The organism is Klebsiella sp. CN_Kp100 (assembly GCF_040065315.1).
Lineage (GTDB): Bacteria > Pseudomonadota > Gammaproteobacteria > Enterobacterales > Enterobacteriaceae > Klebsiella > Klebsiella oxytoca.
The window spans coordinates 57,210-103,534 of the sequence record NZ_JBEAIJ010000030.1 but is presented as its reverse complement, the minus strand read 5'-3'; the positions used below and the strand labels follow the sequence as shown (position 1 = coordinate 103,534).

The following is a 46,325-nucleotide window of genomic DNA, read 5'->3' as shown; positions in this document are numbered from 1 at the left end:
ACTGATGTAAGCACCCGGGGATTTCAGCGCTTGCCGCCTTTTTGCAGCGCGAAATTCTTGGTTAAATGAACGGGGCCCTTCATGCCGCAGAGGCGTTGGCTGCACGCTTCAACCCCGGTCACTTACTGATGTAAGCACCCGGGGATTTCAGCGCTTGCCGCCTTTTTGCAGCGCGAAATGCTGGGTTAAATCAGTTGATCCTTGCCTCTTCGCATAGGCGAGGAGAAAGGTAAAAGCAAAAAGGCAACGTAAGTTGCCTTTTTTAGTCGGTAGGCCGGGTAAGGCGTTACGCCGCAACCCGGGGAATGCACCGGGGTTGATGCATTGGTGCGGTTTCTTCTCGGGTCGCGCTGCGCTTACCCGGGCTACAGGCTGGTGCGGTCTGGTTTTTTGTCGCCCGGGTAAGGCGTTCGGCCGCAATCCGGGAATGTTCAGCCTTCTTTCGCCGATTTACTGATTTTTTACCCAACCGCCCGTTTGCGCGCTAAAGCCCAGCGCCTGCATAAACGCCGCCATCACGCCGCGGTCTTCCACGCCGGCATCCGCAATCCGCCAACTGGTGATTTCTGGATTATCCTTTAGCGCTTCTTCCACTAAATATTGCCCGACGCCGCGACGGCGGGTCACTTCACGCACGCACAGCGCGCTGAGTTCGCCCTCAACGCCATTCAGCGTAATACGTACCGCTCCCAGCAGACGCTCGTTGAAGCGGGCGGCGTAAATACGATGGCTCTCATCTATCGCCAGTGCCGCGAGATCCTGCGACGGCCAGATTTTCCCTAAGTCGATACGATCCTGATCGCTGAAGTGCTGTAAACGAATAATGGTCAATTTCATGCTCGGTGAGTCCAGTTAAAACGGATGCGTCAGTGTATCCAAATTCCCCGCCAGGCGGAGCGCCGTTTTTTGCCTCGTCATCAGGGGATTCGTTTTCCTGGAAGGAACAGGGTAGAGCAATTCATCATGGATCGAAAAATAAGCAGAATTTTAACCTGATATATAGCGTTTTATTCCGCCTTATGTATCGTTATTTTATGCTGTTTGCTGGACTTTTTTTGTTTATCTTCCCGTAAATACAGAATATTATCTTTGCTTAATCGCCTGAAAAATAGAGAATTTACTCTGGATTCAGGCAAAAAACCTCGCTAAACCATTAAAGATAATGGTAAAAGTAGCGTTGTTTAATAAAAGCACAGAATGCTTTTTAACCATAAAAATACAAAATATTTACACCACATCACGAACGGGGTTCTGCAGCATGAAAAGGAACGCGAAAACGGTTATCGCGGGGTTAGTCGCACTGGCGATGTCCCAGGCGGCTTTTGCCAAAGATATTAAGGTCGCTGTTGTTGGCGCGATGTCTGGCCCGGTAGCCCAGTGGGGCGATATGGAATTTAACGGCGCGCGCCAGGCAATCAAAGACATTAACGCTCAGGGCGGCATTAAGGGCGATAAGCTGGTCGGCGTAGAGTACGATGACGCCTGTGACCCGAAACAGGCCGTGGCGGTGGCGAACAAAATCGTCAATGACGGCATCCAGTATGTTATCGGCCACCTCTGCTCTTCTTCCACTCAGCCGGCATCCGATATCTATGAAGATGAAGGCATTTTGATGATCTCGCCGGGAGCGACTAACCCGGAGCTGACTCAGCGCGGTTATCAGTACATCATGCGTACTGCGGGTCTGGACTCCTCGCAGGGACCGACCGCCGCTAAATACATCATGGAAAACGTCAAACCGCAGCGTATTGCTATCATTCATGATAAACAGCAGTATGGCGAAGGCCTGGCGCGCTCTGTTCAGGAAAGCCTGAAAAAAGGCGGCGCGAATATCGTCTTCTTCGACGGCATCACCGCTGGCGAAAAAGACTTCTCCGCGCTGCTGGCGCGCCTGAAAAAAGAGAATATCGACTTCGTTTACTACGGCGGCTACTACCCGGAAATGGGTCAGATGCTGCGCCAGGCGCGTTCCGTAGGGCTGAAAACCGTGTTTATGGGCCCGGAAGGCGTGGGTAACGCGTCGCTGTCCAATATCGCGGGCGATGCGGCGGAAGGCATGCTGGTCACGATGCCAAAACGCTATGACCAGGACCCGGCTAACAGCGCTATCGTTGACGCGCTCAAAGCGGAGAAGAAGGACCCGAGCGGTCCGTATGTCTGGATCACCTACGCCGCCGTACAGTCACTGGCGCAGGCGATGGACCGGGCCGGAAGCCAGGAGCCGCTGGATTTAATCAAAGATCTGAAAGCTCACGGCGCGAAAACCGTGATTGGGCCGCTGAATTGGGACGAAAAAGGCGATTTGAAGGGATTTGAGTTTGGTGTCTTCCAGTGGCACGCGGATGGGTCATCCACCCTCGCGAAATAAGCCATAAGACAAGTTATCCCACCGCCCGTGCAAAGCGGGCGGGTTGAAAAAGGTTACCTTATGTCCGAGCAGTTTCTCTATTTTTTGCAGCAGATGTTTAACGGCGTCACGCTGGGAAGCACCTATGCGCTGATTGCCATCGGCTATACCATGGTGTACGGCATTATCGGCATGATCAACTTCGCCCACGGTGAGGTGTATATGATTGGCAGCTACGTCTCCTTCATGATCATTGCCGCCCTGATGATGATGGGTATTGATACCAGCTGGCTGCTGGTTGCTGCCGGATTCGTCGGCGCTATCGTGATTGCCAGCGCCTACGGCTGGAGTATCGAGCGCGTGGCCTACCGGCCGGTTCGCAGCTCAAAACGCCTGATTGCGCTGATCTCCGCCATCGGGATGTCGATCTTCTTGCAAAACTACGTCAGCCTGACGGAAGGCTCGCGCGATGTCGCGCTGCCAAGCCTGTTTAACGGCCAGTGGACGGTGGGCAGTAGCGACAACTTCTCCGCGACCATTACCACCATGCAACTGGTGATCTGGGTGGTGACCTTTATCGCCATGCTGGCGCTAACGCTGTTTATTCGCTATTCCCGCATGGGGCGCGCCTGCCGCGCCTGCGCTGAAGATCTGAAAATGGCCAGCCTGCTCGGGATTAACACCGACCGCGTCATTGCGCTGACCTTTGTGATCGGCGCGGCAATGGCGGCGGTTGCCGGCGTTCTGCTCGGACAGTTTTACGGCGTTATCAACCCCTACATCGGCTTTATGGCCGGGATGAAGGCCTTCACCGCTGCGGTTCTGGGCGGCATCGGCAGCATTCCTGGCGCGATGATCGGCGGGCTGATCCTCGGTATTGCCGAAGCGCTCTCTTCTGCCTATCTCAGCACGGAATATAAAGACGTGGTCTCCTTCGCGCTGCTGATCCTGGTTCTGCTGGTGATGCCTACCGGCATCCTGGGCCGTCCGGAGGTAGAAAAAGTATGAAACCGATGCATTTTGCGATGGCGCTGCTGTCGGCAGTTATGTTCTTTATCCTGGCGGGCGTCTTTATGGGCGTGCAGCTGGAGCTTGACGGCACGAAGCTGGTGGTGGATACCGCCGCCGATATCCGCTGGCAGTGGATCTTTATCGGAACCGCAGTGGTTTTCTTCTTCCAGCTGCTGCGTCCCATTTTTCAGAAAACCATGAAGAACGTCTCCGGGCCGAAGTTTATTCTGCCGGCTATCGACGGTTCGACGGTAAAACAGAAGCTATTCCTGATCGCCCTGCTGGTTATCGCCGTGGCGTGGCCGTTTATGGTGTCGCGCGGGACGGTGGATATCGCCACGCTGACGATGATCTATATCATCCTCGGCCTGGGTCTTAACGTGGTGGTAGGACTTTCCGGCCTGTTGGTGCTGGGCTACGGCGGCTTTTATGCCATCGGCGCCTATACCTTTGCGCTGCTGAACCACTATTACGGCCTGGGCTTCTGGACCTGCCTGCCGCTGGCGGGGCTGGTTTCGGCGGCGGCGGGCTTCCTGCTTGGCTTCCCGGTCCTGCGTCTGCGCGGCGACTATCTGGCGATTGTCACGCTCGGCTTCGGCGAAATCGTGCGCATCCTGCTGCTTAACAACACCGAAATAACCGGCGGTCCGAACGGCATTAGCCAGATCCCAAAACCGACGCTCTTCGGCCTTGAATTTAGCCGCAGCGCCCGTGAAGGCGGCTGGGATACGTTCAGCAACTTCTTTGGCGTGAAGTACGACCCCTCCGATCGCGTCATTTTCCTCTACCTGGTCGCTCTGCTGCTGGTGGTGTTAAGTCTGTTCGTGATTAACCGTCTGCTGCGTATGCCGCTGGGCCGCGCGTGGGAAGCGCTGCGCGAAGATGAAATCGCCTGTCGCTCGCTGGGCCTCAGCCCGACGCGCATCAAGCTGACCGCTTTTACCATCAGCGCCGCGTTTGCCGGTTTTGCCGGAACGCTGTTCGCCGCCCGTCAGGGCTTCGTCAGCCCGGAATCCTTCACCTTCGCCGAGTCGGCCTTTGTGCTGGCGATTGTGGTTCTCGGCGGTATGGGCTCTCAGTTTGCGGTGATCCTGGCGGCGGTTCTGCTGGTGGTCTCGCGCGAGCTGATGCGTGATTTCAATGAGTACAGCATGCTGATGCTGGGCGCGCTGATGGTACTGATGATGATCTGGCGTCCGCAGGGGCTTCTGCCGATGACGCGTCCGCAGCTGAAGCTGAAAAACGGTCAGGCAAAAGGAGAGCAGGCATGAGTCAGCCATTATTATCCGTAAACGGTCTGATGATGCGTTTCGGCGGTCTGCTGGCGGTTAACAACGTGTCGCTGGAGCTGCGCGAGCGGGAAATTGTCTCGCTTATCGGCCCGAACGGCGCGGGCAAAACCACCGTTTTTAACTGTCTGACCGGTTTCTACAAGCCCACTGGCGGCACTATTATGCTGCGTGACCAGCATCTGGAAGGGCTGCCGGGCCAGCAGATTGCCCGCATGGGCGTAGTGCGAACGTTCCAGCACGTGCGTCTGTTCCGCGAAATGACGGTGATTGAAAACCTGCTGGTGGCACAGCATCAGCAGCTGAAAACCGGGGTTTTCTCCGGCCTTCTGAAGACGCCATCCTTCCGCCGCGCCCAGAGCGAAGCGCTCGATCGCGCCGCGACCTGGCTTGAGCGTATTGGCCTGCTCGAACACGCCAACCGCCAGGCCAGTAACCTGGCCTACGGCGACCAGCGCCGTCTGGAGATCGCCCGCTGCATGGTGACCCAGCCGGAAATCCTGATGCTGGATGAGCCCGCCGCGGGGCTAAACCCGAAAGAGACCAAAGAGCTGGATGAGCTGATCGTCGAGCTACGCAGCCATCACAACACCACCATCCTGCTGATTGAGCACGATATGAAGCTGGTGATGGGCATTTCCGACCGTATTTACGTGGTAAACCAGGGCACGCCGCTGGCCAACGGTACGCCGGAAGCGATCCGCAACAACCCGGACGTGATCCGCGCCTATTTAGGTGAAGCATAATGGTGGTGACGCATAAGATGGAAAAAGTGATGTTATCTTTTGACAACGTCAGCGCGCATTACGGCAAAATCCAGGCGCTGCACAACGTCAGTCTGCATATCAATCAGGGAGAAATTGTCACCCTGATTGGTGCCAACGGTGCGGGGAAAACCACGCTGCTGGGTACCCTGTGCGGCGACCCGCGCGCCTCCAGCGGCCGCGTGGTTTTCGACGGTAAAGATATTACCGACTGGCAGACGGCGAAAATCATGCGCGAAGCGGTGGCGATCGTGCCGGAAGGGCGCCGGGTCTTCTCGCGGATGACGGTGGAAGAGAACCTGGCGATGGGCGGTTTTTTTGCCGATCGCGACCAGTTCCAGACCCGTATTAAATGGGTGTATGAGCTGTTTCCGCGCCTGCATGAGCGCCGGGTTCAGCGGGCGGGCACCATGTCCGGCGGCGAGCAGCAGATGCTGGCCATCGGGCGCGCGCTGATGAGCCAGCCGCGCCTGCTGCTGCTGGATGAGCCTTCGCTCGGTCTGGCGCCGATTATCATTCAGCAAATCTTCGATACCATCGAACAGCTGCGCGAGCAGGGGATGACTATCTTCCTCGTCGAGCAGAACGCCAACCAGGCGCTGAAGCTGGCCGACCGCGGCTACGTGCTGGAAAACGGTCACGTGGTGCTGGAGGATACCGGCGATGCGCTGCTGGCGAATGAAGCGGTACGCAGCGCCTATCTGGGCGGGTAGTGTAATCAAGACGCCCGGCAGGAACGCCAGAACGGTATATTAAAGAGGTTCGCTATCCACACCAAACGCCCGGCATCTGCCGGGCGTTTTTACTTGACTCCTACAGCTCCAGAGAGCGTTTCCACAGCATAAAATCATACTGTTCGAGCGCATCCGCTTTGGTGCGCCAGGTTCCGCTGGCGGTAGCGATGATTTTCTCAAACAGGCCGTCGGCGATATCCGCCAGTGGCGTGCCTTCGATAATCGGCCCGCAGTCATAATCGATAATATCCGGCATCTTTTTTGCGAGCGCGGTGTTGGTTGAAACTTTGAGAACCGGAACGATAGGGTTCCCCGTCGGCGTACCCAACCCGGTTGAGAAGATCACCACGTTGCACCCCGCCGCGACCAGGCCCGTTACCGCGTCCACATCGTTGCCCGGCGTGCAGACCAGCGAAAGGCCGCTTTCTCCCATCGGTTCGGCATAGTCGCATACCGCGCTAACTGGCGCTCTGCCGCCTTTTTTCGCCGCGCCGGCGGATTTTATCGCGTCAGTGATCAGCCCATCGGCAATGTTTCCCGGGCTGGGGTTATCGGCGATGGTGGTGCCGAAGAAGTTCGCGACATGCTCATAGTTTTTCATCAGCGACAAAAACTTCTCTTTCAGCTCCCGGGTCGCGCAGCGCTGAACGATATCCCCTTCCGCGCCGCACAGCTCGGGGAATTCCGCCAGCCCCGATGCGCCGCCGAGGGCGACGAGGCGGTCGGATACTTCGCCCATCGCCGGGTTTGCGCTGATCCCCGAGAACCCGTCAGAAGCGCCGCACTTCACGCCGATTTTGAGGTGGGAGAGCGGGACGTCCTGCCGCTCGGCGACGGGGGCTTCGCGGATCGCGTTATAAGTTTCGGTCAACGCATCCTGCATCATTTTTTCTTCGCTACTCCAGTCCTGCTGCCTGAAGTAAATAATCGGTTTGCTGAAGTTCGGGTTACGCTTCGCCAGCGCGGCGTTGAAATCAACAATTCGCGCTTTTTCACAGCCGAGGGCGAAGACCGTCACGCCAAGAACGTTAGGATGATCGGAATAGGCGGCCAGCACGTCGCACATCGTCATGCTGTCCGAGGTGGCGCCGCCGCAGCCGGAATTAACGGTAATACAGCGAATACCGTCAAGATGCGGAAAGGGCAGATGTCGGGTATCGTTTAAAGCCCCTGCCGATGTCACCTGACGAGCAAAATTTTTCAGGCCGTTATTGGCGTAGCCAAGGGCGTCGTTTAGCGCATCGGTGACGCGCTGAACGTTGCGGTTTTCACAGAATACCAGCGGAATGACCAGCCAGTAGTTTGCGGTGGCGACCCGGCCATCTTCACGCACGATTCCCTTAAACGTCCGCTGCTGCCAGGCGGAAATATCCGGCTGCTGCCAGTCATAGGGGGCGACATCGTCAAGCGTAACCGGGGCCGCGTAGTGTTTGATATTCTCCGTGGTGATGGCTTCGCCCCGGGTGATGGGGCGCGTCGCTTTACCGACCGGTACGCCGTACAGCGAAACGATATCGCCGGGCGCAATATCCTCGGTGGCAAATTTATGTTTGGCTTTGACATCGCTACGCAGAACGTAGGCCTCATCGTTCCAGTGAACCCGCTGTTCTTTGCGTAAGTCCTGCAGCGCAACGATTAAGTTATCAGTAGGGTCAATCTTTAAGATGGTCTGCATGTTATTTATCCTTTGTTATAAGCGCATCAGGACTTAGTGATGGGTAACCGCAACGCCGTTTGTCGCTTTTCTGCCGGCAAGAGCGGCAATCAGCAGCGCACAGCAGACGGTAATCAGCGACAGTGCGACCAGGCCCGCCGAATCATTGCCGAAGAAGGTATCGACCTCAACGCGAATGAGCGGCGCCAGGAAGCTACAAAACGCGCCCATGGTGGTGCAAAAGCCGATACTGGCGGCCAGCGCCGAGCCTGACACAATCTGCGCCGGGAAAGTCCAGAAAATGGGTTGCACGGAGAGAAAGCCGATGGCCGACAGCGAGAGCGCGGCAATGGCGAGCACCGGGCCGGACCAGGCAGAAACAAACAGCCCCAGCGCCGCAGCCAGCATACAGATGACCGAAATCAGTACCCGGCGAGCCGGCATTTTGTCCGCCAGACGCGGAATGTAATAGACGCCGACGGCGGAGCAGGCCCACGGAATGGCGGCGACCAGCGACTCTTTAAAGCCGAGCGTGGAACCCATTAGCGAGGCGACTTGCGAAGGCAGGAAGAACATCAGTCCGTACACGCTGATCTGGATGGTGCCGTAGATCAGCGCCAGGTGCCAGACTTTAAGGCTTTTCAGCGCGGTACCAACGCTGCTGGTTTCCGTCTGCCGCTGCTCCTGCTGTAGCTGGGCAATCAGCGCCTTTTTCTCTTCTTCGTTCAGGAAGCGCGCTTTGGCCGGCGTATCGTCGAGCCAGAACCAGGCGAAGATCCCCATGATGACCGCCGGAATGCCTTCAATAAAGAACATCCAGAACCAGCCGGGTTTACCGAGGAAACCGTGCATTTCCAGCAGCGCGCCGGAGATGGGCGAGCCTAAGGTCAGCGCCAGCGGTACGCCGAGTACGAAAATACCGACGACGGATGCGCGAACTTTATTGGGAAAGTAGATGGAGGCCAGCAGCAGAATACCGGGATAAAAACCGGCTTCGCCTAATCCCAGTAAAAAACGCAGAACAATAAACTGGGTTTCCGTCTGCACCAGTCCGGTGAGGGCAGAGAGAACGCCCCACAGCGCAGTAGTGATGCTTAACCATTTCTGCGCGCCAATTTTATTCAGGATCAGGTTTGCGGGAATGCCAAATAGCGCATAGGCGGCGAAAAAGATCCCTGCCCCGAGGGCGAAGGCGGAATTGGAGAGCCCAATATCCACCTGCATCGCCTCTTTAGCGAATCCCACGTTCACCCTGTCGATAAAGGCGATGAAGTACAAAATAAACATCAGTGGCACCAGGCGCTTCCATGATTTCGTAATCGCGGAATTGAGGGCCGGATTGTCGTAAGCTGTGATGGTTTTCATAATACCTCCGCGTGGGGGTCAGGCATTAATTTCAATACCAGCACGGGAAAGTATCCGCAGAATACTTTCGGTCTGGCCGGTTGTGAGTGAGCTAAACGGTGGCGTGCAGCGGTCGGACTGAATAATTCCGCGCAGCTGTAACGCTTTTTTAAATGTTGGAATGAACGGATCGTTAACCGCGTAAATATCCATTAACCCATCCACTTTTTGCTGATACCGCGAAATTTGCTGCAAATCGTTATCGTTAAATGCCTGCATCCAGTCGCGGAATATTTCAGGGCAAATATTGGATAACCCGCCGATACATCCATCGCCCCCCGCCAGGACATTGTGCGCGAAGTTATTGTCATAACCGGCATAGACTTCAAAATACGGTAGTTCAGATTTTACCTGGCGAATCACCTGCGACGTGTGATTGGTGTCCGGAATGGTGTCTTTAAGACCGACAATGTTTGGGAACTCTCTGGCGAGTCGTAAACAGACCTCTGGCGAGACGCAATAGCCGGTACGTTCCGGGAAGTTATAAATAAATATTTTGGCGGCGGTGCGGCGAGCTATCTGGCTATAAAATGTATAAATGCCTTCATCAGTCAGGCGGAAGTACCACGGGCTGATAATCATGACGCCATCCAGTCCGCACTCATCTGCATAGTTAGCCAGCTCTACGCACTCGTCAATATCCATGCGGCTGGTACCCGCATAGGCCTTTATTCCCTCGCGCGGGAACTCTGCCGCCATTTGAATTACCTGACGGGATGTTTTCATATCCAGCGAGAAAAACTCACCGGTACTGCCCATGACGACAAATCCCGATACGCTGCTTTTAATGAAATCATACAGGCGAAAGTTGCCTTCAGGATCCAGCCTGCCCTGCTCATCAAAAACCGTTATTGCCGGGGTGATGTAATGACTTTGCATATTAAACCTCTTTGTTGTTCGTATATACAAACAGTGTTTGTATTTGCGATTAAGCATAAGTAAACACGCCATCGACGTGAAGTCAAATGGCGTCAAAGTCGTGCGGATAATTGATTAAATCAATGAATAGATGGGGAATTATGCAGAATAGTCGGGCGCCACGGTGGATCATTAAATATCGGTATTGTGTGGGTAATCACAATTCCAAAGGCGCCGTTGGCAAGTAAATCAGTAATTTTTAATATCAGGCAGCTTATTCAGCACGCTTTCGATACGACCCTTGGCCTCTTTTAGCGCACGAATCACCTGCTGCGTTTTTTCATCGCTGGCGCGGAAAGAGGGCAATGAGACGCTGATCGCCGCCAGAATAATGCCTTTCTGCTGCAGGGGGACGGCGAAGCAGATGGTATCGTCGTTGATTTCCCGATCGTCCATGGCATAACCGTTGGCGGCAACCATATCCAGCTGCTGACGAAGCTGGGCCATATTCGTTACGCTGCGGGCGGTAACGGAAGGAAAACCCTGCGGATAGAGCTCCAGAATCTCTTCGTCGCGGTGCTTATGCAGCAGCGCCTTGCCCAGGGCGGAGCAGATTGCCGGCAGGCGCGTCCCTACCTTAGAGACCAGCTGCACGGTTTGATCGCCCTGGACTTTATCAACATACAGTACCCAGGCGTCATCCAGAATGCCGAGCTGGCAAACTTCGTTGCATTCAGTGACCACCGCGTGCATTTCGCTATTGATCGTTTTCAGCCAGAACTCTTTTTCGACGGTGGCGCTGGCCAGAACCGCGCAGGAGATCCCCAGAGTGTAAATCCCGTTGCGATCGTCGTGACTGATATATTTGCGATACTGCAGTGATTTGAGGATCGGGAAAATGGTTCCCTTGGAAATATCCGTTTTGAGCGATAGCTCGGAAAGCGTCATTCCATCCGCGTTGGCTAAGGTTTCCAGAATGAGCAAAACGCGCTCGGTAGGTTTATGAAGCGTCTTCATATTTTTCCTTTTGACGGCTCGCCGTAGAGTGCTCTTTAACGCACTCTATTTAACTACAGATCCCCGTTTATCTGTAGTCTGCGCCGCCTCTCTTTTTCCCTTGCCATTTCCCTGCCACTTTTTTTTCACCGTTTCATCATGTTTTTGCCAATTTATTGTAATATTTTTGTAATGCAATAGTTATTTTTCTGTCATTCGAGCATGTCATGTTACCCCCGCGAACATAAAACGCGTGAAATCGCGCATCCGGAACAACAAGAGAGATAACCGATGATATCGTTACGACATACAGCTTTAGGACTGGCGCTCAGCCTGGCATTTGCCGGACAAGCCCTGGCGGTAACCACTATCCCATTCTGGCACTCGATGGAAGGGGAGTTGGGGAAAGAAGTTGATTCACTGGCGCAACGTTTCAATGCAGCCAACCCGGACTATAAAATTGTCCCGGTGTATAAAGGCAACTATGAGCAGAGCCTGAGCGCAGGCATCGCCGCCTTCCGTACCGGCAACGCGCCGGCGCTATTACAGGTTTATGAAGTCGGCACCGCGACGATGATGGCCTCAAAGGCGATTAAGCCGGTTTATCAGGTGTTCAGCGATGCGGGCATTCAGTTTGACGAAACGCAGTTCGTTCCCACTGTTTCCGGTTATTACACTGATTCGAAAACCGGACACTTGCTCTCTCAACCGTTTAACAGCTCCACGCCGGTGTTGTACTACAACAAAGACGCCTTTAAAAAAGCCGGGTTAGATCCGGAACAGCCGCCGAAAACCTGGCAGGATCTGGCGGCGTATACCGCGAAGCTGAAGGCTGCCGGGATGAAATGCGGCTACGCCAGCGGCTGGCAGGGCTGGATCCAGATTGAAAACTTCAGCGCCTGGCACGGCCTGCCGGTGGCCACCAAAAACAACGGCTTCGACGGTACCGACGCGGTGCTGGAGTTCAACAAGCCGGAGCAGGTCAAGCATATCGCCCTGCTCGAAGAACTGAACAAGAAAGGCGACTTCAGCTACTTCGGGCGTAAAGACGAATCCACCGAGAAGTTCTATAACGGCGACTGCGCCATTACCACCGCCTCCTCCGGCTCGCTGGCGGATATTCGTCAGTACGCGAAGTTCAACTATGGCGTAGGGATGATGCCGTACGACGCCGACGTGAAAGGCGCGCCGCAAAACGCCATTATCGGCGGGGCCAGCCTGTGGGTGATGCAGGGGAAAGACAAAGAAACCTATACCGGGGTCGCCAGATTCCTCGATTTCCTGACTAAACCGGAAAACGCGGCCGAATGGCACCAGAAAACTGGCTATCTGCCGATTACCACCGCTGCTTATAACCTGACCCGCGAGCAGGGTTTCTATGATAAGAATCCGGGTGCGGATATTGCGACGCGTCAGATGCTGAATAAGCCGCCGCTGCCGTTCACCAAAGGGCTGCGTCTGGGCAATATGCCGCAGATCCGCACCATCGTGGATGAAGAGCTGGAAAGCGTGTGGACCGGTAAGAAAACGCCCCAGCAGGCGCTTGACGCCGCGGTTGAGCGCGGTAATCAGCTGCTGCGCCGTTTCGAACAGTCAACGAAGTCGTAATCTTTTAGCCCGTCCCTCATCCTCACCCTCTCCCGAAAGCGGAGAGGGACCGTTCGGCACACTCCTCTTCCTTGCCTTTTGGGAGAGGGCCGGGGTGAGGGGAAAACAACGCAGAGTTTAACTATGTCATCATCCCGTCCGGTGTTTAAATCCCGCTGGCTGCCCTATGTGCTGGTCGCGCCGCAGCTGGTTATCACCGTCGTATTCTTTATCTGGCCCGCTGGCGAAGCGCTGTGGTATTCGCTGCAGAGCGTCGATCCTTTTGGGCTCTCCAGCCAGTTTGTCGGCCTGGACAACTTTTTAGCCCTGTTCCACGATCCGTATTACCTGGACTCCTTCTGGACCACCATTAAGTTCAGTACGATGGTTACCGTCAGCGGTCTGCTGATCTCGCTGTTTTTCGCCGCACTGGTCGATTATGTGGTGCGCGGCAGCCGCTTCTATCAAACGCTGATGCTCCTGCCCTATGCCGTTGCGCCCGCGGTGGCGGCGGTGCTGTGGATCTTCTTATTCAACCCCGGACGCGGGCTGATTACCCATCTTCTCGGCGAAATGGGCTATGACTGGAACCACGCACAGAATAGCGGTCAGGCGATGTTCCTCGTGGTTTTCGCCTCGGTCTGGAAGCAAATTAGTTACAACTTCCTGTTCTTCTTTGCTGCGCTGCAATCGATTCCCCGCTCGCTGGTTGAAGCCGCCGCGATTGACGGCGCCGGGCCGGTTCGCCGCTTCTTCAGGCTGGCGCTACCGCTGATCGCCCCGGTGAGTTTCTTCCTGCTGGTAGTGAATCTGGTGTACGCCTTCTTTGATACCTTTCCGGTTATCGATGCCGCAACCGGCGGCGGGCCGGTGCAGGCGACGACGACGCTGATTTATAAGATCTACCGTGAAGGTTTCGCCGGGCTCGACCTGTCCGCTTCCGCCGCCCAGTCGGTGGTGCTGATGTTCCTCGTCATTATTCTGACGGTGGTGCAATTCCGCTACGTTGAGAAAAAGGTGCGCTACCAATGATTGAAAACCGTCGCGGGCTGACGATTTTCAGCCACACGATGCTGATTTTAGGGATCGCGGTCATTCTGTTCCCGCTGTATGTCGCCTTTGTTGCGGCGACGCTGGACAGTAAAGCGGTCTTTGACACGCCGATGACGCTGATACCCGGCGGGCATCTTCTCGAAAACATGAAATTCATCTGGGTGAATGGCGTCGGGGCCAACAGCGCGCCGTTCTGGCTGATGATGCTCAACAGTTTCATCATGGCCTTTGGCATCACGGTGGGCAAAATTACGGTATCGATGCTCTCCGCTTTCGCCATCGTCTGGTTTCGCTTTCCGCTGCGCAACCTGTTCTTCTGGATGATCTTTATCACGCTGATGCTGCCGGTTGAGGTGCGCATTTTCCCGACCGTAGAAGTGATCGCCAATCTGAAAATGCTCGACAGCTATGCCGGACTCACGCTGCCGCTGATGGCCTCGGCGACCGCGACCTTCCTGTTTCGCCAGTTCTTTATGACCCTGCCGGACGAGCTTATCGAGGCCGCACGTATCGACGGCGCATCGCCGATGCGCTTTTTCCGCGACATCGTCCTGCCGCTGTCGAAAACCAACCTGGCGGCGCTGTTCGTCATCACCTTTATTTACGGCTGGAACCAGTATTTGTGGCCGCTGCTGATTATTACCGACGTGAATCTCGGCACCGCGGTCGCGGGCATCAAAGGGATGATCGCCATCGGCCAGGGCACCACGCAGTGGAATCAGGTGATGGCGGCGATGCTGCTCACGTTGATTCCTCCGGTAGTCATCGTTTTAGCCATGCAGCGCGCGTTTGTGCGTGGTTTAGTGGATAGTGAGAAATAAAATGGCAGGACTGAAGCTACAGGCAGTAACCAAAAGCTGGGATGGCAAAACCCAGGTGATCCAACCGCTGACGCTGGACGTTGCGGACGGCGAATTTATTGTGATGGTGGGCCCTTCGGGCTGCGGAAAATCAACCCTGCTGCGTATGGTGGCGGGTCTGGAGCGGGTTACCAGCGGCGATATCTGGATTGATCGCAAGCGCGTCACCGAAATGGAACCGAAAGATCGCGGCATCGCGATGGTGTTCCAGAACTACGCCCTCTATCCGCATATGAGCGTGGAAGAGAATATGGCGTGGGGCCTGAAAATTCGCGGTTTAGGTAAGGGATTAATTGCTGAACGGGTGCGGGAAGCGGCGCGTATTCTGGAGCTGGACGGCCTGCTGAAGCGCCGCCCGCGCGAACTCTCCGGCGGCCAGCGCCAACGCGTGGCGATGGGACGGGCTATCGTACGCGATCCGGCGGTATTCCTGTTTGATGAGCCGCTATCCAACCTTGATGCCAAACTTCGCGTGCAGATGCGCCTTGAGCTGCAGCTGCTGCACCGTCGGCTGAAAACCACCTCGCTGTACGTGACTCACGATCAGGTGGAGGCGATGACCCTCGCCCAGCGGGTGATGGTAATGAATAAAGGCATCGCCGAGCAGATTGGTACGCCGGTCGAAGTCTATGAAAAACCGGCCAGCCGCTTTGTGGCGAGCTTTATCGGCAGCCCGGCAATGAACCTGCTGGAAGGGCGGGTCAGCGATGACGGCAGCCGCTTTGAGCTGGAGGGTGGAATGCTTTTACCTGTCAACAGCGAGCATCGACGCTATGCCGGGCGTAAGATGACGCTGGGTATCCGCCCGGAACATTTTGCATTAAGCTCCGAAGCGGAAGGTGGCGTACCGCTGGTGATGGATACGCTGGAAATTTTAGGTGCCGATAACCTTGCCCACGGGCGCTGGGGCGCGCAAAAGCTGGTGGTCCGGCTGCCGCACCAGCAGCGTCCGCAGGCGGGCAGCACTCTGTGGCTGCATCTGCCGCAGGAAAGTCTGCACCTTTTTGATAGTGAAACAGGACAACGCGCATGAGTCACTGGCCTTATCCCCATATCGTCGCCCACCGCGGCGGCGGTAAACTGGCCCCGGAAAACACCCTGGCGGCCATCGATACCGGCGCTCGTTATGGCCATACGATGATTGAATTTGACGCTAAGTTATCGAAATACGGGCACATTTTTTTACTGCACGATGACAATCTTGAACGCACCAGCAACGGCTGGGGCGTGGCGAGCGAGCTGGCGTGGAACGATCTGCTAAAAGTGGATGCCGGCAGCTGGTACAGCGGCAAATTCAAAGGCGAGCCGCTGCCGCTGCTGAGCGAAGTGGCCGATCGCTGCCGTCAGCACGGCATGATGGCCAATATCGAAATTAAACCGACCACCGGCACCGGCCTGGTGACCGGTAAAGCGGTGGCGCTGGCGGCGCGTGAGCTGTGGCAGGGAATGACGCCGCCGCTGCTCTCATCGTTTGAAATCGATGCGCTGGAAGCGGCGCAGGAAGCAGCGCCTGAACTACCGCGTGGGCTACTGCTGGATGAGTGGCGCAACGACTGGCGCGAACTCACCGCGCGTCTTGGCTGCGTCTCTATTCATCTCAACCACAAGCTGCTGGATGAAGCGCGAGTGGCAAACCTGAAGGCTGCGGGCCTGCATATTCTCGTCTATACCGTTAATAAACCGCAGCGTGCCGCCGAACTGCTGCGTTGGGGCGTTGACTGTATCTGCACCGATGCGATTGATCTCATCGGCCCACGCTTTTCGGCATAACAGGCGGCAGGCGGCCTTACGGGGTCGTCTGGCGCTGCAGCATCCCACCGTTGTTGTTGGGTAGAGGCTGCTGCCGGTTCAGGTTGTTATTCTGCTGTACCCGCTGCCGATCGTTATTCAACTGCGTCTGAAGATGCTGCTGCTGCGTGCGCGACTGGCTCTGAATACCCTGCTTCAGATTGTTTTGCTGCTGCATTTGCTGGGTCTGCATCTGATTTTGCATCCGCTGCTGGCTGGGCACCACGTACCCCGGCTGATTGGGGTTATTGTCTATATTGATCGGCTGCGCCATGACGCTCAGCGGGACCAGCGCCGCCAGATATAACATTGCTTTCATTGTTCTCTCCTCACTTCGTGGGATCGCTTAAGTCTACTCCGTTTCCGGCGTAACAATGATCTTTTAGGACTTATCAGCCAGGCTTATACCCTAAATAATTCGAGTCGCAAGAAGGTGGCTCCCGATGAGCTTACTCAGGTAAGCGATGCGGGTGACGAGCGCGGACAGCGTAAGTGCGGCCTGAAGTATAACGGGTATCGACGGGGATAAAACACAATTCAGGAGTATGACAATGAGAAGAACAACGCTCTGGCGTCAGGTGGTCATCGCTGCGCTGCTGGCGGGCGGCAGTTTTACCGTCGCGGCAGATCCCGCCCCGCCTCCGGTCTCGTATGGTGTAGAGGAAGATGTTTTTCATCCGGTTCGCGCTCAGCAGGGGATGGTCGCCTCGGTGGATGCGCAGGCAACGAAGGTTGGCGTGGATATTTTACGTCAGGGCGGCAATGCGGTGGATGCTGCCGTGGCGGTGGGCTACGCGCTGGCGGTCACCCATCCGCAGGCCGGTAATATCGGCGGCGGCGGGTTTATGATGCTGCGAACCAAAGACGGTAATACTACGGCAATCGACTTCCGCGAGATGGCCCCTGAACAGGCCACCCGCGATATGTTTCTCGACGATCAGGGCAATCCGGACAGTAAGAAATCGCTGACCTCCCATCTGGCTTCCGGCATCCCGGGGACCGTGGCCGGCTTCTCCCTCGCGCTGGAGAAATACGGCACGATGCCGCTCAACAAAGTGATCCGTCCGGCAATTAAGCTGGCGGAAGAGGGCTTCACGGTCAACGATGCGCTGGCCGACGATCTGAAAACCTACGGCAGCGAAGTGATCCCCGACCATGCCAACAGCCGGGCTATCTTCTGGAAAAACGGCGAGCCGCTGAAAAAGGGCGATAAGCTGGTGCAAAAACAGCTGGGGAAAAGCCTGGAGCTGATTGCCGAGCTGGGGCCAGATGCCTTCTATAAAGGGGCGATCGCCGACCAGATTGCCGCGGAGATGAAGAATAACGGCGGACTAATCACCAAAGCGGATCTGGCGAATTACAACGCGGTTGAACGAACGCCGGTGAGCGGCGAGTATCGCGGCTATCAGGTGTTCTCCATGCCGCCCCCATCGTCCGGGGGCATTCATATCGTGCAGATCCTGAATATCCTCGAAAACTTCGATATGCATAAGTACGGCTTCGGCAGCGCCGACGCCATGCAGGTGATGGCCGAAGCTGAAAAGTACGCCTATGCCGACCGTTCGGAATACCTTGGCGATCCGGACTTCGTCAAGGTGCCGTGGCAGGCGCTGACCAGCAAAGCCTACGCTAAATCGATTGCCGGGCAGATTGATGTCAATAAGGCGAAGCCGTCGAGCCAGATTCGCCCCGGCAAGCTGGCCCCCTATGAAAGCAATCAGACTACCCATTTCTCGGTGGTGGATAAGGACGGTAACGCCGTTGCGGTGACCTATACGCTGAACACCACCTTTGGCACCGGCATCGTGGCGGGGAACTCCGGCATTCTGCTGAACAATCAGATGGATGATTTCTCAGCTAAACCCGGCGTGCCGAACGTCTACGGGCTAGTGGGCGGCGACGCTAACGCCGTCGAGGCGAAAAAACGTCCGCTGTCATCGATGTCGCCAACGATTGTGGTGAAAGATGGCAAAACCTGGCTGGTGACCGGTAGCCCGGGCGGCAGCCGCATCATCACCACGGTACTGCAGATGGTGGTGAACACCATCGACTTTGGGATGAACGTCGCGGAAGCCACCAACGCCCCGCGCTTCCACCATCAATGGCTGCCGGACGAACTGCGGGTAGAGAAGGGGTTTAGCCCGGATACGCTGAAGCTGCTGGAGAGCAAAGGGCAGAAAGTGGCGGTGAAAGAGGCGATGGGCAGTACCCAGAGTATTATGGTTGGCCCGGATGGCACGCTGTACGGCGCATCCGATCCGCGTTCGCCGGATGATTTAACCGCAGGGTATTAGGTTTACCCTCACCCCGACCCTCTCCCTGCCGGGAGAGGGTTAGTTGAGCTTCACCCCTTCAGCCGCGCCATAAAGTAGGCATCGACATATTCGCCGTTGCGCAGGGCGTACTTTCTCCCCGTCCCTTCAATTTCAAAGCCTAATTTCTGATATACCGCAACCGCGGGAGCGTTATCCACAAACACCGTCAACTCAATACGGTCAACGCGGAGCCAGTTGTCGCACATGTCGATCATGGTGCGAATCAGCTCACTGGCAACGCCGCGATTGTGCCATCGTGAATCCACGCAAATGCCGAAATCGGCGACGTGGCTCCGGCGCGGGCGCTGGATAACCTCAATGGCGAGGTGTCCCACGACCTGGTCATCTATGCTGGCGACCAGCTGTTTGACGCCCGGTCGGTCGGTTAGTCGCTCGTGCCACATATGGCTGGAAGGATGAGGAACCTGTAGCGTATTGCGATATACCTCCGGCTGAGCATGGATCTGACGGATTGTGTCGTAATCTTTGGCTTCGGCATGGCGTATCACTATGTCGCTCATTCTTCATTTTCCTTGATGGGTTAATCGTCCTTCTAAACATCACTGACTTTAAAAGAGGGATCAACGACTATTTTTTGCAAAAAGAGGTGGACAAGTGCGAATGAGAATGATTATTATTGCTCTGCGTTCAGGGAGACCCTTGCGGAAAGCCTGAAAGCACGACATTGCTCACATTGCTTCCAGTATTACTTTAGCCAGCCGGGTGCTGGCTTTTTTTTTGCTTTTTTTCAGCCTGCGCCCGGATGTGGGTTACTGCGCCGCTTCGGCAGTATGCGCTTCCGCTCTCTCTTTCGTTTCTACCGCGGTATCTGTGATGAATCCCACCACGTTGTTCTTTTCCGCGACCGGCGGCAGCACTTCTGCCTGGCCGGAAAACACGCCGCCCTTTTTAATGGCCAGCGTACGGTAGGCCAGCGTTCCGGTGACGTTACCGTTTTTATCGATTTCAATGGTATCGCTACTGCACTGGCCGATGACGCAGCCGTCAATAACCAGTTCGCGGCAGGTAATGTTTCCCTCCAGCAGGCCGCCGGTCATGATCTTAATTTGGTTCTCTTTCGCGTCGATATCGCCGCTCACCGTGCCGTAGATATCGACATTACCCGCCGCAATAATGTTTCCTTCAAAGCGCATGCCGCTGGCGATGACCGTGGTATCCGGCTTCCTGGCCGCAGAGGTGACTTTGTCGTTGACCGGCGCGGGTACGCTGGCTGGCTGTGGCGTAACGTCGATAGTTTTATTCTTTTTAAACATATGGTTAACCCGATGGTATTGAAAATGAAAAACGAAGGATGACAGGGAGAAAGAACCAGATAACAAGGCCATGTACGTGGATTCGAAGCACCATGCCAGCAGGCCAAGCAGCCAGAAGAGAAGAGCGCTATTTATGGCTAAATACTTGCTTTCCATGCGAATGAGATGGCTACTCCTTAGTCATCGTGGGTTGGAAAAGAGAAGGACGATGTGGCTTACTAACCGCCAGCGCGCTGGATAAAAAATGTTCTCTTCCTGAGGGGTTCTCTTATCCAGAAATTAGTCTGCGGGGTCAATCATTTTGAACGGTAAATTTAACATTTCAGAATATACCCCTCTGAATGTAGGGTTTAAGTTCGCTGCTGGCTTGCGCTATGGTTAATAGCAGCGATATTAACTAAGGACAGCGTTATGACTTTACACTGCGCATTTATTGGATTCGGCAAAAGTACCACCCGCTACCATCTTCCCTATGTTTTGCACCGAAAAGACCGCTGGCATGTGGCGCATATCTTCCGCCGCAGCGCCAGGCCGGAGGAGCAGGCGCCGCAGTATTCGCACATCCACTTCACCAGCGATCTCGATGAAGTGCTTAACGACCCGCAGGTCAAGCTGGTGATCGTGTGTACCCACGCGGACAGCCATTTTGATTATGCCAAACGGGCGCTGGAGGCGGGTAAAAATGTGCTGGTCGAAAAGCCTTTTACGCCGACTCTGGACGAGGCGAAGACGCTATTCGCGCTGGCGAAAAGCAAAGGGCTGACGGTCACTCCGTACCAGAACCGCCGCTTTGACTCCTGCTTTCTGACCACGAAGAAAGTCATTGAGAGCGGCAAACTGGGGGAGCTCGTCGAGATTGAAAACCATTTCGATAACTATCGCCCGATAGATGGTGGAAAGCCTGGCCTGCCGCAGGATGGGACGTTCTATGGTCTGGGGGTCCATACCATGGACCAAATTATTGCTCTGTTTGGCCGCCCGGATCATGTGTCTTACGACATTCGTAGCCTGCGCAACCAGGCCAACCCGGACGATACTTTTGAGGCCCAGCTGTTCTACGGCAATCTGAAAGCGATTGTTAAATCCAGCCATCTGGTGAAGCTGCCCTACCCAAAATTCATCGTCCATGGTCATAAAGGGTCATTTATTAAATACGGTATCGACCAGCAGGAGACCAGCCTGAAGGCGAATATCATGCCCGGTGAGCCAGGATTCGGCGCGGACGATACGTTGGGCCTGCTGGAGTACGTCAATGAAGCAGGGGAAACCGTACGGGAAGAGGTTCCGCTTGAAACCGGCGACTATGGCCGCGTCTATGATTCGCTGTATGAAACCCTCGTTAACGGCCAGCCTAATTTCGTCAAGGAATCTGAGGTTCTCACGAATATCGAGATCCTTGAACGCGGCTTTGAGCAGCCGTCTCCCGCCACTATAACCCTTGCAGGATAAGCAACTCCGGCTCCTCTGTGCTTGTTCATATTTTTTGAACAGAGGAGTCAATTTTCACCCTCTATGATCGCCAGGGGATTGGGTCCACACTTATCCCATCGAAAACATACGGGGGTGCAACATGATCTACTTACGCAAAGCTAACGAACGCGGCCACGCTAACCACGGCTGGCTGGATTCCTGGCATACTTTCTCTTTCGCGAACTATTACGATCCTGACTTTATGGGCTTCTCGGCGCTGCGGGTTATCAACGATGACGTGATCGACGCAGGCCAGGGCTTCGGTACCCATCCGCATAAAGATATGGAAATTCTGACCTACGTGCTGGAAGGGGCCGTGGAGCATCAGGACAGCATGGGTAACAAAGAGCAGGTTCCGGCGGGTGAGTTTCAGATCATGAGCGCGGGTACCGGTATTCGTCACTCTGAGTACAACCCAAGCGCCACGGAAAAACTGCATCTGTACCAGATCTGGATTATGCCGGAAAAAAATGGCATCACTCCGCGCTACGAACAGCGCCGCTTTGATGCCGTTCAGGGCAAACAGCTGGTGCTGTCGCCGGATGCTCGCGAAGGCTCGCTGAAAGTGTACCAGGATATGGAACTGTACCGCTGGGCCCTGCTGAAAGATGAGCAGTCGGTGCATCAGATTGCCGCCGAACGCCGGGTGTGGATCCAGGTGGTGAAAGGTGAAGTCACCATCAACGGAACGAAGGCCACCACCAGCGATGGCCTGGCCATTTGGGACGAGCAGGCGATTTCCGTGCATGCTGACGGCGATAGCGAGATACTGCTGTTCGATCTGCCGCCAGTCTGATACGCGTCATCCTTCAAGCCGCATTTTTGTTGGCTCTCCTCACTCACCCCGGTCGCGTACCCCTTGTACGCTTCCGGGGGTTCGTTGCGTTGCCGCCTCAATGCAACTTGAATGATTTTGCGTATCCACTCTAAATTAATCTGTTAGCCCTCTTTTCTCCGGGAAGGTTGGGCTTTGTCCGTGATAAACTGAGAAAATGTCTCCCGTTTATCACAGTCAGGACGATGAAAAAGAAAAGACCCGTACTTCAGGATGTAGCCGATCTTGTCGGCGTGACCAAAATGACGGTCAGTCGCTATTTACGTAACCCGGAACAGGTTTCCGAAGCGCTGCGTGGCAAGATTGCCGTTGCTCTCGATGAACTGGGTTATATTCCTAATCGCGCCCCTGATATCCTCTCTAATGCGACCAGCCGCGCCATTGGCGTGCTGCTGCCCTCGTTAACTAACCAGGTCTTCTCGGAAGTGCTGCGCGGTATTGAAAGCGTAACCGACTCTTTCGGCTATCAGACTATGCTGGCGCACTACGGCTATAAGCCGGAAATGGAAGAAAAACGCCTGGAATCGATGCTCTCCTGGAATATTGACGGCCTGATCCTTACCGAACGGACCCATACGCCGCGAACCCTGAAGATGATTGAAGTCGCGGGTATCCCGGTTGTGGAGCTGATGGACAGTCAGTCGCCGTGCCTCGATATCGCCGTCGGCTTTGATAACTTTGAAGCGGCCCGACAGATGACCGCGGCGATTATCAATCATGGTCACCGTCACGTTGCCTATCTTGGCGCACGTCTTGATGAACGTACTATCATCAAACAGAAGGGGTATGAGCAAGCGATGCTTGATGCCGGAATGACGCCCTACAGCGTGATGGTTGAGCAGTCTTCTTCTTATTCATCGGGAATTGAGCTGATGCGCCAGGCGCGTCGCGAATATCCGCAGCTTGACGGCATTTTCTGTACCAACGATGACCTTGCGGTCGGCGCAGCGTTTGAGTGCCAGCGGTTGGGGCTTAAAATCCCTGACGATATGGCGATTGCCGGTTTCCACGGCCACGATATTGGTCAGGTGATGGAGCCGCGTCTGGCCAGCGTGCTGACGCCGCGTGAGCGTATGGGGCGGATTGGCGCTGAACGTCTGCTGGCGCGGATACGCGGTGAAGCGGTGACGCCTAAGATGTTAGATTTAGGTTTCACATTGTCACCGGGCGGATCTATTTAAACTGACAAATTTGAAGTAGATCACACATATTCACATCTGGCACGAATGGTTATTGCTTCTCCATTACTCCGGCATGACAATGTTACCGATAACAGTTACCCGTAACAATTAATCTGTACGCCAGTATTCCACGCCGTTAAACGCTGCCAGGCTGCGCGTATGTGTCCAGTGGGAGGAAGCTTTGAGCACGACTAACCATGATCACCACATCTATGTCCTGATGGGCGTTTCCGGCAGCGGGAAATCCGCTGTCGCCAGCGAAGTGGCGCATCAACTGCACGCCGCGTTTCTCGACGGCGACTTTCTTCATCCGCGCAGCAATATCAACAAGATGGCTTCCGGCGAACCGTTAAATGATGACGACCGCACCCCGTGGCTGCAGGCGCTGAACGATGCCGCCTTTGCTATGCAGCGCACCAATAAAGTGTCGCTGATTGTCTGCTCCGCGTTGAAAAAGAGCTATCGCGACATCCTGCGTAAAGGTAACCCGAACCTCTCCTTTATCTATCTGAAAGGTGATTTTGCGGTTATCGAACAACGTCTGAAGGCGCGTAAAGGCCACTTCTTTAAGACTCAGATGCTGGTTACGCAGTTTGAGACGCTGCAGGAACCGGGCGCGGATGAAAGCGATGTGTTAATCGTCGATATCGACCAGTCATTGGAAGGCGTGGTCGCCAGCACCATTGAGGTGATCAACAAAGGCAGTAACTAGTGAGTACATTAACGCTTGTTTTGACAGCAGTCGGCTCCGTTTTGCTGCTGCTGTTTTTAGTCATGAAGGCGCGTATGCATGCCTTCGTGGCTTTGATGGTGGTTTCTATTGGAGCAGGGCTTTTTTCCGGAATGCCGTTAGATAAGATCGCGGCGACGATGGAAAAAGGCATGGGCGGCACGCTGGGTTTTCTGGCTATCGTCGTCGCGTTAGGGGCTATGTTTGGTAAGATCCTGCATGAAACCGGCGCGGTCGACCAGATTGCCGTTAAGATGCTGAGATCTTTCGGCCACAATCGCGCCCATTATGCGATAGGTCTGGCCGGGCTTATCTGCGCGCTGCCGCTGTTTTTTGAAGTGGCGATCGTGCTGCTGATCAGCGTGGCTTTCTCAATGGCGCGCCATACCGGCACCAACCTTGTGAAGCTGGTGATCCCGCTGTTTGCTGGCGTAGCCGCCGCGGCCGCGTTCCTGCTACCGGGGCCTGCGCCGATGCTGCTCGCCTCGCAGATGCATGCCGACTTTGGCTGGATGATCCTGATTGGCCTGTGCGCCGCTATCCCGGGGATGATTATTGCCGGGCCGCTGTGGGGTAACTTCATCAGTCGCTATGTTGAGCTGCACATTCCGGACGATATTAGCGAGCCACACCTTGGCGAAGGCAAAATGCCGTCGTTCGGCTTCAGCCTGTCGCTGATTCTGCTGCCGCTGGTGCTGGTTGGCCTGAAAACCATCGCCGCGCGCTTTGTGCCGGAAGGTTCTACCGCTTACGAATGGTTTGAGTTTATCGGCCATCCGTTTACCGCGATTCTGGTGGCGTGCCTGGTGGCTATCTATGGTCTGGCGGTACGTCAGGGAATGGCTAAAGATCGGGTGATGGAGATTTGCGGTCATGCGCTCCAGCCTGCGGGCATCATCCTGCTGGTCATCGGTGCGGGTGGGGTGTTTAAACAGGTGCTGGTCGACTCCGGCGTAGGCCCTGCCCTCGGTGAAGCGTTAACCGGTATGGGCCTGCCGATTGCCATCACCTGCTTCGTGCTGGCGGCGGCGGTGCGTATTATTCAGGGTTCCGCGACCGTTGCCTGCCTGACGGCAGTCGGGCTGGTGATGCCGGTTATTGAACAGCTGCACTACAGCGGCGCGCAGATGGCGGCGCTCTCAATCTGTATCGCCGGCGGTTCTATCGTGGTCAGCCACGTTAACGACGCGGGCTTCTGGTTGTTCGGCAAGTTTACCGGCGCGACCGAAGCGCAAACGCTGAAAACCTGGACGATGATGGAAACCATCCTCGGCACCGTCGGGGCGATTGTTGGTATGATTGCGTTTACGCTGTTGAGCTAAACGCCAAAGTGATAACCCGGCGGAGCGAAGCGATGCCGGGTTAATTTCATGCTCGACTTATATCGAAAACCTTTAGCTTTAACCCTCTCCCGATCTGCCACTATCAGAAATACGATAAACGTCATACGGCTCACAAACCCACGCCACGCCTGGTTTTATCGGTCTTCTCCGCAAGAATAAAACAACCCAATTTCTGCTGTAATCCATAATCTTGATCAATAAAATAGCGGCGGAAAATATTCCCTTCTCAATCTAAATTCCCTGATAATTATTCGGGTATTCCGGGGTGCCAGTGACGGCGGCCGCCAGGCAAAATTAGCTGCGTTACTGATTGCCTGGCAATCATTGATTAATTTCACTTGCGACTTTAGCTGCATTTTGTAATGTGAAGGACTAACCAGTAGGAAACTGGCCTGGAACAAACAGCACACACCTCGCAGGAATACGTTATGAAAAATGTTGGTTTTATCGGCTGGCGCGGAATGGTCGGCTCTGTCCTCATGCAACGCATGGTAGAAGAGCGCGATTTTGACGCCATTCGCCCTGTTTTTTTCTCCACCTCCCAGTTGGGGCAGCCTGCTCCATCCTTTGGTGGCAGTATCGGTGGCATGCTTCAGGATGCATTCGATCTGGAAGCACTGAAGGCGCTGGACATTATTGTCACGTGTCAGGGCGGCGATTACACCAACGATATTTACCCGAAGCTGCGTGAAAGCGGCTGGCAGGGCTACTGGATTGACGCCGCCTCTTCGCTGCGCATGAAAGACGACGCCATCATTATTCTTGACCCGGTGAACCAGGATGTCATTACTGCAGGTCTGAACAACGGCGTTAAAACCTTTGTCGGCGGCAACTGTACCGTTAGCCTGATGCTGATGTCCCTCGGAGGCCTGTTTGCTCAGGATCTGGTTGAGTGGGTGAGCGTGGCGACTTACCAGGCGGCTTCCGGCGGCGGTGCGCGTCATATGCGCGAACTGCTGACCCAGATGGGCCAGCTGCACAGCCATGTTGCGGCTGAGCTGGCGGATCCGGCTTCCGCAATCCTGGAGATTGAACGCAAAGTCACCTCTTTGACCCGCAGCGGCGAACTGGCGGTGGATAACTTTGGCGTTCCTCTGGCGGGCAGCCTGATCCCATGGATCGACAAACAGCTGGATAACGGCCAGAGCCGTGAAGAGTGGAAAGGCCAGGCGGAGACTAACAAAATCCTCGCGACCGCCTCACCGATTCCGGTAGACGGCCTGTGCGTTCGCGTTGGCGCGCTGCGCTGCCATAGCCAGGCGTTTACCATCAAGCTGAAAAAAGATGTTTCTATTCCGACCGTTGAAGAACTGCTGGCCGCGCACAACCCGTGGGCCAAAGTGGTGCCGAACGATCGTGATATTACTATGCGTGAGCTGACCCCGGCTGCCGTCACCGGCACCCTGACCACCCCGGTGGGTCGCCTGCGTAAACTGAATATGGGGCCGGAGTATCTGTCGGCGTTCACCGTTGGTGACCAGCTACTGTGGGGGGCCGCCGAGCCGCTCCGCCGTATGCTAAGACAGCTGGCGTAGTCGTCACAAGATGAGAAAAGGGGTGTTGAAACACCCCTTTTTTTTGCGTAATACAAGGAGTAAACGCGAATGTTAGATTTTTCCCAACGGAGGTAACTCAGCCTTGGCTATGCTTTAAGTAAGGAGTCATGACGTCTCCTTACCTGAAGGTGGGACGGAGCAGGGGGACGCGTAACGTGCTGCGCCGTTCAGGTCAAAAAAAAGTCGCCAGATACAGGAAAGGGCGACACCTACAACAGGATGAAACCATGTCTAATCGTATCGATAAGGACGTGATTAATGCGCTTATCGCCGGCCATTTTGCGGATCCTTTTTCCGTGCTTGGCATGCATTACACCGACGCCGGGCTGGAAGTTCGTGCATTATTACCCGATGCCACCGAAGTGTGGGTCATTGAACCAAAAACCGGACGCAAAGTCGGCAAGCTGGAATGCCTCGACTCGCGCGGTTTCTTTAGCGGCGTTCTGCCGCGTCGTAAAAATCCTTTTCGTTATCAGTTGGCTGTCACCTGGCACGGGCAGCAGAATCTGATCGATGACCCGTATCGTTTTGGCCCGCTGCTGCAGGATCTGGATGTCTGGCTGCTGTCGGAAGGCACGCACCTGCGTCCGTATGAAACGTTGGGCGCGCATGCCGATACTATGGACGGCGTGGTCGGCACGCGTTTCTCGGTCTGGGCGCCTAACGCCCGTCGGGTGTCGGTCGTCGGCCAGTTTAACTACTGGGATGGTCGCCGCCACCCGATGCGCCTGCGTAAAGAGTCCGGCATCTGGGAGCTGTTCGTTCCCGGCGCGCTGAACGGCCAGCTGTATAAATTCGAGCTGATTGATGCCCACGGCAACCTGCGGGTGAAGTCCGACCCTTACGCTTTTGAAGCGCAGATGCGCCCGGATAGCGCCTCGCTCATCTGCGGGCTGCCGGAAAAGGTCCAGCAGCCGCCGGAGCGCAAGCTGGCTAACCAGTTTGATGCGCCAATCTCGATTTATGAGGTGCACCTCGGCTCCTGGCGTCGCCATACCGATAATAACTTCTGGCTGAGCTACCGCGAGCTTGCCGACCAGCTGGTGCCTTATGCCAAATGGATGGGCTTCACCCATCTTGAACTACTACCGGTTAATGAGCATCCGTTTGACGGCAGCTGGGGCTATCAGCCAACCGGGCTATATGCGCCAACCCGTCGCTTCGGCACCCGGGAGGATTTCCTCTACTTTGTCAACGCCGCGCACGCTGCGGGCCTGAATGTGATTCTGGACTGGGTACCCGGCCATTTTCCGGCGGATGATTTTGCGCTCGCCTCGTTTGACGGCACCTCGTTGTATGAACATAGCGACCCGCGCGAAGGCTACCACCAGGACTGGAACACCCTGATTTACAACTACGGTCGTCGCGAGGTCAGTAATTATCTGGTCGGCAATGCGCTGTACTGGATCGAACGCTTCGGCATTGACGCGCTGCGGGTTGATGCGGTGGCATCAATGATTTATCGCGACTATAGCCGCAAACAGGGCGAGTGGGTGCCGAACGAATTCGGCGGTCGGGAAAACCTTGAAGCCATTGAGTTTCTGCGCAATACCAACCGCGTGCTGGGCGAGCAGACGCCGGGCGCGGTGACGATGGCGGAAGAGTCGACCGATTTCCCCGGCGTGTCTCGTCCTTCCTCCACCGGCGGGCTCGGCTTCTGGTTCAAGTGGAACCTTGGCTGGATGCACGACACCCTCGACTATATGAAGCTGGACCCGGTGCATCGCCGACATCATCACGACAAGATGACCTTCGGTATGCTCTACAACTACACCGAAAACTTTGTCCTGCCGCTCTCTCATGATGAGGTCGTGCACGGCAAAAAATCGATACTCGACCGTATGCCGGGCGATGCCTGGCAGAAGTTCGCTAACCTGCGCACGTACTACGGCTGGCTGTTTGCCTTCCCGGGTAAAAAGCTCCTGTTTATGGGCAATGAGTTTGCTCAAGGGCGAGAGTGGAACCACGATACAAGCCTCGACTGGCATCTGCTGGAAGGCGGCGATAACTGGCACCACGGCGTTCAGCGGCTGGTGCGCGACCTCAACCATACTTATCGCCACCATAAAGCGCTGCATGAACTGGATTTTGACCCCTACGGATTTGAATGGCTGGTGGTGGACGACCACGAGCGCTCGGTCTTTATCTTTGTTCGTCGCGACAGGGCGGGTAACGAAATTATCGTCGCCAGCAACTTCACGCCAGTGCCGCGCCATGAGTATCGCTTTGGCATCAACCAGCCTGGCCGCTGGCGTGAAGAGCTGAACACCGACTCTATGCACTACCACGGTAGCAATACCGGCAACGGCGGCGTCGTCGAGAGCGACCCGATCGCCAGCCACGGTCGTGAACACTCGCTCTCCATTACGCTGCCGCCGCTGGCGACGGTATGGCTGGTGCGGGAGGCGCAATGATCGCACTCACGGCAGGAAAGCCCGCGCCTTTAGGGGCCAGCTACGACGGTAAGGGCGTGAATTTCGCGCTCTTTTCCGCCCATGCGGAGCGGGTGGAACTCTGCGTGTTTGACGAGCAGGGCAATGAGCGGCGAGTCGACCTGCCCGCACGCAGCGGCGATATCTGGCACGGCTGGCTCGCCGATGTCGGGCCAGGTCTGCGCTACGGCTACCGCGTCCACGGCCCCTGGGACCCGGCGCAGGGGCACCGTTTCAATCCGGCAAAGCTGCTGCTCGATCCCTGCTGCCACCAGGTGGATGGCGGACTGCCTGACGACGAGCGACTTCACGGCGGCGATAGCGTTCCCGATAACCGCGATAGCGCGGCAATAGCGCCGAAGTCGCGGGTAATCGACCTCCATTATGACTGGCGAGGCGATAAGCCGCCGCGCACGCCGTGGGGCCAGACGGTGATTTATGAAGCCCACGTCAAGGGGCTGACCTGGCTGCACCCTGAGCTGCCGGAAGAGATCCGCGGCACCTACAAAGCGCTGGGTCATCCGGTGATGATCGAATACTTCCGCACGCTCGGCATTACTGCACTAGAGTTAATGCCGGTGGCGCAGTTCGCCAGCGAACCGCGTCTGCAGAGGATGGGGTTAAGCAACTATTGGGGCTACAACCCGCTGGCGATTTTTGCCCTCGATACGCGCTACGCCAGCGCGCCGGAGCAGGCGTTAAACGAATTTCGCGATGCGGTAAAAGCGCTGCACGCGGCAGGTATTGAAGTGATCCTTGACGTGGTGCTGAACCATAGCGCGGAGATAGACCTGGAAGGGCCGACCTTCTCCCTGCGCGGAATCGACAACCGTAGCTATTATTGGATCAGGGAAGACGGTGATTACCACAACTGGACCGGCTGCGGGAACACCCTCAACCTCAGCCATCCCGGGGTGGTGGAGTATGCGCGCCAGTGTCTGCGCTTTTGGGTCGATGAGTGCCACGTCGACGGTTTTCGTTTCGACCTCGCCTCGGTAATGGGGCGGACGCCGGAGTTTCGTCAGGATGCGCCGCTGTTTGAGGCCATTCGTAACGATCCGCGGCTGGCGGAAGTGAAGCTGATTGCCGAGCCCTGGGATATCGGTCCCGGGGGCTACCAGGTCGGTAACTTTCCGCCGTTGTTTGCTGAATGGAACGACCATTTCCGCGATACCGCACGTCGATTCTGGCTACAGCAGAACGTCTCGCTGGGCGACTTCGCGCTGCGTTTTGCCGCATCGAGCGACGTTTTCCAGCGTAACGGCAGAGCGCCGTCGGCGGCGATTAATCTGGTCACCGCGCACGATGGTTTCACCCTGCGCGACTGCGTTTGTTTCAATCAGAAACACAATGAGGCAAACGGGGAGGAGAATCGCGATGGGACTAACAATAACTACAGCAACAATCATGGTATAGAAGGATTAGAAGGGAGTCTTGCCGTCATTGAGCGGCGCCGTGCCAGCGTTCACGCTCTTCTGGCGACGCTACTGCTGGCGCAGGGAACGCCGATGCTGCTGGCGGGTGACGAACACGGTCACAGCCAGCATGGTAACAACAATGCTTACTGTCAGGACAATGCGTTGACCTGGCTGGACTGGAACCATACTAACCGCGGGCTGACCGCGTTCACCGCCGCGTTGATTCATCTGCGCCAGCGTATTTCGGCTTTAACCGATAATCGCTGGTGGCAGGAGGGAGACGGCAGCGTTCGCTGGTTAAACCAACATGCTCAGCCGCTGTCCGCTGATGAATGGCAGCACGGTGCGCCGCGCATGCAGATCCTATTGTCCGATCGCTGGCTGATGGCGCTGAACGCCACCGCCGAGGTGGCAGAGATGGTTTTACCCGCGGGGGAATGGCGCGCCATTCCACCTTTCGCCGGAGAGGATAATCCGGTCACTATGGCTGTCTGGCATGGGCCCGCGCACGGAGTGTGCGTATTTCAAAGGTCGTAACCTCGGGGCTTCCGGTTGGTCTCGAAGCGGCGGCGCGACGAGAAGGGCAGGCAAGCTGGGGAGTAAAAAAGGAGTTAATTATGGTTGGGGTAGAAAAGAACGATCCATTGATGCTGGCGCGTCAGTTGCCGATCAAATCCGTTGCGCTGATCCTTGCCGGGGGACGTGGTACCCGTCTGAAGGATCTGACCAATAAACGCGCGAAACCTGCTGTCCATTTCGGCGGCAAGTTCCGTATTATCGATTTTGCGTTATCTAACTGTATTAACTCAGGTATTCGTCGTATCGGCGTCATCACCCAGTATCAATCGCATACTCTGGTGCAGCATATTCAGCGCGGCTGGTCTTTTTTCAATGAAGAGATGAACGAATTTGTTGACCTGCTGCCCGCCCAGCAAAGGATGCAGGGAGAAAACTGGTATCGCGGCACCGCGGACGCGGTGACGCAGAACCTCGACATCATTCGTCGCTACAAGGCGGAGTATGTCGTCATCCTCGCCGGCGACCATATCTACAAACAAGACTACTCGCGGATGCTTATCGACCATGTCGAAAAAGGCGCGCGTTGCACCGTTGCCTGTATGCCGGTGCCTATTGAAGAAGCACGGGCGTTCGGCGTAATGGCGGTGGACGAGAGCGATAAGATTATCGATTTCGTCGAAAAACCGGCTAACCCTCCGGCGATGCCGGGCGATGCGAGCAAATCGCTGGCGAGTATGGGTATCTATGTCTTTGACGCGGATTACCTTTATGAGCTTCTGGAAGAAGACGACAGCGATGAAAGCTCCAGCCACGATTTTGGTAAAGACATCATTCCGAAAATCACCAAAGCTGGCATGGCTTATGCACATCCTTTCCCGCTTTCCTGCGTGCAGTCCGATCCGCAGTCTGAGCCCTATTGGCGGGATGTCGGGACCCTGGAAGCGTACTGGAAAGCCAACCTCGATCTGGCTTCGGTGACCCCGGAACTGGATATGTACGATCAGAACTGGCCGATTCGCACCCATATGGAGCCTCTGCCTCCGGCGAAATTCGTTCAGGACCGCTCGGGTAGCCACGGGATGACCCTCAACTCGCTGGTCTCCGGCGGCTGTATCATCTCCGGTTCGGTGGTTGTGCAGTCGGTGCTGTTCCCGCGCGTGCGGGTGAATTCATTCTGTAATATTGATTCGGCAGTCTTGCTGCCAGAGGTTTGGGTTGGCCGTTCATGCCGCCTGCGTCGCTGCATTATTGACCGTGCCTGCGTGATACCGGAAGGTATGGTTGTTGGTGAGAACGCGGAAGAGGATGCACGCCGTTTCTACCGCTCGGAGGAAGGTATCGTGCTGGTCACCCGCGACATGCTGCGGAAATTGGGGTACCCACAGGAGCGCTAATGCAGGTATTACATGTATGTTCAGAGATGTTCCCGCTGTTAAAAACCGGTGGACTGGCGGATGTGATCGGCGCGCTGCCTGCAGCGCAAATTGCCGGGGGCGTTGACACGCGCGTACTGTTGCCCGCGTTTCCTGATATCCGCCGCGGCGTGACGGATGCGCAGGTGGTAACGCGCCGGGAGACGTTTGCCGGGCGTATCACTTTACTGTTCGGCCACTTTAACGGCGTGGGCATCTATCTGATTGATGCCCCGCATCTCTACGATCGTCCGGGGAGCCCTTACCACGATACCAATCAGCATGCCTATACCGACAACGTGCTGCGCTTCGCGCTGCTGGGCTGGGTAGGCAGCGAGATGGCCTGCGGCCTGGATCCTTTCTGGCGTCCCGATGTTGTTCACGCCCACGACTGGCATGCGGGGCTGACCCCTGCCTATCTGGCGGCGCGCGGCCACCCGGCGAAGTCAGTCTTTACGGTGCATAACCTGGCCTATCAGGGGATGTTCTACTCGTGGCATATGAACGACATTGAGCTGCCCTGGTCGTTCTATAACGTTCATGGCCTCGAATTTAACGGTCAGATCTCCTTCCTGAAGGCGGGTCTTTACTACGCCGACCATATTACGGCGGTTAGTCCAACCTATGCCCGCGAAATCACCGAGCCGCAGTTCGCTTACGGGATGGAAGGGCTGCTGCGCCAGCGACAGCATGAGGGCCGCCTTTCGGGGATCCTCAACGGAGTGGATGATCATATCTGGAATCCGGAAAGCGACCTGCTGCTGGCCGCGCGCTATGACCGCGATCGGCTGGAAGAGAAGGCTGAGAACAAACGTCAGCTGCAAATCGCCATGGGGCTGAAGGTGGATGATAAAGCGCCGCTGTTTGCCGTGGTTAGCCGTTTGACCAGCCAGAAAGGGTTGGACCTGGTGCTGGAGGCGCTGCCGGGCCTGCTGGAGCAGGGCGGTCAGCTGGCGCTGCTGGGGGCTGGCGATCCGGTACTGCAGGAGGGCTTCCTGGCCGCTGCGGCCGAGCATCCGGGCAAAGTCGGCGTTCAGATTGGCTACCATGAGGCATTCTCTCACCGTATTATGGGCGGCGCCGATGTGATTCTGGTGCCCAGCCGTTTTGAACCGTGCGGCTTGACCCAGCTGTACGGCCTGAAGTACGGCACGCTACCGCTGGTGCGGCGCACCGGCGGTCTGGCAGACACCGTTTCCGACTGCTCGCTGGAGAATCTCGCCGACGGTCTGGCTACCGGCTTTGTTTTTGAAGATAGCAACGCTGTGTCGCTGCTGCGGGCCATTCGACGCACGTTCGTCCTGTGGTCGCGCCCATCGCTCTGGCGTTACGTCCAGCGCCAGGCGATGAATATGGATTTTAGCTGGCAGGTTGCCGCAAACTCTTACCGCGAACTTTATCAACGCTTGCTGTAACCAGGAGCAAAGCTATGAATGTACCTTTTAGCTACTCATCACCCACCCTGAGCGTTGAGGCGTTAAAGCACTCTATTGCTTATAAACTGATGTTTATTATCGGTAAAGATCCGGCTATCGCGAACAAGCATGAATGGCTTAATGCTACGCTGTTCGCCGTTCGCGATCGCATGGTTGAGCGCTGGCTACGTTCAAACCGGGCGCAGCTCTCTCAGGAGGTGCGCCAGGTATACTATCTGTCGATGGAATTTTTGATTGGCCGTACTTTATCCAACGCGCTGTTATCGCTAGGTATTTATGAAGATGTGAATAGCGCGCTGGAAGAGATGGGGCTGAATCTTGAAGAGCTGATTGATGAAGAGAATGACCCGGGCCTGGGCAACGGCGGCCTGGGGCGTCTGGCCGCCTGCTTCCTTGACTCGCTGGCGGCGCTGGGTTTACCGGGCCGTGGCTACGGTATTCGCTACGACTACGGCATGTTTAAGCAAAACATCGTCGATGGGCGGCAGAAAGAGTCCCCGGATTACTGGCTGGAGTATGGTAACCCGTGGGAATTTGAGCGCCACAATACGCGCTATAAAGTGCGTTTCGGCGGCCGCATTCAGCAGGAAGGTAAACATTCACGCTGGGTGGAAACCGAAGAGATTATTGCTGAAGCCTACGATCAGATTATCCCGGGTTTTGATACCGACGCCACCAATACGCTGCGTCTGTGGAGCGCGCAGGCCAGCAGCGAGATTAACCTCGGTAAATTTAATCAGGGCGACTACTTCGCGGCGGTGGAAGATAAAAACCACTCCGAGAACGTGTCGCGGGTACTTTATCCGGATGACTCCACCTATTCCGGGCGCGAGCTGCGCCTGCGCCAGGAGTATTTCCTCGTGTCGGCGACGGTACAAGATATCCTCAGCCGCCACTACCAGCTGCATAAAACCTACGCCAATCTGGCGGATAAAATAGCGATTCATCTCAATGACACGCACCCGGTGCTGTCGATTCCGGAGCTGATGCGCCTGCTGATTGACGAGCATAAGTTCAGCTGGGATGAGGCGTTCGAGGTAACCTGCCAGGTCTTCTCTTATACCAACCATACCCTGATGAGCGAAGCGCTGGAGACCTGGCCCGTCGACATGCTGGGTAAAATTCTGCCGCGTCATTTGCAGATTATTTTCGAGATTAATGACTACTTCCTGAAGACCCTGCAGGAGCAGTATCCCAACGATACGGCGATGCTGGGTCGTACGTCGATTATCGACGAGTCTAACGGGCGTCGCGTCCGTATGGCGTGGCTGGCGGTGGTGGTAAGCCACAAGGTCAACGGCGTGTCGGAGCTGCACTCCCGGCTGATGGTTGAGTCGCTGTTTGCCGAATTTGCCAAAATTTTTCCGATGCGCTTCACCAACGTCACGAATGGCGTGACTCCGCGCCGCTGGCTGGCGCTGGCGAATCCGCCGTTGTCAAAAGTGCTGGATGAAAATATCGGTCATACCTGGCGCACGGATTTAAGTCAGCTGAAGGAGCTGGAGCAGCATATCGACTATCCGAAGGTCAATCAGGCGGTACGCCAGGCCAAGCTGGAAAACAAGCAGCGGCTGGCGAACTACATCGGCCAGCAGCTTAACGTGGTCGTCAACCCGAAGGCTCTGTTTGATGTGCAGATCAAGCGTATTCACGAGTACAAACGTCAGTTGATGAACGTGCTGCATGTGATCACTCGCTACAATCGCATCAAAGCCGATCCTGACGCTGAGTGGGTACCGCGAGTGAATATTTTCGCCGGAAAAGCGGCTTCGGCTTACTATATGGCGAAGCATATTATTCATTTAATTAATGATGTCGCGGCGGTAGTGAATAACGATCCGGAAGTTGGCGATAAGCTGAAAGTGGTGTTTATTCCTAACTACAGCGTTAGCCTCGCGCAGCTGATCATTCCGGCGGCGGATCTCTCCGAGCAGATCTCTCTGGCAGGGACGGAGGCGTCCGGTACCAGCAACATGAAGTTCGCGCTTAACGGCGCGTTAACCATTGGTACTCTGGATGGCGCTAACGTTGAGATGCAGGAGCACGTTGGGGCGGATAATTTCTTTATCTTCGGTAATACGGCGGAACAAGTTGAAGCCCTGCGGGCCAATGGCTATAAACCGCGTGATTACTACGAGCAGGATGAAGAGCTGCACCAGGCGCTGACGCAGATTGGCACCGGCCTGTTTAGTCCATCTGAACCGGGACGTTACCGCGACCTGCTGGATTCGCTGATTAACTTCGGCGACCACTATCAGGTTCTGGCGGATTACCGTAGCTACGTGGATTGTCAGGATAAGGTGGATGAGCTGTACCGTCATCCGGAGGAGTGGGCCAATAAAGCGATGCTGAATATCGCTAATATGGGTTACTTCTCGTCCGATCGCACGATTAAAGAGTATGCCGACCATATCTGGCATATCGATCCGGTAAGGCTGTAACGGGGTTGCCATAAAAAAAACGGGGCCTACGGGCCCCGTTACTATTTACGCTGTTACAACGCCAGCGACAGCTCAGACTTTCCCGCGTGCTGCGCCAGCCATTCGCTAATGCGCGCCTGCTGTTCCTCCGTGAGCCACATGCCCTGCTTGGTCCGCCGCCAGATAGCGTCATCCAGTGAACGAACCCATTCGTGCTCAACCAGATAGCGCAGTTCGGCTTCAAAAAACTCATGACCGAAATGTTCGCCCAGATCGTCCAGCGAGGTCGCCTTATCAAGGATCAACTCGCTGTTGCTGCCGTAGGTGCGGGCGTAATGGCGGGCCATCGATTCACTGATAAACGGGAAGCGGCGGCGCAGCTTAGCCGCATAGTCATCACGGTCGCCGCCGATATCGCCGCCGGGCAGCACCGCGGTTTTGGTCCATGCCGGGCCAATGCCTTTGTAGTAAGGCGTCAGTTTCTCCAGCGCGTGTTCGGCCAGCTTACGGTAGGTGGTGAGCTTACCGCCGAAGACCGATAGCAGCGGCGCCTGGCCGTTCTCATCATGAATATCGAGGGTGTAGTCGCGGGTGATCGCCTGCGGTGAATCAGATTCATCATCGCACAGCGGGCGCACGCCCGAGTAGGTCCAGACAATATCGTCCCGGGTGAGTTGTTTTTTAAAGTGAGCGTTATAGACGTTCAGCAGATAGTTAACCTCTTTGTCATCGATCGCCACCGCTTTTGGATCGCCTTTATATTCGACGTCGGTGGTGCCGATGATGGAGAACTCGTCCATCCACGGGATCACAAAGACAATGCGTTTATCTTCATTTTGCAGGATATAGGCCTGCTTCTGCGTATGTACGCGCGGTACGACGATATGACTGCCTTTAATCAAGCGGATACCGTACGGAGAACGCAGGTGCATCCCCTCGTCGAAGAACTGTTTGACCCACGGGCCGGTCGCGTTAACCAGACCGCGCGCCTGCCAGGTGAACTTTTCACCGCTATCAATATCTTCCGCTTCGACAATCCACAAACCGTTTTCACGTTTTGCTGAAATGGCGCGGGTGCGCGTGCGTACTTCTCCACCTTTACGCACAACCATCTGGGCATTGGCCAGCACCATGCGCGCATCGTCGACCCAGCAGTCGGAATATTCGAAACCGCGCACGATTTCAGGTTTAAGTACTGATTCTGTACCAAAACGCAAACCGGTTGATCCAGGCAGGCTGGTACGCTTACCGAGATGGTCGTACATAAACAGGCCAATGCGGATCATCCACGCCGGACGCAGGTGCGGGCGATGCGGTAAGCGAAAACGCATCGGGAAGGCGATATGCGGGGCCATTTTTAATAACACTTCACGCTCGGCCAGCGCTTCGCTCACCAGGCGGAATTCATAGTGTTCGAGGTAGCGCAGCCCGCCGTGAATCAGCTTTGAGCTGGCGCTGGATGTCGCGCAGGCCAGATCGCGCGCCTCCAGCATCAGCACGGATAAACCACGCCCTGCGGCGTCTGCCGCGATACCGGCACCGTTGATGCCTCCCCCTATCACAATCAGATCTTTGGTTTCCACGCTGCTACCTCTTACACTTTCGTTTAAGCTCACAAATGTTCGATATCGCTCAATATAGCAAACAATCGCGCTATTGGTAACATCAAAAAAACATTTCAGAGTGATGCGTGTAACATATTGGCGTTTATTTCGCGCCAGGCTGTACACTAGGCGCTAAAATTCGGGGCGTTTCGTCGCCTGCCTGTAGAAAAAAAGAGAGCTTATGGATCACTTTGAATGTATTAACGTAGAAGAAGCCCACCAGAAAATGCATCAGCAGACGGCGGTGCTGGTGGATATCCGCGACCCGCAAAGCTTCGCGATGGGCCATACGCCGGGCGCGTTTCATCTGACCAACGATACGCTGGGCGCGTTCATGCGCGACAACGACTTTGATACGGCGGTCATGGTGATGTGCTATCACGGCAATAGCAGCAAGGGCGCTGCGCAGTATCTGCTGCAGCAGGGTTACGACAAGGTGTACAGCGTGGACGGCGGGTTTGATGCCTGGCACCGGCATTTTCCGGCGGAAGTCGCGCATGGCGCAGTTTAGGCGTTAGCGCAGGTTGTGGCTATAATATCCCCCTTTGTGTGGAATAAGCGAACCGCTGCATGTTAATGATTACCTCTTTTGCCAACCCGCGCGTGGCCCAGGCGTTTGTCGACTATATGGCGACGCAGGGAATTATTTTGACTATTCAGCAGCATACGCAGAGCGATATCTGGCTGGCTGACGAGAGCCAGGCCGCGCGCGTGCAGGCCGAACTGGCCCGATTTCTTGAAAATCCAGCCGATCCGCGCTACCTGGCCGCCAGCTGGCAGTCGGGGCACACCAATAGCGGGCTGCACTACCAGCGATTCCCTTTTTTAGCGACGCTTCGCCACAACGCCGGGCCGGTTACCTGGAGCGTTCTCTTCGCCTGCATCGCCGTCTTTGTCCTGCAATCGGTCATTGGCGATCAACCGGTCATGATGCTGCTGGCCTGGCCCTACGATCCTTCGCTGAAATTTGAAGTCTGGCGCTACTTTAGCCATGCCCTTATGCACTTCTCGCTGATGCATATTCTGTTCAACCTGCTATGGTGGTGGTACCTCGGCGGGGCGGTAGAAAAGCGAATCGGCAGCGGCAAGCTGGTGGTGATTACGGTGATCGCCGCTTTGCTGAGCGGCTTTGTGCAGCATCAGTTCAGCGGCCCGTGGTTTGGCGGACTCTCCGGCGTAGTCTATGCGCTAATGGGCTATGTCTGGCTACGGGGCGAGCGCGATCCGCAGAGCGGCGTTTATTTACAGCGCGGCTTGATACTCTTCTCCTTAGTATGGTTAGTTGCTGGATGGTTTGATGTTTTCGGCATGTCGATTGCGAACGGTGCGCACGTGGCTGGTCTGGTGACCGGGCTGGCGATGGCGTTTGTTGATACGCAGAATGTGCGAAAACGAACGTAGAGATTCCCAGGGATATTTCATGAAACAAACACAACGTCATGACGCGATTATCGAGCTGGTAAAAAAACAGGGATACGTCAGTACCGAAGAACTGGTCGAACAGTTTGCCGTCAGCCCGCAGACCATTCGCCGCGACCTGAATGATTTAGCCGATCAGAAAATGATTCTGCGCCACCACGGCGGCGCTGCGCTACCTTCCAGTTCGGTGAATACTTCCTGGCACGACAGGAAGTCGACCCAGACCCAGGAAAAAGAGCGCATCGCCCGTAAGGTCGCGAGTGAAATTCCCGATGGCGCGACGCTGTTTATCGATATTGGCACCACGCCGGAAGCGGTGGCTCATGCGCTGCTTAACCATAACGATTTGCGCATCGTCACCAATAATCTCAACGTCGCCAATACGCTTATGGTGAAAGAGGATTTCCGCATCATTCTGGCCGGCGGCGAGCTGCGCAGCCGGGATGGCGGTATTATCGGTGAGGCCACGCTCGACTTTATCTCTCAGTTCCGACTCGATTTTGGCATTCTTGGCATCAGCGGCATCGACAGCGATGGCTCGCTGCTGGAGTTTGACTACCACGAAGTGCGCACCAAACGGGCGATTATTGAAAACTCCCGCCACGTAATGCTGGTGGTTGATCATTCCAAATTCGGCCGCAATGCGATGGTGAATATGGGCAGCATCAGCATGGTTGATGCGGTCTATACTGATGTGATGCCGCCCGCAGGAGTACTGAAGGTGATTACCGATAACAACCTTCAGCTGGAGCTGTGCTGATCCTTTAGCATTTCCCAGTTCAGGCCAAAGCGCGCCAGATACTTGCGCAGCCGATCCGCGTCGTTGACCGTTGCTTTGCCGAGGCGTGAAACGTTAAAGAGCTGGCGTCCGGCATCGGAAATCGTTGTTGCCTGCTGGCATACGGCAATGACGTTTTGTAGATGCAGGCGGTCAAAGAGGTCAAGATTTTCCACCTCCGCCCCCAGTAGCGCGTCGAGCGCTGAGGGGCGGCGATCGTTCCAGCTGTAGCGCAGCCGTTCAATCTCATCCTCCACCGTGCTTACCGTGATGCGACCGTTTTCCGCCAGGGTCGCCATGCGGGTCACGCTGGCGGAGAGTTCGCGGAAGTTGCCGCTCCACGCCGCCTGGGGCGAGGTGGCGAACGTCAGCCACGCGCGGCGCGCTTCGGTATTAAAGCGCACGCTGTCGCCGGTTAGCGCGGCGTGACGCTCCATTTCATACTCGAGATTGGGTTCGATATCTTCCTGGCGCTGACGCAGACCGGGCAGTTCAAAGGTCCACAAATTAATACGTGCGTAGAGATCTTCGCGGAACTGGCCCTGCGCAACCCGCTGGCGCAAATCGCGCACGGTGCCGGCGATGAGCTGAAAATCGCTGCTGACCTGCTGGTCGCTGCCGAAAGGATAGAAGCGTTTTTCCTCAATGGCCTTCAACAGCATCGCTTGTTCATCTGCGCCCAGCTCGCCAATCTCATCCAGGAAAAGCATCCCGCCGTTAGCGCTGCGCAGCAGGCCAGCCCGTTCTTCCCTTGCGCCGGTAAAAGCGCCTTTGACATGGCCAAACAGCGTCGACATTGCGGTATCACCGCGCAGGGTGGCGCAGTTCACCTCGACGAGCGGACCGTTAAACTGATGGCGCGCCAGCTTTAACTCATAAATGCGGCGGGCAAGAAATGATTTACCTGCACCGGTGGGGCCGTTCAGCAAAATCGGCGAACGGGAGCGGATAGCGACGCGCTCAATATTCTCGATCGTGCGGTTGAAGCGCGGGTTACGGGTCTCGATACCGGATTTCAAAAAGTTAAGCGTCTCTTCCCGTTCCTGGGCGAAGCGGCTGGCGATAGCGTTATAGCGGCTGAGGTCGAGGTCAATGATCGTCACGCCGCCCGGGGTATGGGGCTTGTCTTTTTTCCGCGGCGGGGAGGTTTGCGCCAGTCGCGCCGGGAGATAGCGCGCTTCGGCCAGCAGGAACCAGCAGATCTGCGCCACGTGAGTGCCGGTGGTGATGTGTATCAGATAGTCTTCATCTTCAGGATGGAACCGGTGGCTGCGGGCAAAATCGTGCAGGCAGGCGTAAACCTCCTCGAAATCCCATGGATTGCGGATGGCCATCTCAACGCCGACGACCTCCGTTTCCGGCGATACGCTGGCGATATCCTGCTTTAAGGTCTCAAACAAGCCGCGCGAATGGGCGTCGTAAAGCAGCTCAAGGCGATGAACAACCAGTGTTTCCTGCTGACACAGGCATAAGGTTGGCCGCCATTTCTCCCAGCGCTGGCTGCCGCGGCCAACGTAATCCAGTACCGTACCGACAAAACCAAAGGCTACCGTTTTGCGCATCTTAGATTTCCTTATAAAAGACGATATTTAATTATCGTATTTTCGCTTCCCGCACGCAGTGTCTTTTTGAATGAAGCGCGGGAAAAAATAAATAAATCATAAAAATCAAACAAATAATTTTATTTTTATAATCTGGCACGCAGGTTGCAAAGACACTGTCATGGAGAATAACGGAACCAGGAAATCAGATGGCTAATCTACTTCAGTTCCGTTCCGCCGTTATAACGCGCCGGCAAGTTCTCATGATGCGGCTCCGGTTAAGCCGGCGTTAAGATGCTTCACAACTTGTCGCCGCCCTATTAATAAAATGAGAAAAGACAATGAATTATGAATTGATGGCCACCCAGAACGCCCCGGTGAAAATGTGGACCAAGGGCGTACCCGTGGAAGACGAAGCGCGCCAGCAGTTGATTAACACGGCAAAGATGCCGTTTATTTTCAACCATGTTGCCGTTATGCCCGATGTGCACCTTGGTAAAGGATCGACAATCGGAAGCGTGATCCCCACTCTCGGTGCGATTATTCCGGCTGCGGTTGGCGTGGATATCGGCTGCGGAATGAATGCGCTGCGCACCAGCTTAACGGCGGCGGATCTTCCGGATAACCTTGCTGAATTGCGTAGTGCGATTGAAGCCGCCGTGCCGCACGGACGGACGACCGGGCGGGGCCGTCGTGACGCGGGGGCATGGGAAAATCCACCGGCTAACGTTGACGCGCACTGGTCAACGCTGCATGCGGAGTTTCAATGGCTAACCAGTAAATATCCGCGCTTCCTTAACACCAATAACTACAAGCACCTGGGAACGCTGGGAACCGGTAACCACTTTATTGAAATTTGCCTCGATGAGGCGCAGCAGGTTTGGGTGATGTTGCACTCCGGTTCACGCGGAATTGGTAACGCCATAGGCACCTATTTTATTGAAATGGCGCAAAAAGATATGGAGCAGCATATTGCGAACTTGCCCTCGCGCGATCTGGCTTATTTCTCTGAAGGCAGCGAGCATTTCGTGGATTACGTTCGGGCGGTGAGCTGGGCCCAGGATTATGCGCGCGCCAACCGTGAAGCGATGCTGGAAAACGTGCTGCTGGCGCTGCGTAAAACCATCGACAAGCCCTTTACGCTGGTGAGCGAGGCGATTAACTGCCACCATAACTATGTGCAAAAAGAGCAGCATTTTGGGAAGGAGATTTACGTTACCCGTAAGGGGGCGGTATCCGCCCGGCGCGGTCAGTACGGGATTATTCCGGGATCGATGGGCGCGAAAAGCTTTATTGTTCGAGGACTCGGTAACCCGGAGTCGTTCTGTTCATGCAGCCACGGCGCCGGACGCGTGATGAGCCGTACCAAAGCGAAAAAGCTGTTTAGCGTAGAGGATCAGATTCGCGCCACCGCGCATGTAGAATGCCGTAAAGATGCAAACGTCATCGACGAGATCCCGATGGCCTATAAGGACATTGACGCGGTGATGGCCGCGCAGTCCGATCTGGTGGAAATTGTGCATACCCTGCGTCAGGTGGTATGCGTGAAAGGATAATGTAATGAAAAGGATGATTACGCTGGACGGCGCGCAGGGAGAAGGCGGCGGGCAGATTTTGCGCTCGGCGCTGAGCCTGTCGATGATAACCGGCCAGCCGTTTGAGATTATCGGCATCCGCGCCGGTCGCGCTAAACCGGGCCTGCTGCGCCAGCATCTCACGGCGGTACGGGCGGCGGCCGAGATCTGTAGCGCTCAGTTGAGCGGCGATGAGCTGGGCTCGCAGCGGCTGCGTTTTGTCCCTGGGCCGATTCGCGGCGGAGCGTATAAATTTGCCATCGGCAGCGCGGGCAGTTGCATGCTGGTGCTGCAAACGGTGTTACCGGCGCTCTGGTTTGCCGATAGCCCGGCCCGCGTCGAAGTCAGCGGCGGCACGCATAATCAGGCGGCCCCGAGCGCGGATTTCATTTGCCGCGTCTGGGAGCCGCTGCTGGCGAAAATGGGTATAAACCAGCGTACGGCTTTGATCAAGCATGGCTTCTATCCGGCCGGGGGCGGCGCCGTGCTAACGGAAGTGGCGCCGAGTGCGTCACTCAGCGGGCTACAGCTGCTTTCGCGGGGTGAAACGAATTGCCTCACCGCAGAAGCGCTGCTGGCGGCGGTTCCTTACCACGTTGGCGAGCGCGAAGTGATAGCGCTGGAAGCCTGGCTGCCGCTGGCAGATAAAAAAATTCGCGTGCTGGAGGGCGGCGCCGGGCCGGGAAATACGCTGTCGCTGACCGTGGAGTGCGAACATCTTACGGAGCTGTTTATGGCTTTTGGCTCCAAAGGCGTGAGTGCTGAAAAGGTTGCGCAACAGCTTGCTTCGCAGGTCAAACGCTATCTGGCAAGCAAAGCGGCTGTGGGGGAATATCTGGCCGACCAGCTGATATTACCGCTGGCGCTGGCGGGCGAAGGTGCATTTACCGTCGCGGAAGTATCGGCGCATTTGCTGACCAATATCGCGGTGGTTGAGCGGTTTCTGCCGATCCGATTTACCTGTGAACCGAGTGATATTGGCTATCTTATTCAGGTTCGCGATTAAACTTTGCGGTATCGCCGGAAACGTAAAGTGGTGATTCTCTTCTGTCTCGGGAAAAGGCCGGAATGAGGGCTGTTTTGCGCATGTTCTTCCCCTGACCCTCTCCCCGAAGGGGCGAGGGGATCGTTTCGCTGGCCTTTTTTAATGACATAACAATGCGTTAGCGTTTTAGGTAAAACAGAATAGTTTTCCACAGATCGCGCAGGAATTAGACTCCATATCCCATCATTTTAAGCAACTGCTGGGCATGCTGAACGGCATCCTGGCGGTGCGCGACGCCCAGCTTTTGATACAAATTGCGAATATGCGTTTTAATCGTAGTGGCGGCAACGTCCAGCTCGCCGGCAATCTGCTCATTGCTGTAGCCGGAATAGATAAGTCCCAGTACCTGCCATTCGCGCTGGGTTAGCGGGCTGGTGCGGATGAGCTCCGGCACTTCCGGGTGGTTCAGCAGCCGCTCGACGAAGCTCTCGTCAAAGTGGGCGAATTTGTGGCGATGATGCTGGTTGATATCGCGCAGAATACGCTGGGCGCGGTGCTGCTCGAGCTCCGGCAGGGTATTGAGCTGAATCAGCTGGCGCAGCTGCTGCGCCATCGCTTCTCCTTCAATCACAAAATGATTGATAAACCCGGTGCGGTTGGCGAGGGTGAGCGCTTCCAGTAGCGCTTTCTGCGCTTCGCTTTTACGCCCGGCCTGCCAGTAGAGCTGGTTGAGCAGCAGCAGGTTGCGGTTGAGATCGCTCATCAGACGCAGCGAGCGGGCGTTATCGTTTAGCTCTTCCAGCACCATTTCAGCGGAATCAAAATCACCGAGCAGGATCTGCGCGCGGGCGATATTGCGCCACTGGCTCTGCAGGAAGTGGTTGTTAGCGAATTCCGGTTTGGGCGTCTGACGCAGCCAGTTTGCCGCGGCGGCTTTATCGCCGACCATCTGCCAGTAGATCACCCGGACTTTATCGGCATTGGATACCCAGTCGCTATGGTAATGACCGTTGCCAAGCAGATTCTCCAGGCGATTCAGATGGCTGCGGGCGTTATCCAGATCGCCGCGCGCCAGCGAGCACTGCACCATCAGCGTCAGGCACTGCAGCTGTTGCTGCGGTTGGTAGGACGAAAGCACGTTCATGCCGTTGCGCGCGGAGGTTTCCGCTTCATCCAGCCGCGCCCATGCCCACAGCAGCTGGGAGCGAATACGCAGCAAAAACTCATGCATCGGCAACTGCTCCAGATGCTGTTCGCGAATGAGCTGGAACGCTTTTTCCTGAATTTCCCAGGCGGCCTGCAGGAAACCTTGCGCAAACAGGATTTCGCTTTGCTGGATCATGCTCCATAGCGCGTAGTGCCAGACGTCATGGCGGCGGGCCATCTGTTCCGTCTGCTGCATGACCGCCAGCGATTTACTCAGCTGGCCTTTGCAGTGCAGCACTTCGCCGTGTACCGAGGTCGCTACGATTCGGCTGTAGTAGCTGGCCAGCGGCAGCTCATCAAGTGCCACCATCGCCAGGCGCTCGGCTTCGTCCTGATCGCCGGCGTTGATCGCCACCTGGGCACGCAGGGCGTTGAAATCGCCGTGCATGGCGGTGTCCATTTCCGTATCCATCTCCTGCTCGGCGCGGGCCAGCAGGGTATTCACTTCGCTATAGCGGTGCTGGCTCTGCATCAGCCAGGCCTGCAGGAGAATTAACCGCGGATTTTCCAGCAGGTTTGACCACGGCAGCGC

At 55.9% G+C, this 46,325-nt stretch carries 38 protein-coding genes (1 of these 38 only partly in view); 27 read left to right on the top strand and 11 right to left on the bottom strand.

Annotation, left to right across the window (positions count from 1 at the left end; all coding sequences use genetic code 11):
* Window positions 1-450: 450 nt before the first annotated feature.
* The gene (panM, locus tag ABLV12_RS10315) at window positions 451-837 is read right to left on the bottom strand and encodes an aspartate 1-decarboxylase autocleavage activator PanM (protein ID WP_004116081.1); all 387 of its coding nucleotides are present in this window, start codon (window positions 835-837) and stop codon (window positions 451-453) included.
* 421 nt (window positions 838-1,258) lie between these two features.
* Here panM and livK point away from each other — a divergent pair, with 421 nt between their 5' ends.
* From livK to livF, 5 genes are read left to right on the top strand one after another with little or no spacing between them, the layout of a single operon-like run.
* Window positions 1,259-2,368 (top strand): high-affinity branched-chain amino acid ABC transporter substrate-binding protein LivK, encoded by a 1,110-nt coding sequence (gene livK / locus ABLV12_RS10310; RefSeq protein ID WP_004116079.1) that lies wholly within the window; start codon window positions 1,259-1,261, stop codon window positions 2,366-2,368.
* Window positions 2,369-2,428: 60 nt separating this feature from the next.
* The gene (livH, locus tag ABLV12_RS10305) at window positions 2,429-3,355 is read left to right on the top strand and encodes a high-affinity branched-chain amino acid ABC transporter permease LivH (protein WP_004106541.1); all 927 of its coding nucleotides are present in this window, start codon (window positions 2,429-2,431) and stop codon (window positions 3,353-3,355) included.
* Window positions 3,352-4,629, top strand: a complete 1,278-nt coding sequence (gene livM / locus ABLV12_RS10300; RefSeq protein WP_004106539.1) for a branched chain amino acid ABC transporter permease LivM — start codon at window positions 3,352-3,354, stop codon at window positions 4,627-4,629. Before livH ends, livM begins: the two co-directional genes overlap by 4 nt.
* Complete coding sequence (livG, locus tag ABLV12_RS10295; protein ID WP_004106537.1) at window positions 4,626-5,393, top strand: high-affinity branched-chain amino acid ABC transporter ATP-binding protein LivG; 768 nt, start codon at window positions 4,626-4,628, stop codon at window positions 5,391-5,393. Before livM ends, livG begins: the two co-directional genes overlap by 4 nt.
* 17 nt (window positions 5,394-5,410) lie before the next feature.
* Window positions 5,411-6,124: a high-affinity branched-chain amino acid ABC transporter ATP-binding protein LivF gene (livF, locus tag ABLV12_RS10290; protein WP_004126158.1), complete on the top strand. Its 714-nt coding sequence runs from the start codon at window positions 5,411-5,413 to the stop codon at window positions 6,122-6,124.
* 100 nt (window positions 6,125-6,224) lie between these two features.
* On the opposite strand, the gene ABLV12_RS10285 is transcribed toward livF, so the two are convergent.
* The 4 genes from ABLV12_RS10285 to ABLV12_RS10270 form a co-directional block, all read right to left on the bottom strand.
* A complete protein-coding gene (locus tag ABLV12_RS10285; RefSeq protein WP_004116062.1) occupies window positions 6,225-7,820 on the bottom strand; it encodes an altronate dehydratase family protein in 1,596 nt (531 codons plus the stop codon).
* A gap of 33 nt (window positions 7,821-7,853) precedes the next feature.
* On the bottom strand, window positions 7,854-9,164 hold the full coding sequence (locus ABLV12_RS10280) for an MFS transporter (protein ID WP_004116060.1): 1,311 nt from the start codon (window positions 9,162-9,164) through the stop codon (window positions 7,854-7,856).
* A gap of 18 nt (window positions 9,165-9,182) precedes the next feature.
* Entirely contained in the window at window positions 9,183-10,082 is a 900-nt protein-coding gene (locus ABLV12_RS10275) for a dihydrodipicolinate synthase family protein (protein ID WP_004106528.1), read from the bottom strand.
* A gap of 228 nt (window positions 10,083-10,310) precedes the next feature.
* Window positions 10,311-11,078 carry an IclR family transcriptional regulator gene (locus ABLV12_RS10270; protein WP_004106526.1) on the bottom strand — a complete coding sequence of 256 codons (768 nt, stop codon included), beginning with the start codon at window positions 11,076-11,078 and terminating at the stop codon, window positions 10,311-10,313.
* 270 nt (window positions 11,079-11,348) lie between these two features.
* Between ABLV12_RS10270 and ugpB the strand changes: the two genes are divergently transcribed.
* The 5 genes from ugpB to ugpQ all read left to right on the top strand — a co-directional run bounded on the left by ugpB (window position 11,349) and on the right by ugpQ (window position 16,327).
* Window positions 11,349-12,665, top strand: a complete 1,317-nt coding sequence (gene ugpB / locus ABLV12_RS10265; protein ID WP_004106515.1) for a sn-glycerol-3-phosphate ABC transporter substrate-binding protein UgpB — start codon at window positions 11,349-11,351, stop codon at window positions 12,663-12,665.
* A gap of 123 nt (window positions 12,666-12,788) precedes the next feature.
* Window positions 12,789-13,676, top strand: coding sequence for a sn-glycerol-3-phosphate ABC transporter permease UgpA (ugpA, locus tag ABLV12_RS10260; protein WP_004106512.1), 888 nt, complete (start codon window positions 12,789-12,791; stop codon window positions 13,674-13,676).
* Entirely contained in the window at window positions 13,673-14,518 is an 846-nt protein-coding gene (gene ugpE, locus ABLV12_RS10255; RefSeq protein WP_004116045.1) for a sn-glycerol-3-phosphate ABC transporter permease UgpE, read from the top strand. Before ugpA ends, ugpE begins: the two co-directional genes overlap by 4 nt.
* 1 nt (window position 14,519) lies before the next feature.
* Window positions 14,520-15,590 (top strand): sn-glycerol-3-phosphate import ATP-binding protein UgpC, encoded by a 1,071-nt coding sequence (locus tag ABLV12_RS10250; protein WP_160886733.1) that lies wholly within the window; start codon window positions 14,520-14,522, stop codon window positions 15,588-15,590.
* Window positions 15,587-16,327, top strand: a complete 741-nt coding sequence (gene ugpQ, locus ABLV12_RS10245) for a glycerophosphodiester phosphodiesterase (protein WP_348867025.1) — start codon at window positions 15,587-15,589, stop codon at window positions 16,325-16,327. Before ABLV12_RS10250 ends, ugpQ begins: the two co-directional genes overlap by 4 nt.
* Window positions 16,328-16,343: 16 nt before the next feature.
* Here the strand turns inward: ugpQ and ABLV12_RS10240 are convergent, their stop codons facing one another.
* A complete protein-coding gene (locus ABLV12_RS10240; protein ID WP_004106506.1) occupies window positions 16,344-16,664 on the bottom strand; it encodes a DUF2756 family protein in 321 nt (106 codons plus the stop codon).
* A gap of 232 nt (window positions 16,665-16,896) precedes the next feature.
* On the opposite strand from ABLV12_RS10240, the gene ggt reads away from it, so the two are divergent.
* The gene (gene ggt / locus ABLV12_RS10235) at window positions 16,897-18,639 is read left to right on the top strand and encodes a gamma-glutamyltransferase (protein WP_160886737.1); all 1,743 of its coding nucleotides are present in this window, start codon (window positions 16,897-16,899) and stop codon (window positions 18,637-18,639) included.
* 50 nt (window positions 18,640-18,689) lie between these two features.
* Here ggt and yhhY read toward each other — a convergent pair whose 3' ends face one another.
* Both yhhY and ABLV12_RS10225 read right to left on the bottom strand, forming a co-directional pair.
* Window positions 18,690-19,181, bottom strand: coding sequence for an N-acetyltransferase (gene yhhY / locus ABLV12_RS10230; protein ID WP_064373621.1), 492 nt, complete (start codon window positions 19,179-19,181; stop codon window positions 18,690-18,692).
* 249 nt (window positions 19,182-19,430) lie between these two features.
* Complete coding sequence (locus tag ABLV12_RS10225) at window positions 19,431-20,090, bottom strand: polymer-forming cytoskeletal protein (protein ID WP_004106503.1); 660 nt, start codon at window positions 20,088-20,090, stop codon at window positions 19,431-19,433.
* Between the two features lie 255 nt (window positions 20,091-20,345).
* Here ABLV12_RS10225 and ABLV12_RS10220 point away from each other — a divergent pair, with 255 nt between their 5' ends.
* The 11 genes from ABLV12_RS10220 to glgP all read left to right on the top strand — a co-directional run bounded on the left by ABLV12_RS10220 (window position 20,346) and on the right by glgP (window position 36,707).
* Window positions 20,346-21,383 carry an oxidoreductase gene (locus tag ABLV12_RS10220; protein WP_004106502.1) on the top strand — a complete coding sequence of 346 codons (1,038 nt, stop codon included), beginning with the start codon at window positions 20,346-20,348 and terminating at the stop codon, window positions 21,381-21,383.
* Between the two features lie 121 nt (window positions 21,384-21,504).
* Window positions 21,505-22,200, top strand: coding sequence for a pirin family protein (locus ABLV12_RS10215; protein WP_023321717.1), 696 nt, complete (start codon window positions 21,505-21,507; stop codon window positions 22,198-22,200).
* Window positions 22,201-22,424: 224 nt separating this feature from the next.
* Window positions 22,425-23,420 carry a gluconate operon transcriptional repressor GntR gene (gntR, locus tag ABLV12_RS10210; RefSeq protein ID WP_004106498.1) on the top strand — a complete coding sequence of 332 codons (996 nt, stop codon included), beginning with the start codon at window positions 22,425-22,427 and terminating at the stop codon, window positions 23,418-23,420.
* Window positions 23,421-23,601: 181 nt separating this feature from the next.
* Complete coding sequence (gene gntK, locus ABLV12_RS10205; protein ID WP_004106496.1) at window positions 23,602-24,132, top strand: gluconokinase; 531 nt, start codon at window positions 23,602-23,604, stop codon at window positions 24,130-24,132.
* Complete coding sequence (gntU, locus tag ABLV12_RS10200; RefSeq protein ID WP_004106495.1) at window positions 24,132-25,472, top strand: gluconate transporter; 1,341 nt, start codon at window positions 24,132-24,134, stop codon at window positions 25,470-25,472. Before gntK ends, gntU begins: the two co-directional genes overlap by 1 nt.
* Window positions 25,473-25,921: 449 nt before the next feature.
* Window positions 25,922-27,028, top strand: a complete 1,107-nt coding sequence (asd, locus tag ABLV12_RS10195) for an aspartate-semialdehyde dehydrogenase (protein ID WP_064397838.1) — start codon at window positions 25,922-25,924, stop codon at window positions 27,026-27,028.
* Window positions 27,029-27,276: 248 nt separating this feature from the next.
* The gene (gene glgB / locus ABLV12_RS10190) at window positions 27,277-29,463 is read left to right on the top strand and encodes a 1,4-alpha-glucan branching enzyme (protein ID WP_348867024.1); all 2,187 of its coding nucleotides are present in this window, start codon (window positions 27,277-27,279) and stop codon (window positions 29,461-29,463) included.
* Window positions 29,460-31,436, top strand: a complete 1,977-nt coding sequence (gene glgX, locus ABLV12_RS10185) for a glycogen debranching protein GlgX (RefSeq protein WP_004116020.1) — start codon at window positions 29,460-29,462, stop codon at window positions 31,434-31,436. The genes glgB and glgX overlap by 4 nt, the downstream gene beginning before the upstream one ends.
* 80 nt (window positions 31,437-31,516) lie before the next feature.
* Window positions 31,517-32,812: a glucose-1-phosphate adenylyltransferase gene (gene glgC, locus ABLV12_RS10180; protein WP_004106488.1), complete on the top strand. Its 1,296-nt coding sequence runs from the start codon at window positions 31,517-31,519 to the stop codon at window positions 32,810-32,812.
* Window positions 32,812-34,245 (top strand): glycogen synthase GlgA, encoded by a 1,434-nt coding sequence (gene glgA / locus ABLV12_RS10175; protein ID WP_004106486.1) that lies wholly within the window; start codon window positions 32,812-32,814, stop codon window positions 34,243-34,245. The genes glgC and glgA overlap by 1 nt, the downstream gene beginning before the upstream one ends.
* Before the next feature lie 14 nt (window positions 34,246-34,259).
* The gene (gene glgP, locus ABLV12_RS10170) at window positions 34,260-36,707 is read left to right on the top strand and encodes a glycogen phosphorylase (RefSeq protein ID WP_004106484.1); all 2,448 of its coding nucleotides are present in this window, start codon (window positions 34,260-34,262) and stop codon (window positions 36,705-36,707) included.
* A 53-nt stretch (window positions 36,708-36,760) separates the two neighbouring features.
* Here the strand turns inward: glgP and glpD are convergent, their stop codons facing one another.
* The gene (glpD, locus tag ABLV12_RS10165) at window positions 36,761-38,269 is read right to left on the bottom strand and encodes a glycerol-3-phosphate dehydrogenase (RefSeq protein ID WP_064397842.1); all 1,509 of its coding nucleotides are present in this window, start codon (window positions 38,267-38,269) and stop codon (window positions 36,761-36,763) included.
* A gap of 202 nt (window positions 38,270-38,471) precedes the next feature.
* Here glpD and glpE point away from each other — a divergent pair, with 202 nt between their 5' ends.
* From glpE to ABLV12_RS10150, 3 genes are read left to right on the top strand one after another with little or no spacing between them, the layout of a single operon-like run.
* Window positions 38,472-38,801 (top strand): thiosulfate sulfurtransferase GlpE, encoded by a 330-nt coding sequence (glpE, locus tag ABLV12_RS10160; protein ID WP_004106481.1) that lies wholly within the window; start codon window positions 38,472-38,474, stop codon window positions 38,799-38,801.
* 59 nt (window positions 38,802-38,860) lie between these two features.
* Entirely contained in the window at window positions 38,861-39,691 is an 831-nt protein-coding gene (gene glpG / locus ABLV12_RS10155) for a rhomboid family intramembrane serine protease GlpG (RefSeq protein ID WP_016810020.1), read from the top strand.
* Window positions 39,692-39,710: 19 nt separating this feature from the next.
* A complete protein-coding gene (locus tag ABLV12_RS10150) occupies window positions 39,711-40,469 on the top strand; it encodes a DeoR/GlpR family transcriptional regulator (RefSeq protein WP_004106478.1) in 759 nt (252 codons plus the stop codon).
* On the opposite strand, the gene rtcR is transcribed toward ABLV12_RS10150, so the two are convergent.
* Window positions 40,451-42,049 carry an RNA repair transcriptional activator RtcR gene (rtcR, locus tag ABLV12_RS10145; protein WP_064397844.1) on the bottom strand — a complete coding sequence of 533 codons (1,599 nt, stop codon included), beginning with the start codon at window positions 42,047-42,049 and terminating at the stop codon, window positions 40,451-40,453. The genes ABLV12_RS10150 and rtcR overlap by 19 nt on opposite strands.
* Window positions 42,050-42,369: 320 nt before the next feature.
* On the opposite strand from rtcR, the gene ABLV12_RS10140 reads away from it, so the two are divergent.
* Window positions 42,370-43,584, top strand: coding sequence for an RtcB family protein (locus tag ABLV12_RS10140; RefSeq protein WP_016810018.1), 1,215 nt, complete (start codon window positions 42,370-42,372; stop codon window positions 43,582-43,584).
* Window positions 43,585-43,588: 4 nt separating this feature from the next.
* Window positions 43,589-44,608 carry an RNA 3'-terminal phosphate cyclase gene (gene rtcA / locus ABLV12_RS10135; RefSeq protein ID WP_064397849.1) on the top strand — a complete coding sequence of 340 codons (1,020 nt, stop codon included), beginning with the start codon at window positions 43,589-43,591 and terminating at the stop codon, window positions 44,606-44,608.
* A gap of 205 nt (window positions 44,609-44,813) precedes the next feature.
* On the opposite strand, the gene malT is transcribed toward rtcA, so the two are convergent.
* On the bottom strand, window positions 44,814-46,325 hold the 3' portion of the coding sequence (gene malT / locus ABLV12_RS10130) for an HTH-type transcriptional regulator MalT (protein WP_016810016.1). 1,194 nt of this gene lie beyond the right edge of the window; only the last 1,512 of its 2,706 coding nucleotides appear in the window; its start codon lies off the right edge, out of view; the stop codon is at window positions 44,814-44,816.

Coding starts and splice junctions, on each gene's coding strand:
- gntR (WP_004106498.1), top strand. CDS start 22,425: ATGAAAAAGAAAAGACCCGTACTTCAGGATGTAGCCGATCTTGTCGGC.
- ABLV12_RS10285 (WP_004116062.1), bottom strand. CDS start 7,820: ATGCAGACCATCTTAAAGATTGACCCTACTGATAACTTAATCGTTGCG.
- asd (WP_064397838.1), top strand. CDS start 25,922: ATGAAAAATGTTGGTTTTATCGGCTGGCGCGGAATGGTCGGCTCTGTC.
- rtcR (WP_064397844.1), bottom strand. CDS start 42,049: ATGCGCAAAACGGTAGCCTTTGGTTTTGTCGGTACGGTACTGGATTAC.
- ABLV12_RS10275 (WP_004106528.1), bottom strand. CDS start 10,082: ATGCAAAGTCATTACATCACCCCGGCAATAACGGTTTTTGATGAGCAG.
- glgX (WP_004116020.1), top strand. CDS start 29,460: ATGATCGCACTCACGGCAGGAAAGCCCGCGCCTTTAGGGGCCAGCTAC.
- yhhY (WP_064373621.1), bottom strand. CDS start 19,181: ATGAGCGACATAGTGATACGCCATGCCGAAGCCAAAGATTACGACACA.
- ABLV12_RS10240 (WP_004106506.1), bottom strand. CDS start 16,664: ATGAAAGCAATGTTATATCTGGCGGCGCTGGTCCCGCTGAGCGTCATG.
- ugpA (WP_004106512.1), top strand. CDS start 12,789: ATGTCATCATCCCGTCCGGTGTTTAAATCCCGCTGGCTGCCCTATGTG.
- panM (WP_004116081.1), bottom strand. CDS start 837: ATGAAATTGACCATTATTCGTTTACAGCACTTCAGCGATCAGGATCGT.
- rtcA (WP_064397849.1), top strand. CDS start 43,589: ATGAAAAGGATGATTACGCTGGACGGCGCGCAGGGAGAAGGCGGCGGG.
- glgB (WP_348867024.1), top strand. CDS start 27,277: ATGTCTAATCGTATCGATAAGGACGTGATTAATGCGCTTATCGCCGGC.
- ggt (WP_160886737.1), top strand. CDS start 16,897: ATGAGAAGAACAACGCTCTGGCGTCAGGTGGTCATCGCTGCGCTGCTG.
- glpE (WP_004106481.1), top strand. CDS start 38,472: ATGGATCACTTTGAATGTATTAACGTAGAAGAAGCCCACCAGAAAATG.
- ugpB (WP_004106515.1), top strand. CDS start 11,349: ATGATATCGTTACGACATACAGCTTTAGGACTGGCGCTCAGCCTGGCA.
- ABLV12_RS10280 (WP_004116060.1), bottom strand. CDS start 9,164: ATGAAAACCATCACAGCTTACGACAATCCGGCCCTCAATTCCGCGATT.
- livK (WP_004116079.1), top strand. CDS start 1,259: ATGAAAAGGAACGCGAAAACGGTTATCGCGGGGTTAGTCGCACTGGCG.
- livH (WP_004106541.1), top strand. CDS start 2,429: ATGTCCGAGCAGTTTCTCTATTTTTTGCAGCAGATGTTTAACGGCGTC.
- ugpE (WP_004116045.1), top strand. CDS start 13,673: ATGATTGAAAACCGTCGCGGGCTGACGATTTTCAGCCACACGATGCTG.
- livF (WP_004126158.1), top strand. CDS start 5,411: ATGGAAAAAGTGATGTTATCTTTTGACAACGTCAGCGCGCATTACGGC.
- ABLV12_RS10150 (WP_004106478.1), top strand. CDS start 39,711: ATGAAACAAACACAACGTCATGACGCGATTATCGAGCTGGTAAAAAAA.
- ugpQ (WP_348867025.1), top strand. CDS start 15,587: ATGAGTCACTGGCCTTATCCCCATATCGTCGCCCACCGCGGCGGCGGT.
- glgA (WP_004106486.1), top strand. CDS start 32,812: ATGCAGGTATTACATGTATGTTCAGAGATGTTCCCGCTGTTAAAAACC.
- ABLV12_RS10250 (WP_160886733.1), top strand. CDS start 14,520: ATGGCAGGACTGAAGCTACAGGCAGTAACCAAAAGCTGGGATGGCAAA.
- ABLV12_RS10215 (WP_023321717.1), top strand. CDS start 21,505: ATGATCTACTTACGCAAAGCTAACGAACGCGGCCACGCTAACCACGGC.
- ABLV12_RS10140 (WP_016810018.1), top strand. CDS start 42,370: ATGAATTATGAATTGATGGCCACCCAGAACGCCCCGGTGAAAATGTGG.
- ABLV12_RS10270 (WP_004106526.1), bottom strand. CDS start 11,078: ATGAAGACGCTTCATAAACCTACCGAGCGCGTTTTGCTCATTCTGGAA.
- ABLV12_RS10220 (WP_004106502.1), top strand. CDS start 20,346: ATGACTTTACACTGCGCATTTATTGGATTCGGCAAAAGTACCACCCGC.
- glgP (WP_004106484.1), top strand. CDS start 34,260: ATGAATGTACCTTTTAGCTACTCATCACCCACCCTGAGCGTTGAGGCG.
- glgC (WP_004106488.1), top strand. CDS start 31,517: ATGGTTGGGGTAGAAAAGAACGATCCATTGATGCTGGCGCGTCAGTTG.
- livM (WP_004106539.1), top strand. CDS start 3,352: ATGAAACCGATGCATTTTGCGATGGCGCTGCTGTCGGCAGTTATGTTC.
- ABLV12_RS10225 (WP_004106503.1), bottom strand. CDS start 20,090: ATGGAAAGCAAGTATTTAGCCATAAATAGCGCTCTTCTCTTCTGGCTG.
- glpG (WP_016810020.1), top strand. CDS start 38,861: ATGTTAATGATTACCTCTTTTGCCAACCCGCGCGTGGCCCAGGCGTTT.
- livG (WP_004106537.1), top strand. CDS start 4,626: ATGAGTCAGCCATTATTATCCGTAAACGGTCTGATGATGCGTTTCGGC.